This is a genomic window from Pseudomonas sp. MYb193 (genome assembly GCF_002966775.1).
GTDB classification, from domain to species: domain Bacteria; phylum Pseudomonadota; class Gammaproteobacteria; order Pseudomonadales; family Pseudomonadaceae; genus Aquipseudomonas; species Aquipseudomonas paracarnis.
The window spans coordinates 5057636-5112993 of the sequence record NZ_CP023269.1 but is presented as its reverse complement, the minus strand read 5'-3'; the positions used below and the strand labels follow the sequence as shown (position 1 = coordinate 5112993).

General features: G+C 58.8%; 58 protein-coding genes, 1 tRNA gene and 2 pseudogenes (2 of these 61 running past the window's edge). 40 read left to right on the top strand and 21 right to left on the bottom strand.

What is annotated here, in order from left to right; translation table 11 throughout:
• On the top strand, positions 1-231 hold the final stretch of the coding sequence (locus CLM72_RS23375) for a DUF1329 domain-containing protein (protein ID WP_105228402.1). The gene continues 1128 nt to the left of window position 1, outside the view; only the last 231 of its 1359 coding nucleotides appear in the window; its start codon lies beyond the left edge, outside the window; the stop codon is at positions 229-231.
• A gap of 751 nt (positions 232-982) precedes the next feature.
• Positions 983-3478: a LuxR C-terminal-related transcriptional regulator gene (locus tag CLM72_RS23360; RefSeq protein WP_105228397.1), complete on the top strand. Its 2496-nt coding sequence runs from the start codon at positions 983-985 to the stop codon at positions 3476-3478.
• On the opposite strand, the gene CLM72_RS23355 is transcribed toward CLM72_RS23360, so the two are convergent.
• Complete coding sequence (locus tag CLM72_RS23355) at positions 3475-4350, bottom strand: helix-turn-helix domain-containing protein (protein ID WP_054896966.1); 876 nt, start codon at positions 4348-4350, stop codon at positions 3475-3477. The genes CLM72_RS23360 and CLM72_RS23355 overlap by 4 nt on opposite strands.
• 136 nt (positions 4351-4486) lie before the next feature.
• On the opposite strand from CLM72_RS23355, the gene CLM72_RS23350 reads away from it, so the two are divergent.
• On the top strand, positions 4487-5389 hold the full coding sequence (locus CLM72_RS23350; protein WP_105228395.1) for a DMT family transporter: 903 nt from the start codon (positions 4487-4489) through the stop codon (positions 5387-5389).
• Positions 5390-5522: 133 nt separating this feature from the next.
• Here the strand turns inward: CLM72_RS23350 and norR are convergent, their stop codons facing one another.
• On the bottom strand, positions 5523-7070 hold the full coding sequence (gene norR / locus CLM72_RS23345) for a nitric oxide reductase transcriptional regulator NorR (RefSeq protein WP_105228393.1): 1548 nt from the start codon (positions 7068-7070) through the stop codon (positions 5523-5525).
• Between the two features lie 147 nt (positions 7071-7217).
• Here norR and hmpA point away from each other — a divergent pair, with 147 nt between their 5' ends.
• The 8 genes from hmpA (at position 7218) to queC (ending at position 15601) form a co-directional block, all read left to right on the top strand.
• The gene (gene hmpA, locus CLM72_RS23340) at positions 7218-8399 is read left to right on the top strand and encodes an NO-inducible flavohemoprotein (protein ID WP_105228391.1); all 1182 of its coding nucleotides are present in this window, start codon (positions 7218-7220) and stop codon (positions 8397-8399) included.
• Between the two features lie 222 nt (positions 8400-8621).
• A complete protein-coding gene (locus tag CLM72_RS23335; RefSeq protein ID WP_047711744.1) occupies positions 8622-9128 on the top strand; it encodes a disulfide bond formation protein B in 507 nt (168 codons plus the stop codon).
• A 793-nt stretch (positions 9129-9921) separates the two neighbouring features.
• Complete coding sequence (gene cyoA / locus CLM72_RS23320; RefSeq protein ID WP_073521857.1) at positions 9922-10863, top strand: ubiquinol oxidase subunit II; 942 nt, start codon at positions 9922-9924, stop codon at positions 10861-10863.
• A gap of 3 nt (positions 10864-10866) precedes the next feature.
• Complete coding sequence (cyoB, locus tag CLM72_RS23315; protein WP_005791254.1) at positions 10867-12885, top strand: cytochrome o ubiquinol oxidase subunit I; 2019 nt, start codon at positions 10867-10869, stop codon at positions 12883-12885.
• Positions 12886-12888: 3 nt separating this feature from the next.
• Positions 12889-13515: a cytochrome o ubiquinol oxidase subunit III gene (locus tag CLM72_RS23310; RefSeq protein ID WP_034133624.1), complete on the top strand. Its 627-nt coding sequence runs from the start codon at positions 12889-12891 to the stop codon at positions 13513-13515.
• Positions 13515-13850, top strand: coding sequence for a cytochrome o ubiquinol oxidase subunit IV (gene cyoD, locus CLM72_RS23305; protein ID WP_003194051.1), 336 nt, complete (start codon positions 13515-13517; stop codon positions 13848-13850). The genes CLM72_RS23310 and cyoD overlap by 1 nt, the downstream gene beginning before the upstream one ends.
• An 11-nt stretch (positions 13851-13861) precedes the next feature.
• Positions 13862-14749, top strand: a complete 888-nt coding sequence (gene cyoE, locus CLM72_RS23300) for a heme o synthase (protein ID WP_003194050.1) — start codon at positions 13862-13864, stop codon at positions 14747-14749.
• Positions 14750-14902: 153 nt separating this feature from the next.
• Positions 14903-15601, top strand: a complete 699-nt coding sequence (gene queC / locus CLM72_RS23295; RefSeq protein WP_032895363.1) for a 7-cyano-7-deazaguanine synthase QueC — start codon at positions 14903-14905, stop codon at positions 15599-15601.
• Positions 15602-15681: 80 nt separating this feature from the next.
• Here queC and CLM72_RS23290 read toward each other — a convergent pair whose 3' ends face one another.
• Together CLM72_RS23290 and CLM72_RS23285 are read right to left on the bottom strand one after the other, a co-directional pair.
• Complete coding sequence (locus CLM72_RS23290; protein WP_105228389.1) at positions 15682-16560, bottom strand: queuosine precursor transporter; 879 nt, start codon at positions 16558-16560, stop codon at positions 15682-15684.
• Complete coding sequence (locus CLM72_RS23285; protein WP_080757657.1) at positions 16547-17152, bottom strand: helix-turn-helix transcriptional regulator; 606 nt, start codon at positions 17150-17152, stop codon at positions 16547-16549. The genes CLM72_RS23290 and CLM72_RS23285 overlap by 14 nt, the downstream gene beginning before the upstream one ends.
• 211 nt (positions 17153-17363) lie before the next feature.
• Here CLM72_RS23285 and CLM72_RS23280 point away from each other — a divergent pair, with 211 nt between their 5' ends.
• The 3 genes from CLM72_RS23280 (at position 17364) to CLM72_RS23270 (ending at position 20613) form a co-directional block, all read left to right on the top strand.
• A complete protein-coding gene (locus CLM72_RS23280) occupies positions 17364-18446 on the top strand; it encodes a pyridoxal phosphate-dependent aminotransferase (RefSeq protein ID WP_105228387.1) in 1083 nt (360 codons plus the stop codon).
• Between the two features lie 120 nt (positions 18447-18566).
• Complete coding sequence (locus CLM72_RS23275; RefSeq protein ID WP_256595226.1) at positions 18567-19238, top strand: helix-turn-helix transcriptional regulator; 672 nt, start codon at positions 18567-18569, stop codon at positions 19236-19238.
• A 175-nt stretch (positions 19239-19413) separates the two neighbouring features.
• Positions 19414-20613 carry an MFS transporter gene (locus CLM72_RS23270; protein ID WP_177430943.1) on the top strand — a complete coding sequence of 400 codons (1200 nt, stop codon included), beginning with the start codon at positions 19414-19416 and terminating at the stop codon, positions 20611-20613.
• Between the two features lie 49 nt (positions 20614-20662).
• On the opposite strand, the gene CLM72_RS23265 is transcribed toward CLM72_RS23270, so the two are convergent.
• The 10 genes and pseudogenes from CLM72_RS23265 to CLM72_RS23225 form a co-directional block, all read right to left on the bottom strand.
• The gene (locus CLM72_RS23265) at positions 20663-21379 is read right to left on the bottom strand and encodes a hypothetical protein (protein WP_034128720.1); all 717 of its coding nucleotides are present in this window, start codon (positions 21377-21379) and stop codon (positions 20663-20665) included.
• Between the two features lie 98 nt (positions 21380-21477).
• Positions 21478-21732, bottom strand: coding sequence for a Txe/YoeB family addiction module toxin (locus tag CLM72_RS23260; RefSeq protein WP_105228383.1), 255 nt, complete (start codon positions 21730-21732; stop codon positions 21478-21480).
• On the bottom strand, positions 21729-21983 hold the full coding sequence (locus CLM72_RS23255; protein WP_003194039.1) for a type II toxin-antitoxin system Phd/YefM family antitoxin: 255 nt from the start codon (positions 21981-21983) through the stop codon (positions 21729-21731). The genes CLM72_RS23260 and CLM72_RS23255 overlap by 4 nt, the downstream gene beginning before the upstream one ends.
• A 144-nt stretch (positions 21984-22127) precedes the next feature.
• On the bottom strand, positions 22128-23381 hold the full coding sequence (locus tag CLM72_RS23250; RefSeq protein WP_105228381.1) for an aspartate aminotransferase family protein: 1254 nt from the start codon (positions 23379-23381) through the stop codon (positions 22128-22130).
• A 109-nt stretch (positions 23382-23490) separates the two neighbouring features.
• On the bottom strand, positions 23491-24504 hold the full coding sequence (locus CLM72_RS23245; protein ID WP_105228379.1) for a sensor domain-containing diguanylate cyclase: 1014 nt from the start codon (positions 24502-24504) through the stop codon (positions 23491-23493).
• 137 nt (positions 24505-24641) lie between these two features.
• A pseudogene (locus tag CLM72_RS23240) lies at positions 24642-26541 on the bottom strand (alkaline phosphatase D family protein).
• A gap of 157 nt (positions 26542-26698) precedes the next feature.
• On the bottom strand, positions 26699-26920 hold the full coding sequence (locus CLM72_RS28855; protein ID WP_146120488.1) for a hypothetical protein: 222 nt from the start codon (positions 26918-26920) through the stop codon (positions 26699-26701).
• Between the two features lie 267 nt (positions 26921-27187).
• Complete coding sequence (locus tag CLM72_RS23235; RefSeq protein ID WP_105228377.1) at positions 27188-29431, bottom strand: ATP-binding protein; 2244 nt, start codon at positions 29429-29431, stop codon at positions 27188-27190.
• Entirely contained in the window at positions 29428-30042 is a 615-nt protein-coding gene (locus tag CLM72_RS23230) for a biliverdin-producing heme oxygenase (protein WP_105228375.1), read from the bottom strand. The genes CLM72_RS23235 and CLM72_RS23230 overlap by 4 nt, the downstream gene beginning before the upstream one ends.
• A 212-nt stretch (positions 30043-30254) precedes the next feature.
• Complete coding sequence (locus tag CLM72_RS23225) at positions 30255-30617, bottom strand: response regulator (protein ID WP_003194033.1); 363 nt, start codon at positions 30615-30617, stop codon at positions 30255-30257.
• A 162-nt stretch (positions 30618-30779) separates the two neighbouring features.
• Here CLM72_RS23225 and CLM72_RS23220 point away from each other — a divergent pair, with 162 nt between their 5' ends.
• The 3 genes from CLM72_RS23220 (at position 30780) to CLM72_RS23210 (ending at position 32848) form a co-directional block, all read left to right on the top strand.
• Positions 30780-31211, top strand: a complete 432-nt coding sequence (locus CLM72_RS23220; protein ID WP_105228373.1) for a VOC family protein — start codon at positions 30780-30782, stop codon at positions 31209-31211.
• Between the two features lie 30 nt (positions 31212-31241).
• Positions 31242-31616: a cytochrome c family protein gene (locus CLM72_RS23215; protein WP_034128041.1), complete on the top strand. Its 375-nt coding sequence runs from the start codon at positions 31242-31244 to the stop codon at positions 31614-31616.
• 131 nt (positions 31617-31747) lie between these two features.
• Positions 31748-32848, top strand: a complete 1101-nt coding sequence (locus CLM72_RS23210; RefSeq protein WP_105229078.1) for an IS110 family transposase — start codon at positions 31748-31750, stop codon at positions 32846-32848.
• Position 32849: 1 nt separating this feature from the next.
• Here CLM72_RS23210 and CLM72_RS29385 read toward each other — a convergent pair.
• The 3 genes and pseudogenes from CLM72_RS29385 to CLM72_RS23195 form a co-directional block, all read right to left on the bottom strand.
• A pseudogene (locus tag CLM72_RS29385) lies at positions 32850-33365 on the bottom strand (barstar family protein); the annotation flags it as partial.
• 121 nt (positions 33366-33486) lie between these two features.
• Entirely contained in the window at positions 33487-33744 is a 258-nt protein-coding gene (locus CLM72_RS23200) for a colicin E3-like toxin immunity protein (protein ID WP_105228371.1), read from the bottom strand.
• Between the two features lie 7 nt (positions 33745-33751).
• On the bottom strand, positions 33752-34906 hold the full coding sequence (locus CLM72_RS23195) for an S-type pyocin domain-containing protein (RefSeq protein WP_105228369.1): 1155 nt from the start codon (positions 34904-34906) through the stop codon (positions 33752-33754).
• Between the two features lie 193 nt (positions 34907-35099).
• Between CLM72_RS23195 and CLM72_RS23190 the strand changes: the two genes are divergently transcribed.
• Both CLM72_RS23190 and CLM72_RS23185 read left to right on the top strand, forming a co-directional pair.
• Positions 35100-35570 carry a helix-turn-helix domain-containing protein gene (locus tag CLM72_RS23190; RefSeq protein ID WP_054922011.1) on the top strand — a complete coding sequence of 157 codons (471 nt, stop codon included), beginning with the start codon at positions 35100-35102 and terminating at the stop codon, positions 35568-35570.
• On the top strand, positions 35567-36142 hold the full coding sequence (locus CLM72_RS23185) for a PIN domain-containing protein (protein ID WP_105228367.1): 576 nt from the start codon (positions 35567-35569) through the stop codon (positions 36140-36142). Before CLM72_RS23190 ends, CLM72_RS23185 begins: the two co-directional genes overlap by 4 nt.
• 80 nt (positions 36143-36222) lie before the next feature.
• Here CLM72_RS23185 and CLM72_RS23180 read toward each other — a convergent pair whose 3' ends face one another.
• Complete coding sequence (locus CLM72_RS23180) at positions 36223-36594, bottom strand: PH domain-containing protein (RefSeq protein ID WP_014719840.1); 372 nt, start codon at positions 36592-36594, stop codon at positions 36223-36225.
• Positions 36595-36749: 155 nt separating this feature from the next.
• Between CLM72_RS23180 and CLM72_RS23175 the strand changes: the two genes are divergently transcribed.
• The gene (locus CLM72_RS23175) at positions 36750-37385 is read left to right on the top strand and encodes a LysE family translocator (protein WP_038451453.1); all 636 of its coding nucleotides are present in this window, start codon (positions 36750-36752) and stop codon (positions 37383-37385) included.
• A 7-nt stretch (positions 37386-37392) separates the two neighbouring features.
• Here CLM72_RS23175 and CLM72_RS23170 read toward each other — a convergent pair whose 3' ends face one another.
• Together CLM72_RS23170 and CLM72_RS23165 are read right to left on the bottom strand one after the other, a co-directional pair.
• A complete protein-coding gene (locus CLM72_RS23170; protein ID WP_105228365.1) occupies positions 37393-37722 on the bottom strand; it encodes a hypothetical protein in 330 nt (109 codons plus the stop codon).
• An 83-nt stretch (positions 37723-37805) separates the two neighbouring features.
• A tRNA-Leu gene (locus tag CLM72_RS23165) sits at positions 37806-37890 on the bottom strand.
• Positions 37891-37998: 108 nt separating this feature from the next.
• Between CLM72_RS23165 and queA the strand changes: the two genes are divergently transcribed.
• The 6 genes from queA (at position 37999) to CLM72_RS23135 (ending at position 44072) form a co-directional block, all read left to right on the top strand.
• A complete protein-coding gene (gene queA / locus CLM72_RS23160; protein WP_105228363.1) occupies positions 37999-39048 on the top strand; it encodes a tRNA preQ1(34) S-adenosylmethionine ribosyltransferase-isomerase QueA in 1050 nt (349 codons plus the stop codon).
• 5 nt (positions 39049-39053) lie between these two features.
• Positions 39054-40169, top strand: coding sequence for a tRNA guanosine(34) transglycosylase Tgt (tgt, locus tag CLM72_RS23155; protein ID WP_032803964.1), 1116 nt, complete (start codon positions 39054-39056; stop codon positions 40167-40169).
• A 43-nt stretch (positions 40170-40212) separates the two neighbouring features.
• The gene (gene yajC / locus CLM72_RS23150; RefSeq protein ID WP_003175975.1) at positions 40213-40551 is read left to right on the top strand and encodes a preprotein translocase subunit YajC; all 339 of its coding nucleotides are present in this window, start codon (positions 40213-40215) and stop codon (positions 40549-40551) included.
• Between the two features lie 62 nt (positions 40552-40613).
• Positions 40614-42482 carry a protein translocase subunit SecD gene (gene secD, locus CLM72_RS23145; RefSeq protein ID WP_003194025.1) on the top strand — a complete coding sequence of 623 codons (1869 nt, stop codon included), beginning with the start codon at positions 40614-40616 and terminating at the stop codon, positions 42480-42482.
• Between the two features lie 9 nt (positions 42483-42491).
• Positions 42492-43406, top strand: coding sequence for a protein translocase subunit SecF (gene secF, locus CLM72_RS23140; protein WP_003194024.1), 915 nt, complete (start codon positions 42492-42494; stop codon positions 43404-43406).
• Positions 43407-43529: 123 nt separating this feature from the next.
• Entirely contained in the window at positions 43530-44072 is a 543-nt protein-coding gene (locus CLM72_RS23135) for a glycine zipper 2TM domain-containing protein (protein WP_003194023.1), read from the top strand.
• A 206-nt stretch (positions 44073-44278) separates the two neighbouring features.
• On the opposite strand, the gene suhB is transcribed toward CLM72_RS23135, so the two are convergent.
• On the bottom strand, positions 44279-45094 hold the full coding sequence (gene suhB, locus CLM72_RS23130; RefSeq protein ID WP_005791195.1) for an inositol-phosphate phosphatase: 816 nt from the start codon (positions 45092-45094) through the stop codon (positions 44279-44281).
• Between the two features lie 145 nt (positions 45095-45239).
• Here suhB and trmJ point away from each other — a divergent pair, with 145 nt between their 5' ends.
• The 14 genes from trmJ to CLM72_RS23060 all read left to right on the top strand — a co-directional run.
• Complete coding sequence (trmJ, locus tag CLM72_RS23125; RefSeq protein WP_105228361.1) at positions 45240-46010, top strand: tRNA (cytosine(32)/uridine(32)-2'-O)-methyltransferase TrmJ; 771 nt, start codon at positions 45240-45242, stop codon at positions 46008-46010.
• A gap of 2 nt (positions 46011-46012) precedes the next feature.
• Positions 46013-46798 carry a serine O-acetyltransferase gene (cysE, locus tag CLM72_RS23120; protein WP_034128028.1) on the top strand — a complete coding sequence of 262 codons (786 nt, stop codon included), beginning with the start codon at positions 46013-46015 and terminating at the stop codon, positions 46796-46798.
• Between the two features lie 287 nt (positions 46799-47085).
• A complete protein-coding gene (gene iscR / locus CLM72_RS23115) occupies positions 47086-47577 on the top strand; it encodes a Fe-S cluster assembly transcriptional regulator IscR (protein ID WP_003194020.1) in 492 nt (163 codons plus the stop codon).
• Positions 47578-47627: 50 nt separating this feature from the next.
• The gene (locus tag CLM72_RS23110) at positions 47628-48842 is read left to right on the top strand and encodes an IscS subfamily cysteine desulfurase (protein ID WP_003194019.1); all 1215 of its coding nucleotides are present in this window, start codon (positions 47628-47630) and stop codon (positions 48840-48842) included.
• Between the two features lie 99 nt (positions 48843-48941).
• Positions 48942-49328, top strand: coding sequence for a Fe-S cluster assembly scaffold IscU (gene iscU / locus CLM72_RS23105; protein WP_003175965.1), 387 nt, complete (start codon positions 48942-48944; stop codon positions 49326-49328).
• Positions 49329-49356: 28 nt separating this feature from the next.
• A complete protein-coding gene (iscA, locus tag CLM72_RS23100; RefSeq protein ID WP_003209680.1) occupies positions 49357-49680 on the top strand; it encodes an iron-sulfur cluster assembly protein IscA in 324 nt (107 codons plus the stop codon).
• 8 nt (positions 49681-49688) lie between these two features.
• Positions 49689-50210, top strand: a complete 522-nt coding sequence (gene hscB, locus CLM72_RS23095; RefSeq protein WP_034128027.1) for a co-chaperone HscB — start codon at positions 49689-49691, stop codon at positions 50208-50210.
• A gap of 51 nt (positions 50211-50261) precedes the next feature.
• Complete coding sequence (gene hscA / locus CLM72_RS23090) at positions 50262-52124, top strand: Fe-S protein assembly chaperone HscA (protein WP_014719821.1); 1863 nt, start codon at positions 50262-50264, stop codon at positions 52122-52124.
• 3 nt (positions 52125-52127) lie between these two features.
• A complete protein-coding gene (fdx, locus tag CLM72_RS23085; RefSeq protein ID WP_032895388.1) occupies positions 52128-52469 on the top strand; it encodes an ISC system 2Fe-2S type ferredoxin in 342 nt (113 codons plus the stop codon).
• 14 nt (positions 52470-52483) lie between these two features.
• Positions 52484-52684: a Fe-S cluster assembly protein IscX gene (iscX, locus tag CLM72_RS23080; RefSeq protein ID WP_034128025.1), complete on the top strand. Its 201-nt coding sequence runs from the start codon at positions 52484-52486 to the stop codon at positions 52682-52684.
• 92 nt (positions 52685-52776) lie between these two features.
• The gene (ndk, locus tag CLM72_RS23075) at positions 52777-53202 is read left to right on the top strand and encodes a nucleoside-diphosphate kinase (RefSeq protein WP_003175956.1); all 426 of its coding nucleotides are present in this window, start codon (positions 52777-52779) and stop codon (positions 53200-53202) included.
• A 29-nt stretch (positions 53203-53231) separates the two neighbouring features.
• Positions 53232-54380: a 23S rRNA (adenine(2503)-C(2))-methyltransferase RlmN gene (rlmN, locus tag CLM72_RS23070; protein WP_003194014.1), complete on the top strand. Its 1149-nt coding sequence runs from the start codon at positions 53232-53234 to the stop codon at positions 54378-54380.
• Positions 54381-54392: 12 nt separating this feature from the next.
• Entirely contained in the window at positions 54393-55151 is a 759-nt protein-coding gene (gene pilW, locus CLM72_RS23065) for a type IV pilus biogenesis/stability protein PilW (protein ID WP_105228359.1), read from the top strand.
• Positions 55151-55358, top strand: the start of a protein-coding gene (locus CLM72_RS23060) for a RodZ family helix-turn-helix domain-containing protein (protein ID WP_105228358.1). It continues 779 nt past the right edge of the window; only the first 208 of its 987 coding nucleotides appear in the window; it begins with the start codon at positions 55151-55153; its stop codon lies beyond the right edge, outside the window. Before pilW ends, CLM72_RS23060 begins: the two co-directional genes overlap by 1 nt.

Genomic DNA, 55358 nt, shown 5'->3' with positions numbered 1-55358 from the left:
GACCACTACGACGGCCGCGGCCAACTGTGGCGCGTTGCCGAAGGCCATGCGCAGTTCTATTACGACCACCAGGTGCCGGCCTACACCGTGGAAACCCTGTACGACCTGATTGCAGGGCGCTACATCGCGCTGGGCATGAAGAACGAAGAGAAAAGCAGCTTCGTGTTCGGCTTCGCGGCCAAAGCGGCGGACTACACCCCGGCTGCACTGAGAGCGGAGGGCGTTCGCTGATTCCACACTGAAATGAGGTTGAAAATGTGGGAGCTGGCTTGCCTGCGATAGCGGTGGGCCAGGCCGCTCATCGATTGCTGTTGCACCGCCATCGCAGCATAGGTATCTACACAACTTCGGCACGACGCTAAATCTGTGGCGAGGGAGCTTGCTCCCGTGACGGCCTGGCAGCCGACACAGATATAACTGATGCCCCGCGATCCAATGTGGGAGCTGGCTTGCCTGCGAAGACGGCCTGACAGTCAACCCAGTTGGACCGTGTACATATCCATTCCTGCGGTAACGGCCACTTAGGGTTCCGCCCTGACGGCGGCTCACTTTCGAAAAGCGCGAAAGTAAGCAAAGCGCTCTTGCCCCACCACTCGGCACCTCGCTTAGGCTCGGTGTGCCCGTAATCCGCCAGTGATTTGGGGGGCCGCCGCCACGCGCCATCCATGGCGCGGGGCGGCTAAACCGGCATCCCTGCCGGTTTACCCCCCAAATCCCTGTCGAATTCCGGCCAGCGTGGTTTAACGGGGCGCCTAAGATCAAAAGCAGATCAAGATCAAGAGCGGCTCGCTTCGCATCGTGGTTACCGTTGAGCTAACAGAGTTATGTAGATACCTATGGCCATCGCAGGCAAGCCAGCTCCCACACTGAAGGGCGTATACCTTGGTTTTTATGGTCTTCAATCAACCCGCTGAATACTTCTTCAACAACCGCCAACCACAGGTCTAGGGTGACGCAACGATAAAAACAGCAGGATGCAGCAATGACCGCCATGACCCGCTGCCTGGACCGTCCTGGATTTATGCCACGGCTGTCCGCCCACCATGCGTTGCGTGCGCGGCTGACTGTGCCTCTGCTGACGGCGCAGGCGCGGGTAAGGTTGCTGTGCGCACCGGGCGGCAGTGGCAAGAGCGCGTTGCTCGCCGAGTGTGCGTTGCAGGCGCCGAATGGGTGTCAGGTGGTGTGGATGCCACTCAACGGTGCCGCGCTCAGCCCCTTGGAATTCTGCGCACGGCTGGCGCAGCAGCTTGGCTTGCCGTTTGTGGATGAAGCCACGTTATTGCTCGACTTGGGCCGTTGGCCACACACCACGTGGTTGTTTCTGGATGATTTCTGTCGCTCACCTGCGCCTGAGCTGGATGCGCTGCTGGACCGTTCGCTCGCCGCTGGCAGCCCGCAGTTGACCTGGTGGCTGGGCGCGCGACGGCGCCCTTTGTGCAATTGGCCACGCCTGTTGCTCGACGATGAGTTGCTGGAGTGCAGCGAGTTGTTTTTCAGCGCTGAGGAAGTCGAGCAACTGCTCGCCCCGGGGCATACCGTCGACAGCGTGATGCAGTTCAGCGCCGGCTGGTGCGCCGGTGTGCGTATCGCCTTGTTGGGCGACGGCCACCCCGACAAGACCCTGCTCGATTACCTGCAGCATGAGCTGTTCAACACCTTGTCGGCGCCATTGGCTGAGGCCTGGCGCGTGTTGGCCCATCTGCCGCGTTTCAACCTGAACCTGTGTGAGTACTTGTTCGGTGGTGGTGACGGCGCTGAGCATTTGCGCGAATTGCAGACACTGGGTGCGTTTATCCAGCCCTGGGAAGACACCAGCGACTGGCTTCACATTTTCCCACCGTTGGCGCGACTGCTGCGCGACGAACCTTGGCCGGCCAAGCGCTCGTGGCATCGCCGCGCCTGCCAATGGTTCAGCGCCGAGCTCGACTGGCAAGCAGCCTTCGAGCAGGCGTTGCTGGCGCAGGAATATGAAGTGGCGGTGAGCCTGTTGCAGCACTTCAGTTTCGAGGATTTGTTTCGCCAGCAGAACGCCGTGCTGCTGTTGCGCCTGCATGAACAGCAGGGCGATGAATTGATGTTGGGGTCGGCGCAACTGGTGGGCCTGCTCACGGCCGCGTTGTTGTTTGCCGGGCGCTTCGAACAGGCGGCCTTGTGCATCGACCAACTGGCCCGGTTCGCCCCGCAACCGACGGCCGCCGCGCAGCGTTATCTGCTGGCGCGCTGGCAGGCGCAGTGGGGCTGGTTGCTGCATTTGAGCGGCGACGCCGAACGCTCCCGCGAGCACTTTCTCGAAGCCCTGCAAGCGTTGCCCGACAGCGCCTGGACATCGCGCCTGATGTGCCTCTCGGGTCTGACCCAGCAAGCCTTGCTGCGCGGTGAGTTGGAGGCCGCCCAACGCTTGAACCGTGAAGCGCTGTGCCTGGCCCGGGTCCACGGTTCGCTGGTATTGGAGGCCCTGCTGGAGTTGGACCACGCCCAATTGCTGGAGCAGCGTGGCGCGCCGTACCGGGCGCAAAGCCTGCTGGAAACGGTGCAAGCGATGTTGGCCGGGCAACGGCTCAACGCCGGGCCGTTGGTGGGGCGTATTGTTCTGCGCCGCGGGCATCTGGCCTTGCGTCAGGGCCAGGACGGCCTGGCCGCCGAATGTTTCGAGGCCGGCTTGAGCATGTGCCTGCAGAGCCAGGACAAGCGCGTTCTGTACGGCTTTCTGGGCCTGGCGCTATTGGCGGCCAATCGTGGTGACTACGCCCAGGCCTTCATTCAATTACGCGACGCCGAACGCCTGATGCAGCAGCGCCATGTGCCCGACACGGTGTACCGTGCGGTACTGCTGTTGGTCAGTGGGCACTTCTGGTTGCAGCAAGGCCGCGCCGAATTGACGGTGCAAGCCGTGCGCCGGGTGTTGCGCCACTTTCGCGGGCCTTGCGCCAAGCAGGCACCGCCTGCCACCTTGGAGCTGATCCCGCGCCTGGAATATTTGCTGGTGCTGGCCGAGGTCAAGCTGGGCTGTGCCGAGCAACCTATCGCACGGCTCAATGCCTTGCTCGACACTTCACGGCAACGCGGCATGCTATGCCTTGAAACCGAATTGCACCTGGTGCTGGGTGAAGTGACCTGGCAGCTTGGCGACCCGGCGTTGGCGCGCCGGTCGCTGCAAGCTGGCTTGGCGCTGGCAGAGCGTTGCCAGGTGCAGCAGGCGGTCCGCGAGTTGCGTTTACGCGCCCCGGAACTTTTGAGTGAGCTGGGCCTGGAGCCCCAGGCCGCGCCTGCCGGGGCGGCGCAGAACCCGCTGAGCCAGCGTGAGCTGGAGGTGTTGCAACTGATCGCCCTGGGCAACTCCAACCTGGAAATCGCTGATCGCCTGTATATCTCCCTGCATACCGTCAAGACGCATGCGCGGCGTATCCACAGCAAACTCGGGGTAGAGCGACGCACCCAGGCGGTGGCCAAGGCGAAGACGTTGGGCTTGATGGTCTAGGCGCAGAATGCCTGGCGGTATTGGCCCGGCGTGGCGCCCATGGCGTGGCGAAAGCGCTGGTTGAAATGGCTGGCGCTGGAAAAACCGCACAGCAAGGCCAGCTCACTGATCGGCAAAACGCTGCTGCGCAGCAGGTTTTTCGCTCGCGCCAGACGCCGTGCCAGCAGGTATTGATGGGGCGGCACGCCGAAGCTTTGGCGGAACATTCGGGCGAAATGGTATTCGGACAGCGCGCACATGGCGGCCAACTGGCCGAGGCTGATGGCGTCTTCCATATGTTGGTCGATGTACTCCACCAACCGCCGCCGTTGGTGCGCGGCCAATCCGCCTTTCAAGCGCAAGCCTTCGCGGGCGCCGACCTGGTTGAGCAAGGTATGGCTGAGCAGTTCGTGGGCCAGGCTGCTGGTCAGCAGGCGCTCGCCGGGCTCGTGCCAGTTGAGGCTGACCAACTGGCGAAAGCGCTGGGCCTGGAAGGGGTCTTCAAGGAAGGTGCCCTCGCGCAAGTGCAACTCCCGTGGCTCCCGGTCCAGCAGGGTGACGCAGCCGAGGGCAAATTGTTCCGGGCTGAAATACAGGTGGGCCAGGCGAATATCGCCATTGATCACCCAGGCCGACTGATGCTCGGCCGGCAGGATGCACAGTTTGTCGGGGCCGCCCTTGAGGCCCGGCTGATCACGCCGAAAGGTGCCCGTGCCACCGCCGATGTAGCAGGACAAGGTGTGATGGCTGGGGGCCTGGTAATCCTGGGCGTCATGGTGGTTGCTCCACACGGCCGCAGCCAACCCGTCACCGAGCTCGGCGCAGGCTTGCAGGCGTGCGTGGGGCGAGCGGTTGAGGGCTTGGAAGACGTGCAGCGATTGCAGCTCTGGCATGGTGTGTTCTCCGACACCCTGCATCCTACGCTCCACGGCTGGCGCTGTGAGCCCATCGCCCGACAAAAGCGCAAGAATGTGCAAGAGCCTGCACGGGGTTGAAGGCCACACTGTGGCTCAATCGACGGAGCCGGCTATGAATCTTATCCTGTATCTACTCACGGTACTCATCTGGGGCACCACTTGGATCGCCCTCAAATGGCAGTTGGGCGTGGTCGCGATTCCTGTGTCGATTGTCTATCGCTTCGGCCTGGCCGCTCTGGTGCTGTTCGTGCTGTTGCTGCTCAGCCGCAAGTTGCAGGTGATGAACCGGCGCGGGCACATGATCTGCCTGGCGCAGGGGCTGTGCCTGTTCTGCGTCAACTTCATGTGCTTTCTCACCGCCAGCCAATGGATTCCCAGCGGGCTGGTGGCGGTTGTGTTCTCCACCGCGACCTTGTGGAACGCGCTCAATGCCCGGGTGTTTTTCGGCCAGCAGGTGGCGCGTAATGTGCTGATGGGCGGGGCGCTTGGGTTGCTGGGGCTGGGCTTTTTGTTCTGGCCGGAGCTGGTTGGGCATACCGCCAGCCCGCAAACCTTGTTGGGCCTGGGCTTGGCCCTGCTGGGCACCCTGTGCTTTTCGGCGGGCAACTTGCTATCGAGCCTGCAGCAGAAGGCCGGGCTCAAGCCGCTGACCACCAATGCCTGGGGCATGGCCTATGGGGCGGCGATGCTGGCGACCTATTGCGCAGTACGTGGTATTCCCTTCGAGATGGACTGGAGTGCGCGGTATATCGGCGCGCTGTGGTACCTGGTGATCCCAGGCTCGGTGATTGGTTTTACCGCTTACCTCACCCTGGTGGGCCGCATGGGGCCGGAGAAAGCGGCGTATTGCACGGTGCTGTTTCCGGTGGTGGCGCTGAATGTGTCGGCCGTGGCCGAGGGTTATCAGTGGACGGCGCCGGCGTTGATGGGGCTGGTGCTGGTGATGCTGGGGAATGTGCTGGTGTTTCGTAAGCCTCGGGCCATCGTGCCGGACCTCAAGGCTAGCCAAGCCTGAATGTGGAAGCTGGCTTGCCCATAGAATCAGCGCCTGCCACGAATCTGTGGGAGTGGGCTTGCCCGCGATGGCGGTGTGCCGGTCACTGTATCTTTAACTGACCCACCGCTTTATTTGGCTGAGGTGTCTGCTTTTATTTGAGGCCGAGGCGCTTGGCCATGCGTCCCAGGTTGGCGCGGTCCAGGCCCAGTTCGCGGGCGGCGCTGGCCCAGTTGTGCTGATGGCGCTCCAGGCAGGCGCTGATGAGTTGGCGCTGGTAATGCTCGGTGGCCTGGCGCAGGTCGCCGCTGACCACTGGGAGGGCAGGGGCCGGTGCTTCTTCGGCCGCAGCCGCAGTCACGCCGGGTAAGTCCAGGTCCAGGGCGCTCAGGCTGAGTATTTTCGGGCGCTCGCGGCAATTGCCCAGGGCTTTCAACGCGCTGCGTCCGATCAAATGCTCCAGCTCGCGCACATTGCCGGGCCAGTTGTAGGCCGTTAGGGCCGCCTGGGCATCTCCGGTCAGGCGCAGGCTGCCCAGGCCCATGCGTGAGCGGTTCTGTTCGAGGAAGAACCCCGCCAATAGCAGCACATCACGCCCGCGCTCGCGCAGCGCTGGCACTTGCAGTGGGTAGACGCTCAAACGGTGGTAGAAGTCGGCACGGTAGCGGCCATTGCGCACCTCTTCGGCAAGGTCGCGGTTGGTGGCGGCGATCAGGCGCACGTCAACCTGGTGCTCCTTGTCCGATCCGAGGCGCTGCAACTGGCCGCTTTGCAGCACGCGCAGCAACTTGGCCTGTACCGTCAATGACAGCTCGCCCACTTCATCCAGGAACAAGGTACCGCCATTGGCCAGTTCGAACTTGCCCCGGCGCTCGTTCAACGCGCCGGTAAAGGCGCCGCGCACGTGACCGAACAGTTCGCTTTCTACCAAGGTCTCGGGCAGGGCGGCGCAGTTAAGGCTGATCAGCGGTTTGTCGGCGCGGGAGGAGGCGGCGTGGATCGCCTGGGCCACCAACTCTTTGCCGACCCCGGTTTCGCCGGTAATCAGCACGGTCAAGTCACTGCCGCCGACCAGGTTGACTTCCTCGACCAGGCGCTTGTGGGCTTTGCTCTGGCCGATCATTTCCTTGGGCTGCTGGCCACTGGCCTGGCGATAGATCTCGGCGCGCTGGTGCTCGTCTTCGGCCCGCAGCGCCAGGCGCTCGATGCGTTCAGCCACGTTGACGGTGGCCGCCGCGAGGCTGGCGAAGGCTTGCAGGGCGTCCAGCTCGACCCGTTCAAAGCGCTCGGTATCGAGGGCGTCCAGGGTCAGCAGCCCCCAGGGCTGGTCGTCGATAAACAGCGGGCAGCCCATGCAGTCGTGGACTTCCAACTGGCCGTGCAAACCGGCGACCAAGCCGTCATAGGGGTCGGGCAATTCGCTGTCACTGTCGAAGCGGGTAGGGCCGGGGCTGCTCAGCAGGATCTCGAAGCGCGGATGTTCGCTGACCTTGAAGCGTCGACCCAAGGTATCGGCGCTCAAGCCGTCCACGGCCAGCGGCACCAACCACTCGCCGTCCAGGCGTAACAATGCGGCGGCGTCGCAGGGCAGCAGGGCGCGCATGGCTTGCAGCAGGCGCCGGTAGCGCTCGCCTTCGGGCAAGTCCCGGGACAGGTCAGCGACCAGCGGCAGTAAGGTGGTGAGCAGTGGTTGTGCAGTCATAATGACTCCCTGTAGTCCTTATGACTATAAAGTGTAGGAGGTCATACTGACTACATAATATTTAAATGATTGAAAGTAAAGGATTTATAAGTTGGCACGATTACTGACTGCCTAAAGGCAATCAGTAAGAAGACCAAGGAGTCTCCCATGCTTAGTGCCCAAGACCGTGCAATCATCAAATCCACTGTGCCCCTGCTGGAAAGCGGCGGCGAAGCGCTGATCACGCATTTCTATCGCATGATGCTGTCCGAGTATCCCGAAGTCCGCCCACTGTTCAACCAGGCCCACCAGGCCAGTGGTGACCAGCCTCGCGCCCTGGCCAATGGCGTGCTGATGTACGCGCGGCATATCGACCAGTTGGACCAACTGGGCGACCTGGTGGCCAAGATCATCAACAAGCACGTGGCGTTGCAGATTCTGCCGGAGCATTACCCCATTGTTGGCGCCTGCCTGCTGCGGGCTATTTCCGAAGTGCTGGGCAGCGAGATTGCCACCCCCGAGGTCATGAGCGCCTGGGGCGCGGCCTACGGCCAGTTGGCGGACATTCTGATCGGCGCCGAAGCGGCCATTTACGACGAAAAAGCCCAGGCGCCCGGCGGCTGGCGGGGTGCGCGGGCGTTCCTGTTGGTCAAGCGCGTGGGAGAGAGCGACGAGATCATCTCCTTCTACTTTGCACCGGTGGACAACGGCCCGATCCTGGCCGCAGCGCCCGGCCAGTACATCGGCCTGAAACTGGTGCTCGATGGCGAGGAAGTGCGTCGCAACTATTCCCTGTCGGCCCTCACCGACACCGGGCTGTACCGCATCAGCGTCAAGCGCGAAGCGGGCGGGCGGGTCTCCAATTACCTGCACGACCAGATGCATGTCGGCGCGACCATTGACCTGTTCCCGCCGTCGGGCGAGTTCACCCTGGCCGCCAGTGATAAACCGCTGGTGCTGATCAGCGGCGGGGTAGGCATTACGCCCACGCTGCCGATGCTCGAAGCCGCCCTGGCAACCGAGCGTCCGGTGCATTTTATCCATTGCGCCCGTAACGGCGGGGTGCACGCGTTCCGTGACTGGGTGGACAGCCTGGCGGCCAAGCATCCGCAGCTCAAGCGTTTCTACTGCTATGCCGAGGATGACGGCATCAGCCCGGCGGCAGACAAGGTCGGGATGCTCAATCAGGAGCAACTGGCGGCCTGGTTGCCTGAGCAGCGTGATATTGATGCCTACTTCTTGGGCCCCAAGGGCTTCATGGCGGCGGTCAAGCGGCATCTCAAGGCGCTGGGTGTGCCGCAGAAGCAGGCGCGCTATGAGTTCTTTGGCCCGGCGGCGGCGCTGGAATAGAATTTGGCCAATTGACCGTATCGGCATCATCGCGGGCAAGCCCGGCTCCCACAGAGGATCGCATTCCAATGTGGGAGCCGGGCTTGCCCGCGATGGCGTCCGCACAATCACTACATTTGCCACGATTAATCCGCCGTTAACCCCTCTCTGTTTTAACCTCTGCCTGTGTGTAAACTTGTTGCCATCAGGCACAACCTTAATCAGAGAAAGGGAAAGACGGGGATGATTGACGACATGCGTTTAGGCAGGGAGCGGCGCTTTCTGGTGTTGCTGGGCATCATCTGCCTGGCGCTGATTGGCGGGGCGCTGTACATGCAAGTGGTACTGGGCGAAGCACCGTGCCCGCTGTGCATTCTGCAACGCTACGCCTTGCTGCTGATTGCGCTCTTCGCGTTCATCGGCGCGGCCATGCGCACCAAGGGCGCGCTGACGTTCTTCGAAGGGTTGGTGGTGCTCAGCGCCTTGGGTGGCGTGGCTGCGGCCGGCCACCATGTGTACACCCAGTTTTTTCCCCAGGTCAGTTGCGGCATCGATGTGTTGCAGCCGATCGTTGACGACCTGCCCCTGGCCAAGGTGTTTCCCCTGGGCTTCCAGGTCGACGGCTTTTGCAGCACCCCCTACCCACCGGTCCTCGGCCTGTCCCTGGCCCAATGGGCGCTGGTTGCATTCGTGCTGACGGCGATCCTGGTGCCCCTGTGCATCTATCGCAATCGTCATCCCAAAGCCTGAACCGCCGCGCCTGCCGAACGCTCCGTTGCTTCTGAATGAAGGCGGAGCGTTTTTGTTTGTAGGGATTTGTGAAAGCACCGTGACGAGGGGCAACGGAAGGTGCGCGCAGCGTGCGACATGTTGTCACATGAACGTTGTCGCAGGACGTTTCTGACCCGCCAAAACGATCCTTGAATTTGCACCCCACGTACAAATTGTGCTGTCAGTTCGTGCTTCCCACGGCGGCCCGATTCGTGTGCGGCTCCAATCCCTGAAGCCTCTATGAATGCCTTGTTTTATGGGCACTTGGATACCCTCGGCATGCCCTTACAGGCCGTAAGGGAAGTGGCACTGTGCCCAATAACACGGCAATTTTTGTGGTTTTTGTTGAGAATCGAACGCGATAAGATCGCGAATCTTTGCAACTTTGGTGAAGGATTGTTGCTGGAATCGATAAAAATTATTTCTCTATAAGACATGGTTTATACATCGCTAGCTAACTACAATCGCCCGCACTGAATGTCCGGTGCTGTTCAATATTTGAGCATTGGAGCGGTCGAGGAGCAGATGGAAGGCTCAATGCGACCCCAGGTTCCGGCAGCCTTTCAACTATCCGCACCAAATGGAATTGGTCTGTAACAAGGCCTTTAGCCACGAAATCGAATAAGAACTCACTGCAGGTCCGTGAAACGTACAGTCATGACGTGTCGGGCAGGCTCTTATTCAATCGAAGAGAAATGCCAACCCTTGGCAGGGTGAAGTGTTGGCGATCAAAACCCAACTGCATTGCGCAAGCTGCTTTAGAGGTCGTGAGATGAGTAAAAACAGGTACCCCCGATTACTAGGCTTTTTGCCGCTGCTTGGCATGATGTTAATGCTGGGAGGCTGCAAGTGGACCTTGCTCGACCCAAAAGGACAGGTCGGTCTGGATGAACGAAACCTGATCATCACCGCTACCCTGCTGATGCTGCTGGTTGTGGTGCCTGTGATCGTGATGACCTTCGCCTTCGCCTGGAAATACCGCGCGTCCAACACCAGCGCCACCTATGCGCCGAAGTGGTCGCACTCCACCAAGATCGAGATCGCGGTGTGGTTGGTTCCGATCCTCATCATCATCGCCCTGGGTTACATCACCTATAAGTCGACCCACGCGCTGGACCCGTATCGTCCGCTGGAGTCCGACGTCAAGCCTGTGAACATCCAGGTGGTCGCGCTGGATTGGAAGTGGCTGTTCATCTACCCGGACCTGGGTATCGCCACTGTCAACGAGATCCGCTTCCCGGAGCACACCCCGCTTAACTTCCGGATCACCTCCGATGCCGTGATGAACTCGTTCTTCATCCCTGCACTGGGTGGCCAGATCTACGCGATGGCAGGCATGCAGACCCGCCTGCACCTGATCGCCAACCAGAAAGCTGAAATGGAAGGCATCTCCGCCAACTACAGCGGCGCTGGCTTCACCGGCATGAAATTCAAAGCGATCTCGACAAGCCAGGAAGATTTCGACGCCTGGGTAGCTGCAGTCAAGGCCGCACCTAAACAGCTTGATCAAGCTGAATACGACGCTCTGACCAAACCGAGCCAGAACAACCCTGTCGCCTTGTACTCCGCGTACGAGCCGGACCTGTTTCAGAAAATCGTCGACAAGTACGAAGGTATGAAGCCAGGCAAGCCGGTCAAGCACGAGAAGAAAGAAGTGGCCGCGGTTGAAGGTTCTGATACAGGCGCGCATTCAACTGCTGGGGCAGAGGAGTAAACGATGTTTGGTAAATTAAGTTGGGACGCGGTCCCATTCCACGAGCCGATCGTAATGGTGACTATCGCCATGATCGCGCTGGGTGGTTTGGCGCTGGTTGCGGGTATCACCTATTTCAAGAAGTGGTCCTACCTGTGGACCGAGTGGTTGACCTCGGTCGACCACAAGAAAATCGGCGTCATGTACGTCATCGTTGCCATGGTCATGCTGCTGCGTGGTTTTGCCGACGCCATCATGATGCGTACCCAGTTGGCCATGGCCACCGAGGGTTCGCCTGGCTACCTGCCACCTGAACACTATGACCAGATCTTCACCGCTCACGGTGTGATCATGATCATCTTCATGGCGATGCCTTTCTTCACCGGCTTGATGAACCTTGCCTTGCCGCTGCAGATCGGTGCGCGTGACGTTGCCTACCCGTTCCTGAACTCCCTGAGCTTCTGGCTGCTGGTTTCCGGCGTGGTGCTGATCAACGTTTCCCTGGGCGTCGGCGAATTCGCCAAGACCGGTTGGGTTGCGTATCCGCCATTGTCGGGCTTGCAATACAGTCCGGGCGTGGGTGTGGACTACTACATCTGGGCGCTACAGTTATCAGGGCTCGGGACGACATTGACGGGGGTCAACTTCCTGGCCACCGTCCTGAAAATGCGCGCCCCTGGCATGAAACTGATGGACATGCCGATCTTCACCTGGACCTGCACCTGGGCAAACGTGCTGATCGTGGCTTCGTTCCCGATCCTGGCCGCTACCATGGCGCTGCTGTCGCTTGACCGTTACCTGGATTTCCACATTTTCACCAATGAACTTGGTGGCAATCCAATGATGTACGTGAACCTGTTCTGGGCATGGGGTCACCCTGAGGTGTACATCCTGATCCTGCCAGCGTTCGGTATCTTCTCCGAAGTGATCTCGACCTTTACCGGCAAACGCCTGTTCGGTCACCACTCGATGGTCTACGCCTCTGGCGCGATCTCCGTACTGGGCTTCATGGTGTGGCTGCACCACTTCTTCACCATGGGTTCGGGGGCCAGCGTCAACGCCTTCTTCGGCCTGGCGACGATGCTGATTTCCATCCCGACGGGGGTGAAGCTATTCAACTGGCTGTTCACCATCTACCACGGTCGTCTGCGCATGACCAGCCAGGTCCTGTGGACCCTGGGCTTCATGGTGACCTTCGCCATCGGCGGCATGACCGGCGTACTGCTGGCCATTCCGGGTGCTGACTTCGTGCTGCACAACAGCCTGTTCGTGATCGCCCACTTCCACAACGTGATCATCGGTGGTGCGGTATTCGGCTACATCGCTGGTTTCAGCTTCTACTTCCCGAAAGCGTTCGGCTTCAAGCTGCACGAAGGCTGGGGCAAGGCTGCGTTCTGGTTCTGGATCTCGGGCTTCTTCGTCGCGTTCATGCCGCTCTATGCACTGGGCTTCATGGGCATGACCCGTCGTCTGAACGCCACCACCAACCCTGAGTGGGTACCGTACCTGTACGTTGCCATGTTCGGTGCGGTGATGATCGCTGTGGGCATCGCCTGCCAGCTGATCCAGCTGTACGTCAGCGTGCGTGATCGCAAGAAGAACATGTGCGAATCCGGCGACCCATGGAACGGCCACACCCTGGAATGGTCGACCTCGTCGCCACCACCGTTCTACAACTTCGCCGTGATCCCTACTGCGAACACCATTGATGCGTTCACCGAAGCCAAGGAAGACGGTACTGCGTACCAGAAGCCCAAGCACTACGAACCGATCCACATGCCAAACAACACCGCCACTGGCGTGGTGATGGGTGCGCTGTTGACCGTGTTCGGTTTCGCGATGATCTGGCACATCTGGTGGCTGGCAATCGCGAGCCTGGTGGGCACTATCGGTTACTTCATCATTCACGCTGCCCGTGATGATCAAGGCTACATGGTGCCGGTCGAAACGATCGAACGCATCGAAGCCGAGCAGCACGCTCGCCTGGTAGCCGAGAAGAAGATCCCGGCCAACCGTGTAGAAACCTCGTTGGAACAGGCTTAAACCATGTCGAACTTAGTGACCAATGCTGGACACGCCCATGTCGATGACCATGGGCACGATGACCACCACCACGACTCGGGGCCAATAACCGTCTACGGTTTCTGGCTCTACCTGATGACCGACTGCATCTTGTTTGCGTCGATCTTCGCGGTGTACGCGGTACTGGTAAACAACGTAGCGGGTGGCCCGTCGGGCCACGACATCTTCGAACTGCCATACGTGCTCGGCGAAACCGCCTTGCTGTTGTTCAGTTCGATCACCTACGGCTTCGCCATGTTGGCCTTCTACAAGGGCAACAAGAAGGGCGTGCTGACCTGGCTGGGCCTGACCTTCCTGTTCGGCCTGGGCTTCATCGGCATGGAGATCAACGAGTTCCACCTGCTGATCTCCGAAGGCTACGGCCCGCACCGTTCCGGTTTCCTGTCGGCGTTCTTCACGCTGGTCGGCACCCACGGTCTGCACGTAACCGCAGGTTTGCTGTGGATGGCGGTGATGATCTATCAGGTCAATAAGCACGGCCTGACCAACACCAACAAGACCCGCCTGAGCTGCCTGAGCCTGTTCTGGCACTTCCTGGACGTGGTCTGGATCTGCGTATTCACCGTCGTTTACTTGATGGGGACTCTGTAATGGCTAATGCACACTCCCATGACAGCCACGATTCAAGCCACGGCAGCGTAAAGTCTTACGCCATCGGCTTCATCCTGTCGGTCATCCTGACCCTGATCCCGTTCGGCCTGGTGATGTACCCAACCTTGCCGAAGTCGATCACCTTGATGATCGTCCTGGCGTTCGCGGTGATTCAGGTTCTGGTTCACCTGGTGTACTTCCTGCACCTGGACCGCTCCAAAGAGCAGCGCGAGAACGTGATCGCGTTTGTGTTCGCAGGCCTGGTGATCGTTCTGCTGGTTGGTCTGTCGCTGTGGATCATGTTCAGCATCCACACCTACATGATGGCGAAGTGAGGTAAGACCCGATGTCGCTTAAGCACTTTATCCAAATCACCAAACCGGGGATCATTTTCGGTAACGTGCTTTCTGTGGCGGGCGGTTTCTTCCTGGCCTCCAAGGGACATGTCGATCTGGCCATCTTCCTGGCTGCAATGATCGGTACGTCCCTGGTGGTTGCTTCCGGTTGCGTATTCAACAACTGCATCGACCGTGACATCGACATCAAGATGGAGCGCACCAAGAATCGCGTGCTGGTCCAGGGCCTCATCTCCCTGAAGCTGGCACTGATCTATGCGACCGTCCTGGGTGTTGCCGGTGTGGCCCTGTTGTACAAGGTGGCCAACCCGTTGGCGGCGCTGTTTGCCGTGATCGGTTTTGTCATCTACGTCGGCCTCTACAGCCTGTACCTCAAGCGCAAGTCGGTTCACGGCACGCTGGTGGGCAGTCTGTCGGGGGCAATGCCGCCGGTGATTGGTTATGTAGCTGTGACCAATAGCTTCGACATGGCCGCGCTGACGCTGCTGGTGATGTTCAGCCTGTGGCAGATGCCGCATTCCTACGCCATCGCGATTTTCCGCTTCAACGACTACCTGGCTGCGTCGATTCCGGTATTGCCGGTCAAGCGTGGCATTCAGGTAGCCAAGAAACACATCCTGCTCTACATCCTGGCCTTCCTCGTGGCGACCTTGATGTTGACCTTCAGTGGCTACGCCGGCATGAGCTACCTCGCCGTCGCCGCCGCCATGGGCATGTACTGGTTGTACATGGCCTGGACCGGCTACAAGGCGGTGGATGACACCGTCTGGGCGCGCAAGCTGTTCGTGTTCTCGATCTTCACCATCACCGCGCTTAGCGTGATGATGTCCCTGGATTTCCAAGTGCCGAAAGAGCTGTTGCTGACCTACGCCCACTGAGTGGTTTTGCAGTAAAAAAGCCCCGCCTTCGAAAGTCGCGCGGGGTTTTTTATTGAGCGCTGCGCTAAACCGGATACGCTGCGTTATCGTTGACGTTTTTCGCGAGCGAGCTCGCTCCTACCTCCCCATTCTACAAATGCAGGAAGCAATGCAATGAGTAAAAAAGCCGTGATGGTCTTCAGTGGCGGGCAGGATTCGACCACCTGTCTGATCCAGGCCCTGCCGCTGTATGACGAAGTGCACTGCATTACCTTTGATTACGGCCAGCGCCATGTGGCAGAAATCGAAGTGGCCCAGAAATTGGCCAAGCAGTTGGGTGCCACTGTGCACAAAGTGATGGATGTGTCCCTGCTCAATGAGCTGGCGATCAGCAGCCTGACGCGCGACAACATCCCGGTGCCGACCGTGAACAGCTCGGGTGAAAGCCTGCCGAGCACCTTTGTGCCGGGGCGCAACATCCTGTTTCTGACCCTGGCTGCGATCTACGCCTATCAAGTGAAGGCCGAGACCGTCATCACCGGCGTGTGCGAAACCGACTTCTCAGGCTACCCCGATTGCCGGGATGAGTTTGTCAAAGCACTCAACCAGGCTCTCAAGCTGGGCATGGAGTACGACGTGCGCCTGGACACGCCATTGATGTGGCTGAACAAGGCCGAGACCTGGGCCCTGGCCGATTACCACGGGCAACTGGAACTGGTGCGCGAGCAGACGCTGACTTGCTACAACGGCATCATCGGTACCGGCTGTGGCGAGTGTGACGCGTGCAACCTGCGCGCTCGGGGCTTGAATGACTATCTGCAGAACAAGACAAATGTCATGCAGAGCCTCAAGCACAAGTTACAACTGAAATAACTGCATCCAATGCCCGCCAGGTTCTACCTGATGTATGAAGTTCAAATGTGGGAGGGGCAGGCCCCCTCCCAACATAGGTTTCATGCGTTGGCGCTGGTCAGGTAACGCTTGAACAACGAACGTGCCCCATAGGCCGGCAGGATATTGAAGAACGCAAAGCCGACTTTGATCGCGATCTGTACATAGATCATGCTGAGGATGTCGCTGGTCTGCATCGCCCCGTAGAAGGCGATAAAGCAGAACAGGAAGCTGTCGATAATCACCGCAAAGAACGTACTGAGGAATATCCGCAGGTATAGATACCTGGAGTTGGTCAGCTCCTTGATCTTGCACAGCAAGTAGGAATTTATATTCTCCGACACCAGGAACGACACCGAAGAGGCCACCAGCACCGACGACACTTGCAGGATCACGTCGGTATAAGGCCCATCCAGCTTCCAGCCCGGTAGCCCTGGCAGGAACGTGGAGCCATACAGCAGGATGATGATCATCGCGTTGCTGGCAAACGCAAACAGAATGGCTCGCCTGGCCAGGCGCAAGCCAAAATTCTCGTTGAGCAAGTCCACGATCAAGAAGGTCAGCGGGTACAGGAACGTGCCCGGTGTGACGATGATGCCCAACGACTCCAGGTAAATCGGTTTGGTCGCGGCAATGCTGGTAAAGATATAGAAGGTGAACAGCAGCAAGTTCAGGATGATGTAGATCATCCAGGAGTTTTCATTGCGGTCGTTTATATCGTAGGCGGTCAGCGTTCCGCCTTGGGAGTAGAACTTCTTGTACAGGTTCTTGATTTCCATCTTGTTGAAGTTGTCCATCATTTCACTGCTGAGCACTTCACTCAGCTTGATCTTGAGGACCTTGCCCGTGGCGATCACCATGATCACCGCCAGGCGCTTGTCGTTTTCAAAGCCCAGCAACTTGTATTTGCTGTTTTCCACGGCGCCCTCAGACGTTGTCATTGAAGCGCTCCTCAAGGATGTCGCCGATGACACACAAACGCTCTGAGTTTCCGCAGGGTTCGAGTGTGATGAACAGCTTCTTGGTGGCGCGGTCGTACACCAGTTTTTCTTTATCGTCGCTCGACGAGCCTTTCTGCACGATCAGCAAGTCCCCCGGTTCATTAAGGCCGGGAATCCCGTGCTCCAGGCGCACGCCGATCAGGTTGCAGGCGCTGCCAAAGTAGTAGGTCAGCGGATGAAGCGTGGCCAGCTCACCGATGCGCTTGCCCAGGCTTTGCATGAGCAGGCTTTCCTTGAGCACAGGCACTGCCGCCGGGTTCTTGTTACCCAGTGGGGAAACATTGCTCTCGATGACTTCCTTGGCTTCAAAACTGATCGTCTCGATTTCTTCGTAGGAGACGCCAAAGAAGTCAGAGATCTTGCGTATCGTCGACTGCTGTACGTTAACGACCTTGCCTTCCAGGATGTTGTAGATAGTGGTCCTGGTCAGGCCGGCGGCACTGCTTAACGAAAGCTGGGTTTCGCCACGACTCTTGATCAAGTACTTGATGTTGCTCTTCAAGTGCTCGGTTTTTTCCCGTCTGTGTATCAAGTGCTCACCACTTCCATTTAGTCATCAGTCCATGCCGGCAGAACCCGTTCTTGACGGTTCGCGGCAGTGAAAGTGTTGCATGCGCCCGCTACAACAATAAAGTCCTGAGTGCAGGGATACGCCTCGGTGGTAAATCAGGCAACGGCTTTCTCGTCATACTCTTCTGAACGGCCAGCGCGAATCCCTCGCGCCTCTACAAGGAGTAGTCACCATGGTGCGTGTCAGTCGTCGATCCCTTCTCGCCCTGGGCGCGGCCCTGCCTGTGTTGGGGCAGCTCAATTGGGCGTTCGCCAGCCCGGCGCCGACGAAATCTGACAAGGTGCTACTCAATTACAACGAAAGCCCCTACGGCCCTTCAGACGCGGCTCGCCAGGCGATGCTGCGCGCGGTTGCAGCCTCTGGGCGTTACCCTTACCCGGACATGTATGCATTGGCCGCGCTGTTTGCCGAGCAACAGGGCATCGCCGAAGAAAACATCGGGGTATTTGCCGGCTCGATGGCCGCCCTGCGTTACGCGGTGCTGGCGTTCGCCAGCCAGGCCCGCGGCCTGGTGATGGCTACGCCGTCCTACGAAGTACCGCGCCAGGCGGCCGAATCGATCAAGGCGCCGGTGCATGAAGTTAACCTCGACGCCCAGCATGCCCACGATGTGCACGCCATGCTCGCCGCGGACCCACAGGCCGGCATGCTGTACCTGTGCAACCCCAACAACCCGACCGGTACGCTCACCTCGACGGAGGCCATCCGCCACGCTCTGGTGAATAAACCCAAGGGCTGCGTGCTGGTGGTGGACGAGGCTTATATCGACTTCTGCGACGCTCCCAGTTGCGTAAGTTGGGTCAAGGAACACCATGACCTGCTGGTACTGCGTACCTTCTCGAAGATCTACGGCCTCGCCGGTGCGCGCCTGGGCCTGGCGATCGGTCACCCGGCGCTATTGGAGCGGTTGGCCGTGTTCGGCGGCGATAACGTCCCGGCCGGCGCCAGCTTGCTGGCCGCCCGTGCGAGCCTGGAAGACGCGCAACTGGTGGGCCAACGCAGAGCGCTCAATGCCAGGTTGCGCGATGAGACGATCGCCTGGCTCAAGGGCCGGGGCTTTACCTGCACCGTTTCCCACAGCAACTGCTTCATGATCGAGGTGAAGCGCCCGGCAGAGCAGGTGATTGAGCAGTTGGCTGCGCGGAATGTACTGGTCGGGCGGGTGTGGAAGGACTGGCCGCAGTGGGTGCGGGTGACGGTGGGTAATGAGCAGGAGATGGAGCGCTTTCGCGAGGCGTTCGCGGCGCAGGTCTAGCCCCTGGGTTTGCATCCGTTGCCTGGACAGGTAAGCCAGGCATGCTGCATGCTCGACCGGGTTGAATGATCAAGGAAGACACCCGTGCGACCTAATGGCCAACCTGATAGAAAATCGCCCATGCTGCCCGAGGATATGCGCCGCTTGCTCGATACCGAGCTGAGCCGCCGTGGCCTGGGACACTTCGAGGTCTACCAGTGTGGGCCGACGCTGGACCAAGCGCAGATTGTGTCCAATTACCCCGAGGCCATGGAGCCTTCCGACACGGCCGACGATTTCTACCGGCGTGGCGAGCTGGTTTCATTGACCCGTACGCGGATCAAACCATTTTTCTGGAGTGATGAACACCTGCTGGCCGTGGCCGATGAGGCGGTGCCGGTGCCGGGCCCCTACACACCCGTTGGCGAGGGCGCCAGTTTTATTGTGCATGGCAATCGGGGCTTCTACTCGGTGCTCAATCTGTGCAGCTTCGGCGAACATCGGCAATTTCGCGAGACCGTGCTGGCCCATCAAAGTGAACTGCAGATGCTGTTGGTCTCGATGTACGACGAGGCCCTGGAAGATCACGCGGCGCCTGTCGAACAACAGACGGTGCTGACCCCAAGGGAAACCGAAGTATTGTCCTGGGTCAGCCTGGGCAAGACCTACAACGAAGTGGCACTCCTGACGTCGATGACCTCCCATACGGTGAAGTTTCATATGAAGAATATCTTCGGCAAATTGCAGGTCAGCAACGGCAAATCAGCAATCGGCAAGGCCCTGCAATTGGGCTATATCCGCCACCCGGCCTGAGGCCGCAATCACCGCCTACCTGTCCAAATGGGTAGCTTGTTCGCCGCACAGTGCTGCATTAGGTTGGCCAGCTATGGAGTTTGGCGCCGGACACACCGGCGCCGCCATTGCGAAAGGACATCCGGATGAGCCGCTCTGTAGCTTTGCTCCACACCTGTGCCAGCGTGCTGCGCTGATGGGTACTTTTCACGCCTTGCGCGGCCTTAATGCGCGGTTGCAAGCATTGTTCATGATCACGCTGGTGTTCCGCACGGGCACCCTGGCGTTTCCTTTTTACGCGGCGTACCTGATTCATCAACACGCGATATCGGCAGGCACTGCAGGCCTGTTGGTCGGCGTGTATGGCGCGGGCGCGCTGTGTACCGACCTGATCATCGGCGCCGTGATCAAGCGGTTTTCGGCCAACCGAGTCATTCTTGGTTCGTTGTTGTTCAACGCGGTGTTGCTGCTGGTCATTCCCTCGGTGGATAACCTGCTCGCGCTGTTCCTGTTGTCGTTTCTCTGGGGGGCCTGTTACGAAGCCTTCACACCGGCCGCGTTCTCCGAGACAGTGGCTCACAGTAATCTTGAGTCACGCAAAGTGGCGTTTTCCTGCAACCGATTGGCGATCAACATCGGTATGGCCATTGGGCCGCTATTGGGCAGCTTGATTTTCCTCCGCAATGCCGACGCGGTGTTCTACATCAATGCCGTGCTGTCCCTGCTGGCCTTCGCCGCCTGCCTGCGGTTCGGTCGGCCCCGGCCGACCACCCAAGGCGCGCCTGTCGCCGGGAAGGGCGAGGGCTTGCCCGAGGTGGCGGTTCATGAGCGTTCGCGACTGCTGGTGATCCTGTTGGCGGCGCTGCCGGTGCACGTGGCTTACGCATTGCCGCCGACTTTTCTGTCGGCGTACATCATCAACTACACCCAACTGCCGGCCTATTACGTGGGCATCATCTTCTTTATCAATGCGTTGCTAGTGATTGTGTTTGAAGTACCGATCAACCTGCGCATGGCGCACTTGTCGAGCAGTCGCTCGCTGATCATTGGCCTGTTGCTGGCAGGCAGCGGTTTCTTCTTGATGGGCTTTGGTCAGGTCGGCGCGCTGTTGATGCTCGCTACGGTGTTGTGGAGCCTGGGCGAGATGATTGTGTTCCCGGCGATCACCCACTACGTCAGCAGCATTTCCAGCCGCGACAGCGTGGGCCGAAACCTTGGCTACTACTCGGCGGGCGTCAACATCGGCGTGATGATCGCGCCCTCGTTGGCGTTCATGTTGCTGGCCCGGCCAACCTTGCCGTCACCGTGGCTGCTGGCGGGCTGTGTGTTGTTGCTGTTCGCAATCGCCGTGGGGATGATGAAAAGCTCGGCGGTGTTGTGGAACAAAGAGGCGTAGACGGCAACCGGCGCTGCGCCTTGCACGCGCGCCTGGTTGCGTCAGCTACTTACTGGGCGGCGATGGCGTAGCCGTCAAAGGCGCTTTGCTGTTGCAGCGCGGTCACGATGCTCTTGCGCGTGACTGGTTGCTCGGCGCCGCTGTTGTCGATGAAGGTTTCGCTCGCAAGTTCCGCCTCGCTGCCTTCGCCCACAAAGGTGAAACCCAGGAACTCCAGCGCTTCGCGGTCCACATTGAGCTTGGAGCGCGGCGTGCGCAGCGGCAAGGTGACGCTGATGCCATCCTTGCTGATCACAAACACTTCGGTGTCTTTCTTGGCGCGTGCAGCCTTGCCCTTGCCGGCGCTCGGGTTGCTGATAGCCTGGTGCGACTGGTTGAGTACCTTGAGGGCCAGGCCATAGACCAATTCCTGGAACTCGGGATCGTCCTTGAAGCTGGACAGGATGCGGCTGATCGAGAACTGGCTGCTCAGGTGTTCCAGGGCGGCGTTGTCTGCGGCTTCGGCGTCTTTCAATTGTTTGAGCTGGCCCATCAGGTCATAGGCTTTGTCATCGTCGAAGGCATCGTGGGCCTGGCGGATGGCAACGCGTAGCTCGCGGATCTGGTCGCTTTCCTTGGAGGTGTGAAACGCGTCCAGCACCATCTCGCTGATGATCTTGGCGGCTGGCACATGCTGTGAAAGATTGATGGCGTTTTCGTATTCGGCTTTGGCGTACAGGGCGACTACGGATTCTTCGGCGGATTTTTCGGTGTAGGAATCAGACATTAAATTTCGCTGCGTAGTATGCGGAGAGACAAAAAAACGTCGGGCATTTTCAGCGGGTGAGGGGATCAGGTCAAGGTGGCTCGGGCGTCAGAATAACTTCAGTAGTGATAGCGGCACATCAATATTTGTACTTCATCATCCTCGATGCCATAAACCAAACGATGCTCCGCGGTGATTCGTCTAGACCAGAAACCACTCAGGTTATGTTTGAGGGGTTCAGGCTTTCCCACGCCGTCGAACGGGTCTCTTTGTATGGCCTTGATCAAGAAATTGATGCGCTTGAGCCCGGCTTTGTCGTTCTGTTGAAACCAGAGGTAGTCGTCCCAGCCTTCAGAGGTAAAGAGTATTTTCATTCTTCAATCAACCGCCTTGGCTTGGCTTTGCCTGCTCGTAAGCTGTTGACTGAGTTAATGAGACGTTCGGCATTTTTAGGCGAGCGCAGCAGGTAAGCCGTCTCTTCCAGAGCATTGAACTCTGATAACGAGATCATCACCACGGGCTCGCCTTTTTGTCGAGTCAGTAGAAGTGGGACGTGATCATCGTTGACGCGGTCCATCGTTTCGGACAGATGGGCTCGGGCGTTGGTGTAGTTGATAGTTTCCATGGGAACTCCTTGTTGGTGGGTATTAACGTACAGAAATACGTACATATCAACAACGGGAATCTTATCAACGGTCATCCACCTCGCCCGGACTTCACGAACAAGCTCAACGACTGAGTGGAGCAGCGACAAACCTGTTGATACATTTTACTCGTCCAGTTCTTCGAGGCACGCTTGGAGAATATCCAGGCCTTCCTCCAACACCTCAGGCTCAATGGTCAGCGGTGCCAGCAAGCGCACAATGTGCCGCGACTTGCCGCTGGGCATCAGCAGCAAGCCGGCCTCTCGCGCCAGCTCCAGCAGTTGCGCCAGTTGCTTGGGGGCGGGTGTGCCGTCGGCATGGGCCAGTTCAATGCCCCGCATGGCGCCGACACCGGTGAGGCGGCCCAGGTAGGGCGACAGTTGCTGCGCGCGCCAGGCTTCATAGCGACCCACAATCGCGGCCTCCTGCGCGACGCCCCAGGCGGGCAGGTTTTTGTCGCTCATCGCCTCAAGGGTCGCCAGCGCCGCCGCGCAGGCGACGGGGTTACCGGAGTAGGTGCCGCCCAGGCCGCCTTTGGGCAGGTTGTCCATCAGCGCCTTGCGCCCGACCACCGCCCCCAGCGGCATGCCGCCGGCGATGCTTTTGCCGAGCAGCAGCAGGTCCGGCTCGATGCCCAGGCGCGAGAAGGCGAAACGCTGGCCGGTGCGACCAAAACCCGACTGGATTTCATCAATGATCAGCAGGATGTTGTGCTGGTCGCAGAAGCGTCGCAAGGCTTGGGCAAACTCAGTGTCCAAGGCTAGAAAACCGCCTTCGCCCTGCACCGGCTCGATGATGAAGCAGGCCACATCGTTTATGTCGATTTCCACGCTGAACAGACGCTCCATCGCCTTCAGCGCTTCGGCGCAGGTCATGCCGTTATCGGTACTGGGGTAGGGCAGGTGATACACAGGGCCGGGCAGTACGCCGACCTTCTGCTTGTAGGGCGCGACCTTGCCATTGAGGTTGAGGGTCGCCAGGGTGCGGCCATGGAAGGCACCGTCGAAGGCGATCACCGCCGTGCGACCAGTGGCACCACGGGCGATCTTCAAGGCGTTCTCTGCCGCTTCTGCACCGCTGTTGGTGAGCATGCCGCTGACGGGGTAACCCACCGGGATAAAGGCACTGAGGCGTTGCATCAACTCGATGTAGGGCGTATGCGGTGCGGCGTTGAACGCGTAATGGGTGAGCCGGGCCGCTTGCTCGCAAATGGCCGCCACCACGGCCGGGTGGCAATGGCCCAGGTTGAGCACGCCGATACCCCCGACAAAGTCGATGTAACGCTTGCCTGCAGTGTCCCAGACCTCGGCGTTTTTACCGTGACTGAGGCTGATGGGGTGAACGATGGAAATCGACTGGCTGATGCTAGCGTGACTCATGGCTCTGGGACTCGGCAGTGGTGGGCGCAGCGCTATCTAAGCCGCGCGCCCGGCCTTGCCGCAAACGAAATAAAGTCGCCGTGTCATTCCACCTTGGAAGGAGCTGCGACTATTCCGACACCCCATCCTTGCCCGCCGCCTTGGATCGGTACAAGGCTTGGTCGGCCCGCGCCATCAGCGCAGCCGGGGACTCGCCCATGCGCCGCTCCACCACGCCCAGGCTCAGGGTAACGTTCAAGGCGCCCACGGGGGCCGCCTCCTTGATTTTATGGCAAATCCTTTCGGCCAACTCTTTGGCCTCGTCCAGGCTGGTTTTGGGCAGCACCACCATAAACTCATCGCCGCCCCAGCGCGCCAGCAAGTCGCTTTTACGTACGCAGGCTTCCAGATGTTCCACTACCCGTATCAGGGTCTGGTCGCCGACGCCATGGCCGTATTGGTCATTGATCGGCTTGAAGTCATCGACATCCATGGCCACCAGGGCCAGGGGCAGGCGGAAGCGTTCGGCGCGGTCGCATTCCTCCAGCAGCACTTTTTCCAGGCGGTACCGGTTGGCGATGCGCGTCAGGGCGTCCCGCTCGGCCAAAGAGCGGTTTTCGTCCAGCTGCAATTGCAGTTGCTGGTTGACGCGCGACAACTCAAGCGTGCGCTCCGCGACCAGTGCTTCCAGAGACTGGTTGCGCTTTTGCAACTGTTCGATGGAGCATTTGCGCGTATGGATATCACGGTGTGCGCCGACCATGCGCGCCACTGAACCGTCGGGGTTGCGGGCAATGACGTAGCCACGGTCCTCGATCCAGAGGTACGTACCGTCTTTTTTGCGACAACGGTATTCGGCCCGATAATGAGCGGCGCGTAGGCTGATGTAGTCATCGAACACCGCCATCACGCGAGAGTAGTCCTCGGGGTGGATCACGTTCTCCCAGGTGAAGACGCTGTTTTCCAGGGAGTGGTGGGAGTAGCCAAGCATTTCGTACCAGCCGGGATTGCGGTAGACGAAGCCGGTATTGGCATTCCAGTCCCAGATGCCGTCACTGACCAACTCCATTATGGCGTGCAATAGGTCGACGTTAAGGTCGGAAACTTCATTGCGTAGCGGTTCTTTGCCGGATGTATCGTCCATCTGCACGCTTCCTGCGGGGGCTGGCGCCCAAGGCCAGTCATGGTTGACGCCGATACTCCGTGGCTGGCGCTACTGTACATCGGCGCTTGCGCGCTTTGAATAGGGCAGGTGTGCTGCTTTTGACGAGTGGCGAAACGCTATTTTTCTGGCGCCATCATCTTTGTCCGAGGCTTCCCATCCGCGTTGTGCTGGTAAATGGCTTGCGGTTGGCCCTGCTCATTGAAAAACACCTGGCCAATGCCTGCCGAGTTCCACAATCGCTCACCCGCTTCGGCGTGCTCTGGAATATAGGGCACCACTTGCATGGTGCGGCGGCGGGTAAACCAATTGAGCGGCGAACGCGGGGAGTAGAGCCAGCGGTTGAGGCGGTCGAACCATTCCAGCAGGCGCGGCGGGAACTCGTTCTTGATGCCGCTGCTGGTGATTTGCCAGATATTGGGGCCGCCGTTGCGGTAGCGGATCAGTACTTGGTAGACAAACGAGTAATGCACGTCGCCGGAGAGGATCACGTAGTTACCCGGCGTGCGCGAGTGGCGGAAGATATTCAAAATCACTTGGGCAGCGCCGCGGTGGGCCATCCAGTTCTCGGCGTCCACCAGCAGTGGGAAGCCACACCAACTGAAAACCTTTTGCACCGTCTCGATCAGCTTGACGCCGAACACCGGCGCAGGCGAGACAATGATGGCTGACGGGTGGTCCAGTAGCGCTTGTTGCAGTTCGCTCAAGGCTTCCCAGTCCAGCAGGCCGGAAGGTTGCTTGAGGGTGAACTCGCTGCGCCAGCGTCGGGTGCGGGTGTCGAGTACCACCAGCGCCGGGGTGGTGGGCAATACGTAGTGCCACTGCTGGAATTTCAGCAGCGTGGTGACTAGCTCATCCTGCTGTGTGGCGTCCAGGTGGTTGTCTTGCGCCTGGTTGGCAAGTGCCTGGGTTTGGCTCACCAGTTCGCCAAACACCTCGGGCTGGTTGCCCCAGCCCTGGCATAAAAGATAGGCCATCAACGCATTACCGATGATGCGTTTGGAGAAGGGATGGCCGTAGGCAGTTTCTTCCCATTGGGCGCTGAGGTTCCAGTCGTCGGTGATGTCGTGATCATCGAAGATCATCAGGGTCGAGAGGTGGGCGAATACCCGGGCGACCCCTGGAAGGCCACTGCGAAATTGATCGATCTGTATCTGTTCGCGGGCATAACGCTGCTGTTCTTGCGCGCTCAGTTGCGGCGGTTGGGGGGGAGATCAGTGTCCACGGTGTGGGCGACCAGGCCAGCAGGTACATGGCGATCACTTCGGCAAAGGTCACCAGGTGATTATCGGCGGTGCTGCTGGTGAAAATCGGTTTCTTCACACCGCCGAAAAAGCGCTCACGCAAGGTCTCGTTACTGTCCAGCGCGGGGAGCAGGTCGGCGCGATGGTAATAGCTGGCGCGATGCCCGTAGAGGGCGGCACTGTCGTCAACCACGGCCCCTTCCAGGTATTCGTCGAACAGGCCCAGGCGCGCGATTAATTCATGAATTGCCCGCAGCATGGGTCCCGCGACGTCGTCGGCGTAGACCTGGTCGCCGCTCATCATCAGCAAGGCGGGGCGTTGTGCCACGGTGGGAGCTTGAGCCAGCAGACGATCAATGCACAGCAACCCGTCATCAGCGCGATGGTGAGGCTTGCGGCAGGAGCCGTGGACCAGTTGGTGGATGCGCCCATGCACGACGAAATCGGGCAGCGTGGCGCCTGCGTACAGCAGATGGGGTGCCCACTGGGCTATTCCGCAGCCGTCAATAAACAGGTCATAGTGGATGTTTACATCCAGAGGCAGGGCGTCAGTCAGGAGCACATCGATCAAGTGGATAAACGAATGGCGCCCGACGGGGACGATCTGACAATGTGCATGAAGGTGAATATCCAGCGTCGATCCCTGAGCGTGCTGCAGCCTCATAACCAGCTTCAGTTCCCGGCTCGCCACCAGCCATAGCACCACACGCTTTGGTTCCAGGCGGCGCAGCAACGGGCCGGCAAGTACGGGGGGAAGTGACTGCAGTTCAGGCATGACGCGATCGGCTCACTAATAAGATAAGCGCTCAGTATAACGCTGAAAATGTCGGCATTTCGTCAACGAACGTCAGGCAGTAATACGTTGTGGCTATTAATGAATAAGCAGCGCCCTGGGCGCTACTTATTTAGTAGTTGCGCTTAAGTAAGTTTACTCAAAGAACATTGCCTTTGCCGAGACTGTCCAAGCCACCACCATTACGCCTGCCGCCTCTGTCTGCGCTGACCCCATTGTCATTAATCGAATTATCGGGAGCGATTTGATCGAGACTTCGTTTCGAGCGTGAGTTGACCTTCTCGCTGGCTTGGGTGTCTTGGTCGGGGGCGGATTGGGAAATGTAAGTGTTGACGGGATTAAAGCCGATAGAATTGAACATGGTAACGCCTCACTATGAATGACATGGTTTACATGGCATGTTCTTCCCTGTAACAGTGCCCGGCATAAGTTAGTGGGGTTCGATGTTTTTTGCGAGGTGTTCTATGTTTCTGTTTGTGATGGGTGAGTTGGTTTTGTTGTTAAATTTTGGTTGTTTTATTTTGAAACTTTGTTAAAGCAATGCAATGTTGTATGAGTGTATGTTTGGTTTTCAGTTCTCGGTTATGGGGCAGCAGGGGCAATATGGTTGTCCCTGCCGGCAAATGGCTCAGTTGTTTGCCTCAATCGTCACCTTCGGTACGGTAAATCGAAACTCGCTGCCCTGGCCCTGCTTGCTCTCGGCTTCGATCCTGCCGCCATGCGCCTTAACGATGCCTTGAGTGATATACAGCCCCAGCCCACTGCCGGTGGGGTTGTTTTCAGTCTGGGTCCAATAGCGATCGAACACATGGGGCAAATCGTCCGGCGCAATGCCTTCACCGGAGTCGCGCACCGAAAATACAATCTCCTCGCCGGCGCTCATGGCGCTGATGCCGATGTTGCCCTGGCGCGGAGTGAACTTGATCGCATTGCCGATCAGGTTCGACAGCACCTGGAACAAGCGCTCCGGGTCGGCCTTGATCTGCAGGCCAGGCTCGACATTGAACGACAGGTCGATGCCCTTTTCCGAGGCCAGGGGCGCCAGCAGCGAATACGCCTCTTCAAAAATCTGGCTGACGTCCAGCGCCACCGGTTTGACCACATAGCGCCCGGCTTCGATTTTCGAGGTGTCGAGCAAGTCTTCCAGCAACACGTTCATGCGCCCGGCAGCCTGTTGCATGGTGTCAATGGCGGAAGAAATGCGCCGTGAAGTGTGGGGGCCATCGGAGCTGAAGGCTTTTTGCATCATGCCGCAGAGCATGGAGATGACGGTCATGGGGTTGCGCAGGTCGTGGGAAACCACCGCGACCAGCTCGTCCCGCGCACGCACCGCTTGTTGCTCGCGCAGCACTTGGCGGGACAGGTCGTTCTCCAGGGCCGAGCGGCGCAGATCGTTGGCGGCAAACAGGTCGCCATGGCTCCACTTGGTGGAGATACCAGCCATTTCCACTTTCCAGATTTCAAACGAGGTGCGTGGGCGAAGGCGCATGCCCGCGTCGCAGGTTTCCAGATTCAGCGGCTTCTGCGGATCGCCACTCCAGTGGATGTTCTCTTTGACTTCCGGGCGAAACCACAACACGCCGTTATCCACAGGCTTGGGCAAGCTCATGGCGAGCACGCCGCTGGCCACGCTCTGGTATTCGGCGGCCGGCGGATAAACCGAGGCCAGGTTATGGCTGGAAAATACCGGTGCGCCGTCGCCCTGCAACCACTTGTGCAGCGCGCGTATCTGCGCCGGTTCCGGGCAGTTGCCGTAGCGGTGTAATTGCTTGTCTTCGATGATCGCCACGCCGCCGGAGAGGGTCAGGTCCATCAGCAGTCGGCCTTGCTGGGCCAGGCCGTCGAATACGTTATTGGCAGAGGCTTTCATCGCCCGATCCAGCAGCGCAAGCGCTTCGACTTTCTCGTCGCGCTGGCGGGTCAGCTCCAGGGCCTCCATGGCACTGATCTGCAATGACAGCACCTGGCCGATGGTCTGGCAGGCCATGCGCAGGTCGTTGGGCACCAGCAGCGGCTCACGGTTGCCGCAACTGATCAGGCCCCAGAGTTTGTCGCCCTTCATCAGTGAAATACTCATGGACGACAACACGCCCATGTTCTGCATGTACTGGCAGTGAATCGGCGACACGCTGCGCAGGGTGGCGAAGCTCAGGTCCAGAGGCTGCCCGGTGTCCGGGCGCAATTTGGGCACCAGCGGTACCGGTTCGTAGGACGCATTGGGGATGATCCGTAGCCAGTTGGTGCGATATAGCTCGCGAGCCTGCTCGGGGATGTCGGACGCGGGGAAGAACAGCCCGTTGAACAATTCCATGGACGGCGCCGAGGCCTCGGCGATCACCTGGCCATGGCCTTCCTCTTCGAAGCGATAGATGAGCACCCGGTCATAACCGGTCATGGCCTGGATTTCGTTGACGGTGATGGCGTAGAGCGCCTCCAAGGTCTTTGCCGATTGCAGGCGGTGCAGCATCTTGCCCAGGTCGCTGGTGCGGCCATTGTGCGCTCGGGGTTTGAAATCCTTGAGCCGTGGTTCGAATTCCAGCACTAACACGCCCTGGTGGCGATGCAACAGGCCTTCGAACTGCTCACCCTTGAAGGTTATCAGCAGGGGCGGCGAGTCCAGGAATGCGCTGTCCTCGGCCATGGTTTGCACGGCCCGGGCGTAGTCCTCGCCAATCAACCTGTGCAACGGTTGATCCAACAGCGCCTCGGGGGCGTGGCCGAACAACGTACCGACGTTGGCACTTACCTGAATGATGTTCAGGCCAGGTTCCGACAAGGTCAGCAGCACGCCGTGGGGCTGGATGGCCCCCGGAAAACGAATGGGTTCGTCGGCGCAGTTGGCAAGCAGCTCTTCAAAATCTTCGGGTTTCATAGCAATACCTCCTGGCTGTCGAGCCATTGCTCAAAGCCGCTGAATGTCGAGCGGGCCGCCATCACCGCGCGCACGGCGGCATCTGTATCCAGTGGCTGGCGGCCCAGATAATCGAGGAAATCTTTCCAGCGCCGTCCGGTCTCGGCGCCGTATACATTGAGAAAGGCACCGCCGTTGTCGGCGTTCACATCCAGGCGCAGGGCCATTTCCCGGCGCAGCACTTGGCCGCCCAGGGTGGCGCCTTCCAGCACATACAGGGCGCCGAGGCACGCAGCCGGTGTGTCTAATACGGGGAGCTGGGTACAGCGAGGCAGGGCATGGATGGCGTGCTCAGTCAGGCCGAGCGCGTGCAGGTCATGGACCAGGGTTGGCGTTTTCACACGCAACGCAGACTCATAGCCGTCGGGAATCAAACCGCTGTCATACAGCACCGCTTCCATTGGCTGATAAAAGCCGTAGTACGCCTGCAGCAAGCGCCGATACCACTGGGCATCCAGGCGCTCGGAAAAAAACGGCAGGCGCTGTTCCAACGCCACATGCAGCAGGCCCGTGCCCGTGCGCAACGTTTCCAGCAAGGAGGGCGCACTAACGTCATGGGCCTGTGAATGCATTCAATGAGCTCGAACTGTGGGCCTGTCGGCCATGAATGACGCGTGAAAATGGGCGACGATTCTACACAACTCATTGTCGTCAGCTGAACGCAGAAGCGAAAAGGCTGACCAGCGGATCAGAAAAGTCGCTCCCTGCACCTTACATGACCGCAGAACTAGCTCTCAAGTTCGGTTGAAATGATATCGCGCTGCTATCAATCCCGGGACTGGCCCTAGTGCGTCAATGCTGTCTGCACGCACTCAAGCAAGTGGTCGGTACTCCAGGGCTTGGGCAGAAACCGCACGGAACTGCCCAACTCGGCGGCGATTTTCGTATTACCTGAGGTCAGCACTACCTGTACTTCAGGCCACCGGTGGGCGACGACACGGCTCAAGTCATAACCATTGAGCAAGCCGGGCATTTGAATATCACTGACAATCAAATCCACCGGGTCATCGCCGCGCTCCAGGTAAATCATCCCTTCGTCTGCCGATGCAAACGATGTTACTACCGCACCAAAGTCTTCCAGCACATCCACCATCAACGCCCGAATGATCTCGTCGTCTTCCAATACCAAAATCGATGGCTGAGCCATGATCCTTACTCCACCATCAGGGGTTCAGTAAGGTGGAGTAGGGGCTGGGTATATAGGTTCGATTGGATGTTTTTTAAACGATGGGTGGTCATTTGGCTGCTTGTGAGCCATGGGCACGACAATCCGTTAAGGTGAACGCCACCCTGCCATCCAAGGAATGCCATGTTCAACCGTAACCCACTCGTGCCTGAACTGATCGTCACCCGCCTTGGCGCGAGCCTGGCGTTCTGGATCGAACAGTTAGGTTTCGCTATTGCCTATCAGCGCGCAGAAGAAGGCTTTGCCTACCTCGACCTTAACGGCGCGCAAATCATGCTCGAACAATACGACCCCGAGGCCGGTCAGTGGCTTACCGCACCGTTGCAGCCTCCATTCGGGCGCGGCATCAACCTGCAAATCGATGTGCCCGCCGTAGCACCCATCCTGCAACGCTTGGCGCAGATCGGCTGGCCCTTGTTCCGCGATGTAGAGGACGCCTGGTACCGAGCCGGTGACGTGGAGGCCGGGCAGCGCCAGTTCATCGTGAAAGACCCGGACGGGTATCTGGTGCGTCTGGTGCAGCGGCTGGGAGAAAGGCCGGTTGAACAGGCATAATCCACGGCAATAGCCGATAGGGAGACGTGAATGAAGTATGTGTTATTGACCCTCGCCCTGACCGTTATCGCCGCACCCGCGTTCGCTGCGGGCGACGCAGAGGCGGGCGGCAAACTCTTCACCAAGACCTGCGGCGGCTGCCACAGCATTGGTGAGGGGGCGCGAGGTGGTTTTGGCCCGGAACTGAACGGCATCATTGGCCGGCCTGCCGGTACCACTCAGGACTATCAGTATTCGGATGCGATGAAGAACTCGGGCGTGGTGTGGACGCGGGAAAAACTGGCGGCCTACATTGAAGACCCGAAATCGGTGGTCAGTGGCACGCGGATGATCTTCTGGGGGATCAGTGACCAGGAGAAGATTGAAAATATCCTGGCGTATTTGGAGACATTCCAGCCCAAGTGAGATGCCCAGGCTGGCACGCATCACCGTCCTCTGTCCTCTGTCCTCTGTAATTAGATGGACTCGCCCAAGCCGAGGCGTCTATGCGCCACGGTGGCATTCTTATAGAAGCCAACGACAGCGAGGGCGAGCCCATGAAAAAGCATACGACGATCAATCAGTCTTTGTCAGCCGATGTATCTACTTGCGTAAACGTTGCGGTAGACCTTGCCAAAAAGGTCTTCCAGGTTGCCGGCGAGAATGCGCTTGGCCAGGTGATATTCGAGGATCGGATTAAGTCACGCGAGGCCTTTCAAGCCTTTCTTCTTAAGCTTCCAGCAAGCGTGACGGTACTGGTGGAAACCGGGCCAGGTGCTCAGGCATGGGCGCGATTGCTGCAAACACAGGGCAATTCAGTGCGCATCCTACCGGCTCAGCATGTGGCCACTCATCGCAGCGGCCCGAAAAATGATCGCAACGATGCATTGGCGATCCTGCGTGCTGGACGCGACTGCAGGATATCTGCCGTACCGGTCAAAAGTGCGGCGGCGCTCGCAATGCAAGCGCTGCATCGGGCCCGACAGGGATATATACGGCGACGTACGGCAGTCGGTAATCAGATGCGCGGCTTACTGCTGGAGCAGGGAGTATCCATGCCCCAAGGCGAAATGGCCATCAGCCAACGTATCCCGCGAATACTGGAAGACGCCACCCAGCCATTGCCCGATTTGCTGCGCGAACTAATCGCCGAACTGCTAGTTGAATGGGTTCATTTGGGCGAACGCGTCAACGTGTTGACCGGTCGGCTCGAAACAGCGGCGAAGAACGATGAGACAGCCAAGCGATTGATGACGGTGCGCGGAGTTGGCCCGATCATAGCCACAGCACTGTTGGCCAAGCAGACTGAGCCTGAACGCTTCGCAAATGCCCGACAGTTCGCCGCCTACTTCGGGCTGGTGCCCAGCCAGCACAGCAGCGGAGAAAAAATCCGGCTCGGCAAGATGAGCAAGAAGGGTGATGCGTATTTGCGCAGCCTGGCGGTCCAGGGTGCCCACGCCGTGTTAAGACAGGTGCGACCGGATTCAGAACAGCCAGACGACCAGCGGCTACAGCGTTGGGTATCTCGCCTAGGGCGCAAGGAGGCGGCGGTGCGTTTGGCCAACCGTAACCTGCGTATCCTCTGGCGGCTCTTGCAAAACGACCAGACGTATCGACGTCAGCCAGGCAATAGTCAGGAGGCTGCGATGAGCCACTGATTTACAGAGTTCTGCCACCGGGGCGTTTAGCCGCTCCAACCCGTGCTAACGAACATTGACCCCTGGTCAGACCGTCGCGAATTGATGCCTGCGCTCCTACCGGCCCTTGAGGCCTTTTTGTAATGGGCAGATCGCGAGCTGATCCAATGTTGGCCAGAAGCTGTTTGGAGCTTCCTCGGATAGGCCTGATACATAGATGCAACCGGGTACCAATGTTTGAAAAGCGGGTTGACAGTGGAGGGCGAGTCCATACATAGGAGCAAGCACTAGGCGTCCCCCTCGCTCCTACAAAAAAGTCTTGCTGAACCCGCGACGCCAGGTCCGGGAAATGGGTCGCAAGCTCAGCCAGGCACTGGCGCAGCATCCTGGCATCGCGGGGTAGGCGCCCTGAAAAAATCCCCCAGCCAGAAAACTCAAGCGTCTCGGGCATTTCTACCAAGCCGGTGATGGCGTCCAAAAAGACATCCCCGTTTTGGCCATACCAGTTGGGAAAGTTGAGTGAAGTGCACAGCGTGGCGTGAAGTTCTTTGGGGTTTTAGTTGCGGCTAAGGTCTATTTTGATGATGGATGAACGGGTCACTTGTGCACCATTTGCTTTTTCATCTTCTGCAACTCAGGCTGAATTCTTTGAATCTGCATTACTCGTTTGCAACTTCGTAATCAAATGCAATGAAGTAGTCACTTTCTGAAAGAGCAATTTCGTGAGAAAAGTGCGGCTGTATCACTGATAGCCATTCCCTGCGCAATTCAAACATACCGTTATTGACGTCCACTGCGCCCAACAACCCGAGCGCGGAAATCACCGAGTAGTCATCTCCGCAGTCCGCTGAACTCTCCGTTCCGCTTAGTCTCTCTGTGGTTCTGTCGAACCATTCCAATCTTATTTTAAGTCCCATGTAGCCCTCACAGATATTTTTTGATGTTTCGTTTTTTGATCGACCCTTTTAGCTGCTCGCCGCTTATGTGGTTGAAAGCACCTATATGGCTCCCATCACTTGCTAGATAAACCTCCAGCTCCCCGTGCTGAGAGTCCCATTCATAGATCTTCCGGCCTTTTTCCTCAATCCAGCGTTCTCTCAGCCCGGCGCCTCCTTGTCTGGGAGTCTTGGGTTTTGCTTTTATCAGTTTTTCAAAGCCAGTTATTTGTTCTGTGTTAGGCGCTTTGTGGTACTTGTGATCCCCAGCCTTGGCACCTACCACCACATACAGCGGCCGAACCCCCGACCCCGCCGGAAACACCAGAATAAAATCCCGATAGTCCGGTGGGTAAATAGGGTTAACCAGAATCTGCGCCGCCGTCTCAGTCGGTGGGTAGATCCAGATCACCGGTGCTTGCGGCGCAGCCTCCAATGCCGGAACACCTAAGGTGTCATTTGGATCAACGGAGGGCGTCCAGATCAGCTCTACGCCATTATTCAAATCTGCTATTAACTGGCCGCTGCGGTTTTGAAACTGCACCACGTCAATCATCTGCCAATCGGCATTGTTACCTGTGTAAAACCCATACCCCTTGAGCGTGCCGTCGTCGCGTTGCTCGATATGCAGCCGCATTTGCGAGCGCGCTCGTTGCAGCGAACGCAACTGTTCCTCGTTATAGAGCGCGCTATCACTTAGATCCGACGGCCAAGCCAGCGCTACCAACCCTGTCAACAGGCTACCAGCGACGGATGCGCTGACTGTGGCCGCCGCTTCCAAAAACGCTGAACGCAATGCCAACTGCCCTAAGCCGGCTGGCAGTGCACTGCCGCTGATCTTGCGCAAGGCAACCGCGCCCCGGGCGTCCACTTCACGCCCGCCCAACAGACTTACATGGCCGTACTCCTTGATCAGTTCCAGTGGGACAAAACCGGGGGGGCTCGAGTAATGGGCGATACCGTCAGGCAGTTGGCATGGCTTGATGAAGACGCAGCCGGGAGGTTTGGCTGGTGTAGGTGGCGGGGCAGGGGATGGCTCGAAAAAATCGACAGTAGGCGAATACGGCATACGCGACGGTTGCCGGGTGAGGATTCGTCGCTTGAGTAACGCTTGTTCGGTGGGTGGATAAAAGCGTTCTGACATGACCGATTCACTTCCTTGTGCGAGGGAGTGAGCCTATGAGGGGGAGTCAGGAACCGATATCAGCTCAATTTTCAGTTGATGTGGGAAAAGTTGACTGGTGCGTGAGTCGCCAGCATTGTTTCGAATATTGCGATTTTCGTTTGTTTCGTTTAGCGTTGGCCTCAACTGAATTGCGCAAGGCCGGAGTTGCATCATGACCATAAACAATCTTCCCAAAACGATCCTTCCGCTGGAAAAAGAAGTCGAGGCGGCAGTGCAGGGCCAGCGTGAATTAGCGTCCCTATTGTCGACCAAATTTGAAACCCAGCGCATCGACATCTTCGACAAAGAAGATAAGCCACACAGGCTTGTACTCCCAACCTCCGCACTGCGCCTGCTGGTCGATATTCTGGGCGAATTGGCGCTCGGCAATGCCGTCAAGGTAGTGCCGGTTCATGCCGAGTTGACCTCGCAGGAGGCGGCCGACTTGCTTAATGTGTCACGCCCGCATTTGGTCAAAATGCTGGAGGACGGCGCTATCCCCTTTACAAAAACGGGTCGACATCGTCGAGTCCGCTTTTCGGATTTGATGGCCTTCAAGCAACGGCGTGACGAGCAAAGCCAAGAGGCAATGGAAGCGCTGGTTCAACAGGCCCAAGAGTTGGGAATGGGGTATGACGGATGAGGTGTTCGCCCTTTACAGCGGTATACGACGCTTGTGTTCTCTATCCTGCGGTTCTTCGGGACTTACTCATGTGGCTTGGTTTGTCTGGGTTATATCGAGCGCGATGGACTAGCCAGATTCAGGATGAGTGGAAGCGCAACATACTCAAGAATCGACCCGATCTTACGGCCGCGCAGGTGGACTGCACGTCGGCGCTAATGGACGTTGCGATACCTGACGCTCTGGTGACCGGATATGAGGACCTGTGTTCGAGTTTGGATTTACCAGACCCGGATGACCGGCATGTGTTGGCGGCAGCAATTCGGAGTAAAGCTGAGGTTATCGTGACCTTCAATTTGAAAGACTTTCCACCACATATATTGGCTGCCTATGACATTGAACCGATGCATCCGGATGACTTTATTTCGGATCTCTGGGATTTGGATCAGGCGGCAGTTTTGGGAGCAGCGCAGAAGCAGAGGAGGGCGTTGAAGAAGCCCGCGATGGAGGCGGGAAGCTATCTCGAAATGTTGATGCGGCAGGGCTTGGTGCAGACTAGCAAGGCAATGGGGCCTTATGAAATGATGCTGTGAGCAGGATGAACCCGGTGTACGTCAGTTGAACCGCAGTAAAAAAGACCTTGGGACGCCAAGGTCTTTTTTATGCCTGCGGATCAACTCAGCAGGTGCTTGGAAATCAGCCGCGAGATTTCCACGATCGAGGTCTTGCCAGTGAATTCGAACTTCACCTTCCCCAACGACGAAAAATAAATCTCCAACTCCGAATCCAAGTCAAACGTCCCGGACGTTTCCACCGAGTACGCCACGATGTTCTTGTACGGCAATGAGGTGAAGTCCTTCTTGCTGCCGGTAATTCCCTGCACGTTAACCGCGATGATGCGTTTGGTGGTGAACACGACGCCGTCGCGCATGGCCTTGTACGCGTCGACCACTTCTTCGCCGTCCAGCAGCAGGGCCGCTACGCGTTCGGCGTATTCGTTGTTTTGCTTGAGCTTGAAGAAGCCTTTGTTGTTGAAGTCGATCATGTGCCTGTCCTGGGTAAGTGGTGCCGTCGGTGTATGACGTTTTGCTTGCGGATCTGTATCTAACGCCTGGGCCTGCAAGCCCCTAGCATGACGCTCAACACGACCGCGTCGGCGAAGGGTTTCACGCTGGCAGCATAAAAAACAGGAGCCAATCCATGCCTGATATATCCAGCTTGCTCGCCTACGGCCTGATTTCACTCGGCATGGTACTGACACCGGGGCCGAACATGATCTACCTCATTTCCCGCTCCATCTGCCAGGGGCGCACGGCCGGGTTGATTTCCCTGGGCGGGGTGGCGCTGGGGTTTGTGGTGTACATGGTGTGCGCGGCGCTGGGTATCACGGCGTTGGTGATGGCGGTGCCGTTTGCCTACGACGCGCTGCGGCTCGGCGGGGCGCTGTATCTGGTGTATCTGGCCTGGCAGGCGGTCAAGCCGGGTGGGCGCTCGCCATTCCAGGTGCGCGACTTGCCCAAGGACAGCCCGCGCAAGTTGGTCACCATGGGCTTGGTCACCAACCTGCTCAATCCCAAAGTGGCGGTGATGTATTTGTCGTTGCTGCCCCAGTTCATCGACCCGAACGGTCATGGCAGTGTGCTGGTGCAATCCCTGGCGCTGGGCTCCCTGCAGATTCTTATCAGCGTGAGCGTCAACGCGGTGATTGCCTGCATGGCGGGTTCCATCGCGGTGTTTTTTGTCACCCGGCCAGGTTGGCAGGTGCTGCAGCGCTGGCTGATGGGGTCGGTGTTGATGGGCTTGGCGGTGCGGATGGCGGTGGAAGGGCGTAAGTAAGTCAACGTCACAGGATGGCTTTCAGGTAATCCTTGAGTGCGTGGAGCGGGGCGTCGAGTGTTTCCAGGGTCGGTGCTTGGCGCACGTCCGTTGCGAGCCGCTGCAACTCGCGACCCATGACGGTATCGGCGCCACCCAGGGTGTCGAGTGCCAGAGACAGGCATTCATCGAGCTTCACTTGGATCTCGGCCAGGTTTCCCTGGCGCACCAACAACCCGAACACCTCGCGATCATAGCCCTCCATCACGGGATCATCGCGCAGCAACGGGCTACCGTCGTCAGTCTCATGCACCAGCTTCAATGCAAACAACGCAACCGCTTCAAGCGTTAACTCCATGGTCCCGCTCCCTCCACTGCCACGCCTGGCACTTTTTTGCAGGCGAAAAAAAAGACCTTGAATTTCAAGGTCTTTTTTTAAGATGGTGCCCCGAGGGAGACTCGAACTCCCACTCCTTTCGAAAACGGATTTTGAATCCGCCGCGTCTACCAATTCCGCCATCAGGGCTCAATGGCGGCGAAGTATAGAGATGAGATTACCGTTGGTCAATCACGTTTCATGGTCTATTTTCACTATTTCCGCTAGACTTCCCGGCCCTGCTAGACGAACCCCATCATGCGCGTTGCTGACTTTACTTTTGAGCTCCCTGATTCGCTGATCGCTCGCCACCCTTTGGCCGAGCGTCGCGCCAGTCGACTGCTGACCCTCGATGGGCCCAGCGGTGCCCTCGCACACCGTCAATTCACTGATTTGCTTGAGCATTTGCGCCCAGGCGATCTGATGGTTTTCAACAATACCCGGGTGATTCCGGCGCGGCTGTTTGGCCAGAAAGCGTCCGGCGGCAAGCTGGAAATCCTGGTGGAGCGGGTGCTGGACAGCCATCGCGTGCTGGCCCATGTGCGCTCCAGCAAATCGCCCAAACCGGGGTCGAGCATCTTGATTGAGGGCGGTGGTGAAACCGAGATGGTCGCGCGCCACGATGCCTTGTTCGAGCTCAAGTTTGCCGAAGAAGTGTTGCCGTTGTTGGAGCGCGTCGGCCATATGCCGTTGCCTCCTTATATAGACCGCCCCGATGAAGACGCGGACCGCGAGCGCTATCAGACCGTGTACTCACAGCGCCTCGGCGCCGTCGCCGCCCCGACTGCCGGGCTGCATTTCGACCAGCCATTGCTGGATGCGATTGCCGCCAAGGGCGTCGACACGGCCTATGTGACTCTGCACGTGGGGGCCGGTACGTTTCAGCCGGTGCGTGTGGATAACATCGAAGACCACCATATGCACAGCGAGTGGCTGGAAGTCAGCCAGGACGTGGTGGATGCGGTGGCGGCGTGCAAGGCGCGTGGCGGTCGAGTGGTTGCTGTGGGCACCACCAGTGTGCGTTCGCTGGAGAGTGCAGCGCGTGATGGCGTGCTCAAGCCGTTCAGTGGCGACACCGATATCTTCATTTTTCCAGGGCGACCCTTTCATGTGGTCGATTGCCTGGTCACCAACTTCCATTTGCCGGAATCCACGCTGTTGATGCTGGTGTCGGCATTTGCCGGTTACCCGGAAACCATGGCTGCCTACCAGGCCGCCATTGCTAACGAGTACCGTTTTTTCAGCTACGGTGATGCGATGTTTATCACCCGTAACCCGGCGCCGCGCGGCCCTGAGGACAACTTATGAGTCGTATGTCGTTTGAATTGCTCGCTACGGACGGCAAAGCCCGTCGCGGCCGCCTGACCTTCCCGCGCGGCACTGTGGAGACCCCGGCCTTCATGCCGGTCGGCACCTACGGCACCGTCAAAGGCATGTTGCCGCGCGACATCGTCGCCACCGGTGCCGAGATTATCCTCGGCAATACCTTCCACCTGTGGCTGCGCCCGGGCACGGAAGTGATCAAGAAGCATGGCGACCTGCATGACTTCATGAAGTGGCAAGGCCCGATCCTCACCGACTCCGGTGGTTTCCAGGTGTTCAGCCTGGGCGCCATGCGCAAGATCAAGGAAGAGGGCGTGACCTTCGCCTCGCCGGTCGACGGCGCCAAGGTGTTCATGGGTCCGGAAGAGTCGATGCAGGTACAGCGCGACCTGGGCTCGGACATCGTGATGATTTTCGACGAGTGCACACCGTACCCGGCCGATGAAGACGTGGCGCGTATCTCCATGGAGCTGTCGCTGCGTTGGGCCCAGCGTTCGAAGAACGCCCATGGCGATAACACGGCGGCGCTGTTCGGTATTGTCCAGGGCGGCATGCATGAAAGCCTGCGCAAACGCTCGCTGGAAGGCCTCGACAAGATCGGCTTCGACGGCCTGGCCATCGGCGGTTTGTCGGTGGGCGAGCCCAAGCACGAAATGATCAAGGTGCTCGATTACCTGCCAGGCCTGATGCCCGCTGACAAACCTCGTTACCTTATGGGCGTTGGCAAACCGGAAGATCTCGTAGAGGGTGTGCGCCGCGGTGTGGACATGTTCGATTGCGTGATGCCAACCCGTAATGCCCGCAACGGGCATCTGTTCATCGATACAGGCGTGCTGAAAATCCGTAACGCGTTCCATCGCCATGATGATTCGCCGCTGGATCCTACCTGTGACTGCTACACCTGCCAGAACTTCTCCCGTGCTTATCTGCACCATCTGGACAAGTGTGGGGAAATGCTGGGTAGCATGTTGAATACCATCCACAATTTGCGTCATTACCAAGTCCTGATGGCTGGTTTGCGCGAGGCTATTCAACAGGGTACATTGGCCGCCTTCGTCGATGCCTTCTATGCCAAGCGTGGCCTCCCTGTGCCGCCCTTGGACTGAGTTTTCCGACCCTAAGATTCACTATTTGCAACTGGAGTGCTAAATGAGCTTTTTTATCTCTAACGCTATGGCTGACGCCGCTGCGCCTGCTGCTGCCGGCCCTATGGGCGGTGGTTTCGAGTGGATTTTCCTGGTCGGCTTCCTGGTCATTTTCTACCTGATGATCTGGCGTCCACAGGCCAAGCGCGCCAAAGAGCAGAAAAACCTGCTGGGCAGCCTGCAAAAAGGCGACGAAGTCGTGACCACTGGCGGTATCGCCGGCAAGATCACCAAGGTTTCCGATGCTTTCGTGGTACTGGAAGTCTCCGACACCGTGGAAATGAAGTTCCAGAAGGGCGCCATCGCCGCCACGCTGCCTAAAGGCACGCTCAAAGCGATCTGAGTAACAACCTTTACCAATCGACGGGGCGCGCAAGGCGCCCCGCGTTATAAGCGGGCGGCGTGATGCTGAACAAATACCCTCTGTGGAAATACGTACTGATCCTGGCGGTGCTGGCGATCGGTTTTATTTATTCCGCTCCCAATCTCTATCCTGATGACCCGGCGATCCAGATCTCTGGCGCCAGCACTTCGCTGCAAGTCAATCAGGCTGATCTGGACCGTGCGAGCAAAGCGCTCAATGACGCGGGTATCCAGGTTAAAGCGGCAACCTTGGCGGCTGGTTCCAAAGGCGGCTTGTTGCGCCTGACCAAGCAAGAAGACCAATTGCCGGCCAAGGATGTCGTACGCAAGGCCATGGGTGACGACTACGTTGTCGCGCTCAACCTGGCCCAGACCACGCCACAATGGCTGCGCAGCATTGGCGCGCACCCGATGAAGCTGGGTCTGGACTTGTCCGGTGGTGTGCACTTCCTGTTGGAAGTCGACATGGACAAGGCCCTGGACGCACGTCTGAAAGTCTACGAAGGCGACGTGAAGAGCCTGCTGCGCAAAGAGAAGCTGCGTTATCGCAGCCTGCCGCAGCTCAACGGCGCTATCCAGCTGGGCTTTGCTGACGAAGCATCCCGCGAACAGGCCCGTGCGCTGATCCGCAAGAACTTCAATGACTTCGACATCGTGCCTGCCGACCTGAACGGTCAAGCGGTACTGCGTCTGGCGATGAGCCCGGCCAAGATCGCTGAAATCCGCGAATACTCCATCAAGCAGAACTTGACCACGGTCCGTAACCGCGTCAACGAGCTGGGTGTAGCCGAGCCGATCGTGCAGCGCCAGGGCGCCAACCGCATCGTGGTTGAGCTGCCAGGCGTACAAGACACCGCTGAAGCCAAGCGTATCCTCGGCAAGACCGCCAACCTGGAGTTCCGTCTCGCGGCAGACCCAGGCGCTACGCGTGCCACTTCCGAAGAATTCGAATTCCGCGAAGGCAACCGCCCTCCAGCGCTGATCGAGCGTGGCTTGATCATCACCGGTGACCAGGTGACCGACGCCAAGGCCGGGTTCGGCGAGCACGGCACGCCTGAAGTGAACATCCGTCTGGATGGCCATGGTGGTGAACTGATGAGCCGCGCCACGCGCAGCAACGTCGGTCGCAGCATGGCGGTGATCTTCATCGAGCAGCGCCCGGTGACCACCTACACCAAGCAGATGGTCAACGGCGTCGAGAAAGACGTGCCGGTGCAGACCTTCAAGGAAGAGAAGAAGATCATCAGCCTGGCGACCATCCAGTCGCCTCTGGGTGCTCAGTTCCGTATCACTGGCCTGAACGGCCAGGGCGAGTCTTCCGAGCTGGCGTTGCTGCTGCGTGCCGGTGGCCTGGCGGCACCGATGTACTTCGCTGAAGAACGTACCATCGGCCCGAGCCTGGGTGCCGACAACATCACCAAGGGTGTCGATGCGGCGCTGTGGGGCATGTTGTTCGTGTCGCTGTTCATCATCGCCATCTACCGCTTCTTTGGTGTGATCGCCACTGTCGCCCTCGCGGGCAACATGGTGATGCTGCTGGCCTTGATGTCGTTGCTGGGCGCCACACTGACCCTGCCAGGTATCGCTGGTATCGTACTCACCATGGGTATGGCGGTGGACGCCAACGTGCTGATCTTCTCGCGAATTCGTGAAGAGATCGCCGCCGGCATGACCGTGCAGCGTGCAATCAACGAAGGCTTCGGCCGGGCATTTACCGCGATCCTCGACTCCAACCTGACCACATTGCTGGTCGGCGGGATTCTCTTCGCCATGGGCACGGGCCCGGTGAAAGGCTTTGCGGTGACCATGTCCCTCGGGATCTTTACCTCGATGTTCACGGCCATCATGGTGACCCGCGCAATGGTCAACCTGATCTTTGGCGGGCGTGACTTCAAGAAGTTGTGGATTTAAGGGGCTGCCATGTTACGTACAATCAACTTCATGGGCGTTCGCAACGTTGCGTTCGGCGTCACCGTGCTCCTTACCGTTCTGGCGTTGTTCAGCTGGTTCCATAAGGGCCTGAACTACGGCCTGGACTTTACCGGCGGTACGCTCATCGAGCTGACCTATGAGAAGCCGGCCGACGTTACCCTGGTGCGCAGCGAGCTGGTCAAGGCCGGCTATCACGAAGCCGTTGTGCAGAGCTTCGGCGCCACCACAGACCTGCTGGTGCGCATGCCTGGCGAAGACCCGCAACTGGGTCACCAGGTAGCCGAGGCCTTGCAAAAGGTGGGTGGCGACAACCCGGCATCGGTCAAGCGCGTCGAGTTCGTCGGCCCGCAAGTGGGTGAAGAGCTGCGCGACCAGGGCGGCCTCGGCATGCTGATGGCGCTGGTCGGCATCATGATCTACCTGGCATTCCGCTTTCAGTGGAAGTTCGGTGTCGGCGCCATTGTGTCGCTGATCCACGACGTGGTCGTGACCGTGGGTATCCTGGCCTACTTCCAGATCACCTTCGACCTGACCGTACTGGCGGCTGTGCTGGCGATCATTGGTTACTCGCTCAACGACACCATCGTGGTATTCGACCGGGTTCGTGAGAACTTCCGCGTACTGCGCAAGGCAACGTTGATCGAGAACATCAACATCTCCACCACCCAGACCCTGCTGCGGACCATGGCGACGTCGATCTCCACCTTACTGGCGATTGCTGCGCTGATGATCTTCGGTGGCGACAACCTGTGGGGCTTCTCCCTGGCGCTGTTTATCGGCGTTCTGGCGGGTACCTACTCGTCGATCTACATCGCCAACGTGGTGCTGATCTGGCTGAACCTCAACAGCGAAGACTTGATCCCTCCTGCCGCTACCGACAAGGAGGTCGACGACCGTCCTTGATGGGCGTTTGTTGATCCGCTGTTACAAGAAAGGCGCGAGTATTGAACTCGCGCCTTTTTTTTTGCTCCAAGGCTGGGTATAGCGCGGATCTTTCGGTCCGCTTGTGATGGTCAGGAGGTTCATGTGAACAAGTCGTTGCTGGTTGGTGCGGTATTGGGTGCTGTCGGTGTGACTGCCGGAGGCGCTGTTGCCACCTACAGCCTGGTAAAAAGCGGCCCTGAGTATGCGCAAGTACTGGCGGTGCAGCCGGTTAAAACCCAGATCAAAACCCCGCGTGAGGTCTGCAAGGACGTCACTGTGACCCGGCAGCGTCCGGTGCAGGACCAACATCAAATCGCCGGTACCGTGGTGGGTGCCCTTGCGGGTGGCCTGCTGGGCAACCAGATTGGTGGCGGTAACGGTAAGAAGCTGGCCACCGTGGCCGGTGCGGTCGGTGGTGGCTACGCCGGTAACAAGGTTCAGGAAGGTATGCAGAACCGCGATACCTACACCACTACGCAAACTCGCTGTAACACCGTTAATGACATCAGTGACAAGGTGGTCGGTTATGACGTGCGTTACAACCTGGACGGCAAGGAAGGTACCGTGCGTATGGAGCGCGACCCTGGCAGCCAGATCCCGGTCGATAAGGAAGGTCGTCTGATCCTCGGTCAGAACCAGCAGTAATCCCCAGGTCTGGTTTCGATCCAAGTGTGGGAGCTGGCTTGTCTGCGATAGCGGTGGGTCAGTAACTAATCAGTTGGTTGGCAGCCCGCCATCGCAGGCAAGCCAGCTCCCACATTGGATTGTATTGAGTCAGTTGGAATTGGTTTTTTGCTAAATCCCACGCATAAAAAAAGCACCCCGCAGGGTGCTTTTTTGTGCCCGCTCGCTTAGCGCTTCAGCGAAGCCGGCAGGTGCGGCTGGATCGCCGTCAGTACTGCCTTGAAGCATTTGGTGTTGCCAGCCACGACGTGGCCTTTCTCCAGGAAGTCATGACCGCCGGTGAAGTCGCTCACCAGGCCGCCCGCTTCCTGAATCAGCAGGGCGCCTGCTGCCATGTCCCACTCGGACAGGCCCGACTCCCAGAACGCGTCAAAGCGACCGGCGGCTACATACGCCAGGTCCAGGCTGGCCGCACCGGCACGGCGGATGCCGGCGGTCTGGCCAACCAGGGCGCGGAACATGCCCAGGTAGTTCTCCAGGTTGTCCATCTGGTCGTCACGGAACGGGAAGCCGGTACCCAGCAGGGCGCCTTCCAGGCTGGTGCGGCCGCTGACACGCAGGCGGCGGCCGTTCAGTTGGGCGCCACGGCCACGGCTGGCGGTGAATTCTTCCTGGCGAACCGGGTCCAGCACAACGGCGTGTTCCAGGCGGCCACGGTATTTGCAGGCGATGCTCACGGCAAAGTGCGGGATGCCGCGCAGGAAGTTGGTGGTGCCATCCAGTGGGTCGATGATCCACAGGTAGTCTTCGCCTTCGCCACTGCCTTTGTGCAGGCCGGTTTCTTCACCGAGGATGCCGTGGGTAGGGTAGGCCTTGCGCAGGGCGTCGATGATTTTCTGTTCGGCGGCGCGATCCACCTCGGATACATAATCCTTGGCGTCTTTTTCGTCGACCTTGATGGTATCCAGGCGCTCGATGGAGCGGAAGATCAATTCACTGGCGCTGCGGGCGGCGCGCAGCGCGATATTCAGCATGGGCTGCATGGATAGGTCACCTAAGGTTGTTAAAGAAAGCCGAGCATTCTAGCAGAAACTTTCCTCAGGTGAAGGACGACGTTCGCTTTCATGGCATAACCTTAGGCGGTTCTGTAAGATTTGCTCCCCTTTCCTGTGTCCGCGAGCGCCTCCCTTGCTGCAAAACATTCGTGTCGTCTTGGTCAATACCAGTCATCCCGGCAACATCGGCGGGGTGGCGCGAGCCATGAAAAACATGGGGCTGACGCGCCTGGTGCTGGTCGAACCGCGGGTATTCCCGCACCACGAGGCTGATGCCCGTGCGTCCGGCGCCAATGACTTGCTTGAAAATGCCCAAGTAGTCGCCACCTTGGAGGATGCCTTGGTCGGCTGCAATCTGGTGCTCGGCACCAGCGCCCGTGATCGTCGTATCCCTTGGCCGCTGCTGGATCCGCGTGAATGCGGCACCAAAGTGGTGGAAGAGGCTGCTGGCGGTGCTGAAATCGCCTTGGTATTCGGCCGTGAAGACTCCGGCCTGACCAACGAAGAGCTACAGCGATGTCATTACCACGTGCATATCCCCTCAGACCCTGAGTTTAGCTCGCTGAACCTCGGGGCTGCGGTGCAGGTGCTGACTTATGAAGTGCGCATGGCCTGGCTGGCCGCTGCCGGCCAGCCGAGCAAAGTGGAAAAGGACGAGGTTGCATCGACCAAAAGTGGCGAGTTGGCCACCATGGACGAGCTGGAGCGGTTCTATGAGCACCTGGAGCAAACCCTGGTCGCCATCGAATTTCTCGACCCTGAAAAGCCACGGCACTTGATGGCGCGCCTGCGTCGTTTGTACGGCCGCAGCTCGGTGAGCCGGGCTGAAATGAACATATTGCGTGGCATCCTCACGGAAACCCAGAAAGCGGCCCGTGGTGAGCTTCTTGAGCGGAAGGATTAAAAATGTTCGAGCGTTTGCGAGAAGATATCCAGAGTGTTTTCCATCGTGACCCGGCGGCGCGCAACGCCTTTGAAGTGCTGACCTGCTACCCGGGCATGCACGCGATCTGGATTCATCGCCTGTCTGGCGCCCTTTGGGGCATGGGCTGGAAATGGCTGGCGCGCCTGGTATCGAACTTCGGGCGCTGGTTGACCGGTATCGAGATTCACCCGGGTGCCAAGGTGGGCCGTCGGTTCTTTATCGACCACGGCATGGGCATCGTGATTGGCGAGACGGCCGAGATCGGCGATGACGTCACCCTCTATCAAGGCGTGACCCTGGGCGGCACCACCTGGAATAAGGGTAAGCGCCACCCAACGCTGGGCGATGGAGTGGTAGTAGGGGCGGGCGCCAAGGTGCTCGGGCCCTTTACCGTAGGTGCCGGCGCCAAGGTTGGCTCCAACGCGGTAGTGACCAAGGCTGTGCCGCCGGGTGCTACGGTTGTGGGCATTCCAGGCCGCATCATCGTCAAGCCGCAAGTCGGTGATGAGCAAGAGGCCAAGCGCAAGGCGATGGCCGAGAAGATTGGTTTCGATGCCTATGGCGTCAGTGAAGATATGCCCGACCCGGTGGCTCGTGCGATTGGTCAATTGCTTGATCATTTGCAGGCGGTGGACGGCAAGCTGGAGGGTATGTGCGGGGCGCTGAAGGAGTTGGGCAGCCCGTACTGTGCCAAAGACTTGCCTGAACTGCGTGAAGAAGATTTTGCTGAAATCAAGGACGAAGCCGCTACCACCAAGGCAGGCTGAACGCGGTCTCTTGTGGGAGCTGGCTTGCCTGCGATAGCTGTCTATCAGCTTGCTTATAGGTTGCTGGTCCACCGCAATCGCAGGCAAGCCAGCTCCCACATTTGATCTCCATTGGCCCGGTGGCCTTGCAGCAGGCTTGGTTACGCTGTTCGATCCCACCCCATCCTGCTATGATTCGCGCGCCCTTTTTACGGGTAATCCTGACTAAAGTACTAGGTCTTATAGTTGACTTAAATACTCGGGAATCGCATACTTGCTCCCATTCTGAAACACCTTGGTACTTGTCCATGAGACTGACTACAAAAGGCCGATACGCGGTGACCGCCATGCTCGACTTGGCCTTGCACGCGCAAACTGGGCCGGTGTCCCTGGCCGATATCTCCGAGCGCCAAGGCATTTCCCTGTCCTATCTCGAGCAGTTGTTCGCCAAATTGCGCCGTAGCAATCTGGTTTCCAGCGTTCGCGGTCCGGGTGGCGGCTATCAGCTGTCCCGCGACATGCAGGGCATTCAGGTGGCCCAGGTGATCGACGCGGTCAACGAATCCGTCGATGCCACCAAATGCCAGGGTTTGGGTGACTGCCATGCCGGCGACACCTGCCTGACACACCACTTGTGGTGTGACTTGAGCCTGCAGATCCATGAGTTTTTGAGTGGTATCAGCTTGGCTGATCTTGTGACTCGCCGTGAGGTGCAAGAAGTAGCCCAGCGTCAGGACCAGCGCCGTTGCAACACCAAGGCGCCGCGTCTGGACAAGATCGAAGCGTCCGCCGTCGAGTGACAGCCGAAGAGCTAACGGCACGCCAGCCAGCCTGATTTAGGAGAAAGTCCATGAAATTGCCGATTTACCTTGATTACTCAGCGACCACCCCGGTTGATCCGCGTGTCGCGCAAAAAATGAGCGAATGCCTGCTGGTCGACGGAAACTTCGGCAACCCGGCCTCCCGTTCCCACGTATTCGGCTGGAAAGCCGAGGAAGCGGTCGAGAACGCTCGTCGCCAGGTCGCTGACCTGGTCAATGCCGACCCGCGCGAAATCGTCTGGACCTCCGGTGCCACCGAGTCCGACAACCTGGCTATCAAGGGCGCGGCGCATTTCTACGCGACCAAAGGCAAACACCTGATCACCACCAAGATTGAGCACAAGGCTGTCCTGGACACCATGCGCCAACTGGAGCGTGAAGGTTTCGAGGTCACCTACCTTGAGCCAACCACCGACGGTATCGTCACCCCTGCCATGATCGAAGCTGCGATGCGTGAAGACACCATCCTGGTTTCGGTGATCCACGTGAACAACGAAATCGGCACGATCAACGACATCGCCGCCATCGGCGAGCTGACCCGCTCCAAGGGTGTGTTGCTCCACGTCGACGCTGCTCAGTCCACCGGCAAGGTCGATATCGACCTGTCCAAGCTGAAAGTCGACCTGATGTCGTTCTCTGCCCACAAGACTTACGGCCCTAAAGGCATCGGCGCGCTGTACGTGAGCCGCAAGCCTCGCGTGCGCATCGAAGCCACCATGCACGGCGGCGGTCACGAGCGCGGCATGCGTTCGGGCACCCTGGCGACCCACCAGATCGTCGGCATGGGCGAAGCTTTCCGTGTAGCCAAGGAAGACATGGCTGCCGAAAACGTGCGCATCAAGGCCCTGAGCGATCGCTTCTACAAGCAGGTCGAAAACCTTGAAGAGCTGTACATCAACGGCAGCATGACCGCTCGTGTACCGCACAACCTGAATTTGAGCTTCAACTACGTCGAAGGCGAGTCGCTGATCATGGCGCTCAAGGACCTGGCGGTCTCGTCCGGTTCGGCCTGCACCTCGGCGTCCCTTGAGCCTTCGTACGTGCTGCGAGCCCTGGGCCGCAACGACGAACTGGCCCACAGCTCTATCCGCTTTACGTTCGGCCGCTTCACCACTGAAGAGCAAGTCGACTACGCCGCGCAGAAGGTCTGCGAAGCCGTCAACAAGCTGCGCGTTCTGTCGCCACTGTGGGACATGTACAAAGACGGTGTCGATATTTCCAAGATCGAGTGGGCGGCACACTAACTATAGAAGCCGCCACCCAAGCTCTGTAGGAACGTGGCGGAAAACGCAGGCGTTTCTACAGGGTTCCAGAGCGGCCCTGATGAGTGAGGATTCAGTACCATGGCTTACAGCGAAAAGGTCATCGACCACTACGAAAACCCGCGCAACGTCGGCAAGATGAACGCGGAAGATCCAGATGTCGGCACCGGCATGGTCGGCGCCCCGGCGTGCGGCGATGTAATGCGCCTGCAGATCAAGGTCAACGATGCTGGCGTTATCGAAGACGCCAAATTCAAGACTTACGGCTGCGGTTCGGCTATCGCCTCCAGCTCCCTGGCGACCGAATGGATGAAAGGCAAGACCCTGGATGAGGCTGTCACCATCAGCAACACCCAGCTGGCCGAAGAACTGGCGTTGCCGCCAGTGAAAATTCACTGCTCCGTACTCGCTGAAGATGCCATCAAGGCAGCCGTTCGCGACTACAAGCAGAAGAAAGGCTTGATCTAAGCATTTGGCGACGAGTAAGGAGTCAACGATGGCTATCAGCATGACAGAAGCGGCTGCGCAGCACATTCGCCGCTCCCTGAATGGGCGCGGTAAAGGTGAGGGGATTCGTCTGGGTGTACGCACCACGGGCTGTTCCGGCCTTGCCTACGTGCTGGAGTTTGTCGACGAGGTGGTTGAAGAGGATCAGGTGTTCGAAAGTCACGGCGAGAAAGTGATCATCGACCCCAAGAGCCTGACCTACCTGGACGGCACCGAACTCGATTTCGTCAAGGAAGGGTTGAACGAAGGCTTCAAGTTCAACAACCCTAACGTGCGCGGTGAATGTGGCTGCGGCGAAAGCTTCAACATCTGAGGCTACTCGTGGGTACTCCTTGTCATTTCGCTTTATTCGAGCTGCAGCCGAGCTTTCGGCTGGACCTTGAGCAGCTCGCCACGCGCTACCGTGAATTGGCGCGTGGGGTGCATCCGGACCGCTTCGCTGACGCTTCCGAGCGTGAGCAGCGCTTGGCCCTTGAGCAATCGGCCAGCCTCAACGAAGCCTATCAGACGCTCAAAAGCCCCGCGAAACGCGCGCGTTACCTGCTCGCGCTGAACGGTGGCGAGTTGCCGTTGGAAGTTACGGTGCACGATCCGGACTTCCTCATGCAGCAGATGCAGTGGCGCGAAGAGCTCGAAGACTTGCAGGACGAAGCCGATATAGCCGGTGTTGCGGTCTTCAAGCGTCGTCTGAAAACCGCCCAGGATGAGCTCAACGAAAGCTTCGCAGCCTGTTGGGATGATGCGGCGCAACGCGAACAGGCCGAACGCCTGATGCGGCGCATGCAGTTTCTCGACAAGCTCACCTACGAAGTGCGCCAGCTAGAAGAGCGCCTCGACGATTAACCCAGTGCTGCCCGTGATGCACGCCTGATAGACAGATAAGACCTGATTACCATGGCTCTACTGCAAATCGCCGAACCCGGCCAAAGCCCTCAACCGCACCAGCGTCGCCTGGCGGTCGGGATTGACCTGGGCACCACCAATTCCCTGGTTGCTGCCTTGCGCAGCGGCCTGTCCGAGCCACTGCCTGACGCTGATGGGCAGGTGATCCTGCCGTCCGCCGTGCGTTATCACGCCGACCGCACTGAAGTGGGCGAATCGGCCAAGCTCGCCGCGTCCGCAGACCCCCTGAACACGGTGTTGTCGGTCAAGCGCTTGATGGGTCGTGGGTTGTCCGACGTCAAGCAGTTGGGTGACCAGCTGCCGTACCGCTTTGTCGGCGGCGAGTCCCATATGCCGTTCATCGACACTGTCCAGGGGCCCAAGAGCCCGGTGGAAGTGTCGGCCGATATCCTCAAGGTGCTGCGCCAGCGTGCGGAAAACACCTTGGGTGGTGAGCTGGTAGGGGCGGTTATCACCGTTCCGGCGTATTTCGATGACGCCCAGCGTCAAGCCACCAAGGACGCGGCGAAACTTGCCGGCCTGAACGTGCTGCGCTTGCTCAACGAGCCGACCGCGGCGGCTGTGGCCTACGGCCTCGATCAGCACGCTGAAGGCCTGGTCGCTATTTATGATCTGGGCGGCGGCACCTTCGATATTTCGATCTTGCGCCTGACCGGCGGTGTGTTTGAAGTGCTCGCGACCGGCGGCGACAGCGCTTTGGGTGGCGATGATTTCGATCACGCCATTGCTGGCTGGATCATTAGCAGTGCCGGCTTGTCGGCCGACCTGGACCCAGGCGCGCAGCGCAACCTGCTGCAAACTGCCTGTGCGGCCAAAGAGGCGCTGACTGACGCTGCTTCTGTTGATGTTTGCTACGGTAACTGGTCGGCGCCACTGACTCGCGAAGCCTTTGATGCGCTGATCGAGCCGATGGTCGCCCGCAGCCTCAAAGCCTGCCGTCGTGCTGTGCGTGATTCCGGTATCGAGTTGGAAGACGTTGGCGCAGTGGTCATGGTAGGTGGTTCCACCCGCGTGCCGCGCGTGCGTGAAGCGGTAGCCGAAGCCTTTGGGCGCCAACCATTGACCGAAATCGACCCGGATCAAGTCGTCGCCATCGGCGCTGCCATCCAGGCCGATACCCTGGCTGGTAACAAGCGAGACGGCGGCGAACTGCTGTTGCTCGACGTGATCCCGTTGTCCCTGGGCCTTGAAACCATGGGCGGCCTGATGGAGAAGGTGATTCCGCGTAACACCACCATCCCCGTCGCACGGGCCCAGGACTTCACCACCTACAAAGACGGTCAGACAGCCATGATGATTCATGTGCTGCAAGGCGAGCGCGAGCTGATCAGCGACTGCCGTTCCCTGGCGCGTTTTGAGTTGCGTGGCATTCCGGCGATGGTCGCGGGCGCGGCGAAAATTCGCGTGACATTCCAGGTTGATGCCGATGGCCTGCTCAGTGTCGCTGCGCGCGAACTGGCGTCTGGCGTTGAAGCCAGCATCCAGGTCAAGCCGTCCTACGGCCTCACCGATGGCGAAATCGCCAAGATGCTCAAGGATTCGTTCCAGTATGCCGGTGACGACAAGGTCGCCCGCGTATTGCGCGAGCAACAAGTGGATGCCCAGCGCCTGCTCGAAGCGGTGCAGGGCGCCCTTGAAGCCGACGGCGAGCGCTTGCTGGATGCCGAAGAACGCATGGTCATTGACCTGCAGATGCAGGAACTGGCCGAACTGATGAAAGGCAACGATGGTTACGCCATCGAGCAACAGACCAAGCGCCTGTCGCAAGTGACTGATGCCTTTGCCGCCCGCCGTATGGATCAGACGGTTAAAGCCGCGCTGGCGGGCCGCAACCTGAATGAAATTGAGGAATAACTGATGCCGCAGGTCACTTTTCTACCGCACGCCGAACATTGCCCTGAGGGCATGGTCGTGGAGGCTGAGACCGGCAAGTCCCTGCTCGACGTCGCCCATGACAACCACATCGAGATCGAAAGTGCCTGTGGCGGCGTCAATGCCTGCACCACCTGTCACTGCATCATTCGTAAAGGTTTCGACAGCCTAAATGAGGCTGACGACCTTGAAGAAGACTATCTTGATCGGGCGTGGGGCCTGGAGCCGACGTCGCGCCTGAGTTGTCAGGCGAAAGTGGGGACTGAAGACCTCACCGTCGAAATCCCGAAATATTCGCTCAACCATGCAGCCGAAGCGCCGCATTGATTCAAGGAAATGTCATGAGCCTGAAATGGGTTGATGTACAAGAAATCGCTATACAACTTGCTGAAGCTCATCCTGAGGTCAATCCTCTTACCGTGAACTTCGTCAAGCTGCGCGACCTCGTAATGGCACTGCCGGATTTTGACGACATCCCTGACCGGGGTGGCGAAAAGGTCCTGGAGGCGATTCAAGGCCTGTGGATCGAAGAAGCAGACTGAGCCGCCTTTTTACGCAGTTAGGCAATACCCAATAACCCGCGTATAATTCGCGGGTTTAATTTTTCGTAAATTACCGTTTCTGGAGTTACACCATGGCTGTTCAACGTACTTTCTCCATCATCAAGCCTGACGCTGTTGCAAAAAACGTCATCGGCGAGATCACCACTCGTTTCGAAAAAGCCGGCCTGAAGGTTGTAGCTTCGAAACTCAAGCAACTGTCCAAGGCTGAAGCTGAAGGCTTCTACGCTGAGCACAGCGCTCGTGGCTTCTTCGGCGACCTGGTTGCCTTCATGATCTCCGGTCCTGTTGTTGTTCAGGTTCTGGAAGGCGAAAACGCTATCGCTCTGAACCGTGAGCTGATGGGCGCTACCAACCCTAAAGAAGCGGCTGCTGGCACCATCCGTGCTGACTTCGCTGAATCCATCGACGCCAACGCTGTTCACGGCTCGGACTCCGAAGCTGCTGCTGCTCGCGAAATCTCGTACTTTTTCGCTGCTACTGAAGTAACCGCTCGCTAAGCATCGGCTTAAAGAGTGAGGGTGAATCCATGACTACATCGACTGTTAAAACCAACCTGCTGGGTCTGACTCAGCCGGAAATGGAGAAATTCTTCGACTCAATCGGGGAGAAGCGTTTCCGTGCCGGTCAGGTAATGAAGTGGATTCACCACTTTGGCGTCGACGATTTCGACGCCATGACGAACGTCAGCAAGGCCCTGCGCGACAAGCTCAAGGCCATTGCCGAGGTGCGTGGTCCCGAAGTGGTCAGCGAGGACATTTCCAGCGACGGTACCCGTAAGTGGGTCGTGCGCGTGGCGTCCGGTAGCTGTGTCGAGACCGTGTACATTCCCCAGGGCAAACGTGGCACTTTGTGCGTTTCGTCCCAGGCAGGCTGTGCCCTGGACTGCAGTTTCTGCTCCACCGGCAAGCAAGGCTTCAATAGCAACCTCACCGCCGCCGAAGTCATCGGCCAGGTGTGGATTGCCAATAAATCCTTTGGCAGCGTCCCGGCGACCGTCGACCGTGCCATCACCAACGTGGTGATGATGGGCATGGGTGAGCCGCTGCTGAACTTCGACAACGTGATTGCGGCCATGCACCTGATGATGGACGACCTGGGCTACGGCATCTCCAAGCGCCGTGTGACCCTGTCGACCTCCGGCGTGGTACCGATGATCGATGAGCTGGCCAAGCACATCGACGTCTCCCTCGCGTTGTCGCTGCACGCACCTAATGACGCATTGCGTAACCAATTGGTGCCGATCAACAAGAAATATCCGCTTAAGATGCTGCTCGAGTCGTGCCAGCGTTATATGGCGACCCTGGGTGAGAAGCGTGTGCTGACCATTGAGTACACCATGCTCAAGGACGTCAACGACAAGCTGGAGCACGCGGTCGAGATGATCGAATTGCTCAAGGACACCCCGTGCAAGATCAACTTGATCCCGTTCAACCCGTTTCCTCATTCTGGCTACGAGCGGCCGAGCAACAACGCCATCCGTCGTTTCCAGGATCAACTGCACCAGGCCGGCTATAACGTCACTGTGCGAACCACTCGTGGTGAAGACATCGATGCCGCGTGTGGCCAATTGGTAGGGCAGGTGATGGACCGCACCCGCCGCAGTGAACGTTATATCGCCGTGCGCGAACTTAACGCCGCTGAAGATTTGCCGCAAATCGCTGTGAATCGAATCTGAGAGAGGATCTCTATGCCCTTGCGCCTTGCGCTGCTTTTACTGTTTACCGGCCTCGTGGCCGGTTGCGTTTCATCGGGCCATGACAGCCCGTTGCGCACTGATAAAGGCCGTGATGAGGCGCGAGTTGCCTATGTGCAACTGGGTTTGGGGTATCTGCGCCAAGGCATGAGCGAGCAGGCCAAGGTGCCGTTGAAAAAGGCCCTTGAGCTGGACGCCGATGATGCCGATGCCAACGCCGCGCTGGCCTTGGTGTTTCAGGCTCAGGCCGAGCCCGAGCTGGCCGACCGCTATTTCCACAAGGCCCTGGCCTCCCGCCCTGCCGATCCGCGGCTGCTGAACAACTACGGCAGTTTCCTGTTCGAACAGCAGCGGTACGACCTGGCGTCACGTTATTTCCAGCAAGCTGCCACCGATACCCTCTACCCGCAACGTTCGCGGGTGTTCGAGAACCTCGGTGTGACCTCGATGCGCCTCGGTCAGCGCGACAGCGCTCGCCAGCAGTTGGAAAAAGCCCTGCACCTGAACAGTCGACAGCCACGGGCATTGCTCGAAATGGCTGAGTTGTCTTACGAAGACAGGCATTATGTGCCGGCACGTGACTATTACGAGCGTTTTAGCCTGCTCAGCGGGCAAAATGCACGTAGTCTATTGCTCGGTGTGCGCCTGGCGACGGTTCATGAAGAACACGACACGGCCGCACGTTTTGGCCAGCAACTCGAACGACTCTATCCCGGTACGCCGGAATATCAGCAATACCTGTCGGAGCAATGATGAAAGCCGCGCACCCGGAAGATGTAGCAGCTAATCGCGTCAACCCAGGCGAAACCTTGCGCCAGGCCCGCGAAAGCAATGGTTGGTCGCTGGCTGAAGTGGCCCTCAAGCTCAATTTGACCAGTACCTCGTTGGCCAATCTGGAAGCCGGCGCGTTCGACAAGCTGCCTGGGCACACTTTTGCCCGCGGCTATATCCGCGCTTATG

Bases quoted from the DNA above. Each gene is read 5' to 3' on its own strand.
- secF (WP_003194024.1), top strand. From the start codon at position 42,492: ATGTTACGTACAATCAACTTCATGGGCGTTCGCAACGTTGCGTTCGGC.
- cyoA (WP_073521857.1), top strand. From the start codon at position 9,922: ATGAGTAAAAACAGGTACCCCCGATTACTAGGCTTTTTGCCGCTGCTT.
- rlmN (WP_003194014.1), top strand. From the start codon at position 53,232: ATGACTACATCGACTGTTAAAACCAACCTGCTGGGTCTGACTCAGCCG.
- cyoD (WP_003194051.1), top strand. From the start codon at position 13,515: ATGGCTAATGCACACTCCCATGACAGCCACGATTCAAGCCACGGCAGC.
- CLM72_RS23230 (WP_105228375.1), bottom strand. From the start codon at position 30,042: ATGCATTCACAGGCCCATGACGTTAGTGCGCCCTCCTTGCTGGAAACG.
- tgt (WP_032803964.1), top strand. From the start codon at position 39,054: ATGTCGTTTGAATTGCTCGCTACGGACGGCAAAGCCCGTCGCGGCCGC.
- fdx (WP_032895388.1), top strand. From the start codon at position 52,128: ATGCCGCAGGTCACTTTTCTACCGCACGCCGAACATTGCCCTGAGGGC.
- CLM72_RS23355 (WP_054896966.1), bottom strand. From the start codon at position 4,350: ATGCCAGAGCTGCAATCGCTGCACGTCTTCCAAGCCCTCAACCGCTCG.
- queC (WP_032895363.1), top strand. From the start codon at position 14,903: ATGAGTAAAAAAGCCGTGATGGTCTTCAGTGGCGGGCAGGATTCGACC.
- CLM72_RS23310 (WP_034133624.1), top strand. From the start codon at position 12,889: ATGTCGAACTTAGTGACCAATGCTGGACACGCCCATGTCGATGACCAT.
- CLM72_RS28855 (WP_146120488.1), bottom strand. From the start codon at position 26,920: ATGTTCAATTCTATCGGCTTTAATCCCGTCAACACTTACATTTCCCAA.
- pilW (WP_105228359.1), top strand. From the start codon at position 54,393: ATGCCCTTGCGCCTTGCGCTGCTTTTACTGTTTACCGGCCTCGTGGCC.
- CLM72_RS23235 (WP_105228377.1), bottom strand. From the start codon at position 29,431: ATGAAACCCGAAGATTTTGAAGAGCTGCTTGCCAACTGCGCCGACGAA.
- CLM72_RS23225 (WP_003194033.1), bottom strand. From the start codon at position 30,617: ATGGCTCAGCCATCGATTTTGGTATTGGAAGACGACGAGATCATTCGG.
- CLM72_RS23275 (WP_256595226.1), top strand. From the start codon at position 18,567: ATGCTGCCCGAGGATATGCGCCGCTTGCTCGATACCGAGCTGAGCCGC.
- CLM72_RS23360 (WP_105228397.1), top strand. From the start codon at position 983: ATGACCGCCATGACCCGCTGCCTGGACCGTCCTGGATTTATGCCACGG.
- queA (WP_105228363.1), top strand. From the start codon at position 37,999: ATGCGCGTTGCTGACTTTACTTTTGAGCTCCCTGATTCGCTGATCGCT.
- iscX (WP_034128025.1), top strand. From the start codon at position 52,484: ATGAGCCTGAAATGGGTTGATGTACAAGAAATCGCTATACAACTTGCT.
- secD (WP_003194025.1), top strand. From the start codon at position 40,614: ATGCTGAACAAATACCCTCTGTGGAAATACGTACTGATCCTGGCGGTG.
- iscU (WP_003175965.1), top strand. From the start codon at position 48,942: ATGGCTTACAGCGAAAAGGTCATCGACCACTACGAAAACCCGCGCAAC.
- CLM72_RS23245 (WP_105228379.1), bottom strand. From the start codon at position 24,504: ATGGACGATACATCCGGCAAAGAACCGCTACGCAATGAAGTTTCCGAC.
- CLM72_RS23210 (WP_105229078.1), top strand. From the start codon at position 31,748: ATGAAAAAGCATACGACGATCAATCAGTCTTTGTCAGCCGATGTATCT.
- CLM72_RS23185 (WP_105228367.1), top strand. From the start codon at position 35,567: ATGAGGTGTTCGCCCTTTACAGCGGTATACGACGCTTGTGTTCTCTAT.
- iscR (WP_003194020.1), top strand. From the start codon at position 47,086: ATGAGACTGACTACAAAAGGCCGATACGCGGTGACCGCCATGCTCGAC.
- CLM72_RS23255 (WP_003194039.1), bottom strand. From the start codon at position 21,983: ATGGAAACTATCAACTACACCAACGCCCGAGCCCATCTGTCCGAAACG.
- CLM72_RS23190 (WP_054922011.1), top strand. From the start codon at position 35,100: ATGACCATAAACAATCTTCCCAAAACGATCCTTCCGCTGGAAAAAGAA.
- hscA (WP_014719821.1), top strand. From the start codon at position 50,262: ATGGCTCTACTGCAAATCGCCGAACCCGGCCAAAGCCCTCAACCGCAC.
- cyoB (WP_005791254.1), top strand. From the start codon at position 10,867: ATGTTTGGTAAATTAAGTTGGGACGCGGTCCCATTCCACGAGCCGATC.
- CLM72_RS23170 (WP_105228365.1), bottom strand. From the start codon at position 37,722: ATGGAGTTAACGCTTGAAGCGGTTGCGTTGTTTGCATTGAAGCTGGTG.
- ndk (WP_003175956.1), top strand. From the start codon at position 52,777: ATGGCTGTTCAACGTACTTTCTCCATCATCAAGCCTGACGCTGTTGCA.
- CLM72_RS23265 (WP_034128720.1), bottom strand. From the start codon at position 21,379: ATGTCTGATTCCTACACCGAAAAATCCGCCGAAGAATCCGTAGTCGCC.
- CLM72_RS23200 (WP_105228371.1), bottom strand. From the start codon at position 33,744: ATGGGACTTAAAATAAGATTGGAATGGTTCGACAGAACCACAGAGAGA.
- CLM72_RS23110 (WP_003194019.1), top strand. From the start codon at position 47,628: ATGAAATTGCCGATTTACCTTGATTACTCAGCGACCACCCCGGTTGAT.
- cyoE (WP_003194050.1), top strand. From the start codon at position 13,862: ATGTCGCTTAAGCACTTTATCCAAATCACCAAACCGGGGATCATTTTC.
- CLM72_RS23350 (WP_105228395.1), top strand. From the start codon at position 4,487: ATGAATCTTATCCTGTATCTACTCACGGTACTCATCTGGGGCACCACT.
- CLM72_RS23175 (WP_038451453.1), top strand. From the start codon at position 36,750: ATGCCTGATATATCCAGCTTGCTCGCCTACGGCCTGATTTCACTCGGC.
- CLM72_RS23220 (WP_105228373.1), top strand. From the start codon at position 30,780: ATGTTCAACCGTAACCCACTCGTGCCTGAACTGATCGTCACCCGCCTT.
- suhB (WP_005791195.1), bottom strand. From the start codon at position 45,094: ATGCAGCCCATGCTGAATATCGCGCTGCGCGCCGCCCGCAGCGCCAGT.
- CLM72_RS23250 (WP_105228381.1), bottom strand. From the start codon at position 23,381: ATGAGTCACGCTAGCATCAGCCAGTCGATTTCCATCGTTCACCCCATC.
- CLM72_RS23290 (WP_105228389.1), bottom strand. From the start codon at position 16,560: ATGACAACGTCTGAGGGCGCCGTGGAAAACAGCAAATACAAGTTGCTG.
- iscA (WP_003209680.1), top strand. From the start codon at position 49,357: ATGGCTATCAGCATGACAGAAGCGGCTGCGCAGCACATTCGCCGCTCC.
- CLM72_RS23270 (WP_177430943.1), top strand. From the start codon at position 19,414: ATGGGTACTTTTCACGCCTTGCGCGGCCTTAATGCGCGGTTGCAAGCA.
- CLM72_RS23260 (WP_105228383.1), bottom strand. From the start codon at position 21,732: ATGAAAATACTCTTTACCTCTGAAGGCTGGGACGACTACCTCTGGTTT.
- yajC (WP_003175975.1), top strand. From the start codon at position 40,213: ATGAGCTTTTTTATCTCTAACGCTATGGCTGACGCCGCTGCGCCTGCT.
- cysE (WP_034128028.1), top strand. From the start codon at position 46,013: ATGTTCGAGCGTTTGCGAGAAGATATCCAGAGTGTTTTCCATCGTGAC.
- CLM72_RS23280 (WP_105228387.1), top strand. From the start codon at position 17,364: ATGGTGCGTGTCAGTCGTCGATCCCTTCTCGCCCTGGGCGCGGCCCTG.
- CLM72_RS23180 (WP_014719840.1), bottom strand. From the start codon at position 36,594: ATGATCGACTTCAACAACAAAGGCTTCTTCAAGCTCAAGCAAAACAAC.
- CLM72_RS23335 (WP_047711744.1), top strand. From the start codon at position 8,622: ATGATTGACGACATGCGTTTAGGCAGGGAGCGGCGCTTTCTGGTGTTG.
- CLM72_RS23195 (WP_105228369.1), bottom strand. From the start codon at position 34,906: ATGTCAGAACGCTTTTATCCACCCACCGAACAAGCGTTACTCAAGCGA.
- hmpA (WP_105228391.1), top strand. From the start codon at position 7,218: ATGCTTAGTGCCCAAGACCGTGCAATCATCAAATCCACTGTGCCCCTG.
- CLM72_RS23215 (WP_034128041.1), top strand. From the start codon at position 31,242: ATGAAGTATGTGTTATTGACCCTCGCCCTGACCGTTATCGCCGCACCC.
- norR (WP_105228393.1), bottom strand. From the start codon at position 7,070: ATGACTGCACAACCACTGCTCACCACCTTACTGCCGCTGGTCGCTGAC.